Here is a 56,915-nt window from a genome sequence, read left to right as displayed (position 1 = left end):
TCCCAGTCGACTGCCCACGGTCGGGCAATGGTTCACCACCGGCCCATTGGCGGGGGCGAGCCGGACGGTAGTGGAGCGGGATGGCGGGCGACAGGTGTCGGAGTGACGTTTTCGAGAACAGATGGGTCCGGTTCCGGTTGTGAAACAGCGGGACGGGTGGGGGTGGGGCCTTTTGCGTATCCGGGGCGGGGTCCGCGTCGTACGCTCGGAACATGAGCACTGCGGGGCAGAGGGTCAAAGAAGTCCGCAAGCGTCGCGGGCTGTCACAGCGTGAATTGGCGGACGCGTCGGGAGTCTCGCTCTCGGCCATCCGGAAACTCGAACAAGGAGAGCGGGAATCCGCCCGCCTGGAAACTCTGCGCAAGCTCGCGCACGCGCTGAGGGTGCCGACGATGCGTCTGGCCGGTGAACCGGACCCGGAGGGCGCCGGCGCCGACACAGTGGACCGGTGGGCAGCCGTCCGGGACGCGCTGGAGCGTCCCCCCGTCATCATCGGGCCGGACGACGAGCCGCCGACCGTCAGCGGAGTACGTGCCGCCCTGGCAGACACGGCTCCCCTGTTCTCCGGCGACCAGTACACGGCGCTGTCGGTGCTGTTGCCGCCCTTGCTGCGCGATGCGGACGCGCTGGGCGCGGAGGGGCGTGCGGTGCGTGTGCGACTTCTGCAACTCGCCGGATGGCTCATGGTCCAGACCCGGCAGTTCGACGCCGCCGAGACGGCCCTGGAGCGGGCCCTGGACGACTCGGCGCACCGCATGGAGGGGGCTGCCACAGTCAACACACAGTGCTGGCTGCTGCTGCGGCAGGGCGAGTTGGGAAAAGCATACGACCTGGCCGTCAAGTGGGCCGACGAGACCGAGCCCCGGATGTCCCGCGCGACCCCGGCGGAGCTGAGCACGTGGGGCTGGATGCTGCTACGCGTGTCCGCCGCTGCCGTACGGAACTCACGGCCAGGCGACGCGGAGGACGCGCTGAGGCTTGCCACGGCGGCAGCGGTCGCACTGGGGCGTGAGCACGCGCCGAACAACGACTTCCTCCGCACGTTCGGCCCCACCACGGTCAAGCTCAAGGCCGCGGAGAACGCCAGTGTGACCGACCGGCCCGACATGGTGCTCCGCATCGCCGAACGCGTGCCCGTCTTCAGCCTCAAGCCGACGTCGAACAACCGGAACCGCCATTTGCTGGACGTGGCCGACGCGTACGCCAAGACCGGCGACTACGCCGAGGCGTTCGGCAAGCTGGAGCAGATCCGTGCCGACAGCCCGGAATGGCTGCCGAACCAGCGCTATGCCCGGGACATCCTCGGCCGGGTGACCCAAGGACGGCGGACGTTGACGGCGGACATGCGGGCCATGGCTGACGTGGTGGGCCTGCCGCTCTAGCACGTGTGGCACTTCCCCTCGGCGGGCCTCCGAAGTGCCACAGACAACAGAGAGTGGCCGTCCCTAGCGTTGAGTCATCGGACCACGCGAGGGACGGCGATGCACCATGGCCCACGACTGGGCGCCCGCCACGGGCACGTACGCGGTAGACACGACGAACGGCCGGCTCGGCGAGGTTCGCAGACTGCTCGAAGGCTCTGCCTGCCTCGTTCCGCCGGGCGGAGGCGCCGAGTGGACAGTCCGCCCCCACCAGCTGCGCAAGCCCACCGACGAGGAACGCGCCCGGGCCCGGACCTGGACGCGCCCGGTCGGGAGCCGACCATGAACCGCCCCCATCCCCCACCGCACCGCAGCTACCCGGAGCCACCGGTCACTCTCCCGATGCACGCCCCGTCACTGGAACCGGCGCCGGTCGAAGGCTGCAAGGTGTGCGCAAGCGCTGCGGCATGGCGACGGGCCTACCGGACGGGCAAGGGCACCGCGGACGGCTACACCAACCACTCGGCGGCCCTGGACTGTTCACTGGAGATCCGCAACCACCCTCACGAGCCGCGCGTGCTGGGACTGCCGACCGCCGAACCGGCGGTGCGCCCATGAGCCCCCGCAGCGTGATCCGCGCCGTGCAGCACGCCATCGGCACGCACCCGCAAAGTGAGATCACCGTATCGGCGTGCTGCCTGACCGGCGGATGCCCGTGGACGCTGTCGGCGACCGCCGATCTGAAGGCGGCCGACCTGGCGGCCATGGCACACACGGGCCGTACGGGGCACCCGACGTTCGCCCGGACGTTCCAGGACGTGGCACTCGTACGCCGCCTGGAACTGAACGAGGGCCAAGCGCCCCTTCCACCACTCCCGGCGCCCCGCTGAGCCCCCGCTCCGGCCGCCCTCACCCTGGACAGGCCGAGCGGCCGGAGCGGGTCGACCCGAACAGGGAGACACAGCACATGCACGACGCACGCGCACTTCTCACCCCTGCCGCATTCGGGGGTGTCGTCGCAACGGTCATCGACAACAACCCCGGCATGGAGAGGGCTACAGCCACGCGGATCGCCACGGAGGCCATCAAGTTCGTGGACGCGGCCGCCACGTTCCCCACGGTGAGGATCACCCCGTCACGCGTGGTGGACGAAGGGTGGCACGCGCTGATTCTGCACACGGACCCGTACGCCAAGTTGTGCGAACAGCTCGGACGGTTCGTGCACCACTACCCGGAGCGGCCGGGCCCCGAGCGGCACGACCCGCACGCACTGGCCCGCACCGTGTCCCTCATCGAGCAGGCCGGGCACAGCGTGGACAGCGCGCTGTGGACGGGGCCGGCCAAGGCCCTCGTACCGGTTGCGGCGAACTGTTCGCACACCCCGAAGCCAGGAGGGTGTGGCCCCATCAACCCTGGAGACTGCGCGACACATGGCGGCGGCCAGAACAGCTAGGCTGCCGCCCCCGGCAGAGAAGGTGAACGCATGGACGCGGAAGCAGCCCGGCGCGTGGACGTCACGCTGAGGCGACTGGGTATTCCCGGGGTCGTCGCGCCGGAGGAACCGGGCCGCGCGGCAGGGGGTTGGCGCGTGTACGACAGCCCCGATGCCGGGACGCGCAAGGACATCACCCCTGACGTACTGGCGGCGGTCGTCGCCCGGTTCGGGGAGCCCGAAGCCGGTGGCGGCCCTACCCGGGGCTTCATCGTCCCGCCCGGCGGCAGCTGACCGCCCGCGCCCGGCCTGCCCGTGGGCAGCCCGGGCGCGGGTACGATCACCGCGGTAGGCGGATGGACAACGCGTGCCGGAACTCGTCGCGCGGGTCCCAGCGGGCCTTGACGCGCTGCAACCGCGGGTAGTTGTCCTTGTAGTAGAGCGTGTGCCACGGGACGCCGGAAGTGTTCAGGGCCGGGTCGGCAAGGTCCACGTCCGGGTAGTTGACGAACGCGCCGTCACTGCCCTCCCCCGGCACGGGCACGCCGCCGCTGTCGGCGTACACCGCACGGTAGAAGTTCCGGATCCAGGCCAGGCGCGGTCCGGCCGCCTCCCCCGCTTCCCAGCTGGTCAGGTAGATAGCCTTGAGGATCGAGTCCCGCTGGGCGACGGCGGTCGCCTCCGGCGCGACCGTGTTGACCTGCCCGCCGTAGGAGACCAGCCACAGCGCTCCCCGGGCGCTGGTCTCCCCGCCCTCCTCGCCGGCAGCACGCGTCAGGTACGTGTGGGCCGCCCCGATCTGCTGGTCCGTGAACCGTTTCCGCAGATAGCCCGCCTTGATCTTGAACGCGGCGGGAGCGGTCTCCTGTACCGAGGCCACCGCCTGGAGCCACGGCGTCTCGTCGTGGCCGACGACGGGCCGCGCCCCCACCTCGTGCCCGACGGCGTCCACATAGTCCCGCATCAGCCGCTCGGCACCGGGCGTCGCCGCGTCCAGCTGCCCGGTCAGGACGATGTCGCCGCTGCCGCGCGCGTTGGCCATCAGCAGGCTGAACAGCCCGGCGTACGGGGAGTGCGGTCCGCTGTTGCGCTCGTACCAGGTGCCGTGGTTGCGCAGCAGCCGGGTGAAGGCACGCTCGTCCAGGTGCTTCCAGTCCCAGGCCGCGTAGAAGCTGAGGAGCGCCCCGGGCGCCCTGGGCAGGAGCCGCGCGGGGTCGTCGCCCTTCGCCGCCGGGTCGCGGAACCAGTAGCGCGTGACGATGCCGAAGTTGCCGCCCCCGCCGCCGGTGTGCGCCCACCACAGGTCGTGGTTCGGGTCCTTCGGGTCCCGGGTGGCCACCACGCTGCGGGCAGTGCCCGACCGGTCGACCACGACGACCTCGACGGCGTACAGGTGGTCGACGGACAGTCCGTACCTCCGGGAGAGCGTGCCGTATCCGCCGCCGAGGACGTGCCCCCCGACCCCGACCTCGGCGGTGGCGCCCGCCGGGATGGTCACGCCCCAGCCGAGGAACAGCGCGCGGTAGACCTCGCCGAGCAGGGCGCCGGGCTCGACGGCGAACGCCCGCCGGGCGGCGTCGTAGCGGACCGCCCGCATGGGCGAGGTGTCGATCAGGGCGCGGACGGACGGGTCGTCGACGAAGTTCTCGAAGCAGTGGCCGCCGCTGCGTACGGCGATGCGTCTGCCGTCCCGTACGGCCTGCTGCACGGCGGCGACGACCTGCTCGGTGGTGCTGACGACGTGTACGCGCTCGGGCTTGCCGGTGAAGCGCGCGTTGCTGCCGCGGCGGGTGAGCGAGAGGTAGCGCGGGTCGTCGGGGCCGACCGTGACCGGGCGCTGCCCCGGCGGGCGGTCGGCCGCCGGGGCGGCGGGGGCGGCAGGGGCCGCGGGGGCGGTCGGCGCGGCGCTCGCGATGCCCGGCGCGGCCGTGACCGTTCCCCCCAGGGCCGCCGCACCCGCGAGCAGACTCCGACGCGTCACTTCGCCCATGGCCCGCTCCCGTAACTGTGGTGTTTTCAACGGTGGTTGCTGCTGATGCACGTATCCACGATCGGCCCCGTCCGGCGCCGGAGCATCGTCCACGATGACCAACCGCACCGTAGGGAGAACGATGTACGGCGCACGGCGCTCCCCATCCCCCAGGAGGGCGGGCTGCGGGCACACATCCTCCGCGAGAAGGGTTGCCTGCTTCCCCCGTGGCAACGGGCGCCCGTAAGCGAACTCTTCACAAACTCTTGACAACCGCATTGGTCTGGACCATTTTGTGCGCAACGCCCGACGCACCTCCGGACCGGGCGGGCGGCCCTCCCGGGCCCATGACTTGGAGACAGCCATGCCGCACCCCCTCATGTCCCGCACCCCCCGCTCCCGGCACAGACGGTGGCTCACCACCGCCTTCACCGGTCTGGCCGCCGCCACCCTGGCCGTGACCGGCACCCAGGCCGGCGCCTCGGCGGCTCCCCACCCCGCCGGCCAGGCCGCCGCCGACGTCAACAACGCCAAGAACCCGGGCTTCGAGGCCGGGCTCTCCAACTGGACCTGCTCCTCGGCCGCCGGCTCCACCGTGTCCTCCCCCGTGCACGGCGGCACCTCGGCCCTGAAGGCCGGCCCCTCCGGCACGGACCAGGCCAAGTGCTCGCAGAACGTGGCGGTCAAGCCGAACTCCACGTACACGCTCAGCGCCTACGTCCAGGGCTCGTACGTCTACCTCGGCGCCAGCGGCACCGGCACCACCGACGTGTCCACCTGGGCCCCCGGCGCCACCACCTGGCAGCAGCTGAAGACCACCTTCACCACCGGCCCCTCCACCACCTCCGTCACCGTCTACACCCACGGCTGGTACGGGCAGTCCGCCTACTTCGCCGACGACATCAGCGTCTTCGGACCGGACGGCGGCAACGGCGACCCGGGCGACCCCGCCCCCGAAACGCCCGCCGGGCTGACCGCGGGCGCGGTCACCTCGTCCTCCGTCGCCCTGTCCTGGAATCCGGCCAAGTACGCCACCGGCTACCACGTCTACCGCGACGGCACCAAGGTCCAGGCGGTCACCGGCACGTCGGCCACCGTGACCGGCCTGAGCCCCGCCACCGCGTACCGCTTCCAGGTCGCCGCCACCAACGCCGCGGGCGAGTCCGCCAAGTCCGCCGAGGTCACCGCCACCACGTCCCCGGGTGGCGGTGAGCCCGGCCCCTCCGTACCGAAGCACGCGGTCACCGGCTACTGGCAGAACTTCAACAACGGCGCGACCGTACAGAAGATCAGTGACGTGCCCGGCCAGTACGACATCATCGCGGTGTCCTTCGCCGACGCCACCACCACGCCCGGCGCGATCACCTTCAACCTCGACTCGGCGGGCCTCGGCGGCTACACCGTCGCCCAGTTCAAGGCCGACATCAGGGCCAAGCAGGCGGCCGGCAAGAACGTCATCCTGTCCGTCGGCGGCGAGAAGGGCACCATCTCCGTCAACGACCCGGCCTCCGCGAACAACTTCGCCAACAGCGCCTACGCCCTGATGCAGGAGTACGGCTTCAACGGCGTCGACATCGACCTCGAAAACGGCATCAACCCGACCTACATGTCGCAGGCCCTGCGCTCGCTGTCCCAGAAGGCGGGCAGCAAGCTGGTCATCACCATGGCCCCGCAGACCATCGACATGCAGTCCACCCAGGGCGGCTACTTCAAGACCGCGCTGAACATCAAGGACATCCTCACCGTCGTCAACATGCAGTACTACAACAGCGGTTCGATGCTCGGCTGCGACGGCAAGGTCTACTCGCAGGGCACGGTCGACTTCCTCACCGCGCTGGCCTGCATCCAGCTCGAAGGCGGCCTCGACCCGTCCCAGGTCGGCATCGGTGTGCCCGCCTCCACCCGCGCCGCGGGCGGCGGCTACGTGTCGCCCGGCATCGTCAACAACGCCCTCGACTGCCTCACCAAGGGCACCGGCTGCGGCTCCTTCAAGCCCGCCAAGACCTACCCGTCCCTGCGCGGCGCCATGACCTGGTCCACCAACTGGGACGCGGCGACCGGCAACGCCTGGTCCAACGCGGTGGGGCCGCACGTGCACAACCTGCCGTAACCGTTCGACGGCTGTACGCCAAACGGCCCGACGGCTGTACGGCAAAGGGGCGGCACACCGCGGAGGTGTGCCGCCCCTTCGGGCCGCTGCGGCCGGACGTCAGCCCTCGACGCCCAGCTTCTCCAGGATCAGCTCGCGGACGCGGGCCGCGTCGGCCTGGCCGCGGGTGGCCTTCATGACCGCGCCGACCAGGGCGCCGGCCGCGGCGACCTTGCCGCCGCGGATCTTGTCGGCGATGGCGGCGTTGGACTCGATCGCCTCGTCGACGGCCTTGCCCAGCGCGCCCTCGTCGGAGACGACCTTCAGGCCGCGCTTGTCGACGACGGTGTCCGGGTCGCCCTCGCCCGCGAGGACGCCCTCGATGGTCTGGCGGGCCAGCTTGTCGTTGAGGGAGCCCTCGGCGACCAGCGCGGCGACCCGTGCGACCTGCGCCGGGGTGATGGGCAGGGCGGCGAGGTCGACGCCGTCCTCGTTGGCGCGGCGGGCCAGCTCGCCCATCCACCACTTGCGGGCGGCGGCGGAGTCCGCGCCGGCCTCGATGGTGGCGACGATCAGGTCCACGGCGCCGGCGTTGAGGATCGACTGCATGTCGTGCTCGGAGACGCCCCAGTCCTCGCGCAGCCGGTTGCGGCGCACGCGCGGCAGCTCGGGCAGGCCCCGGCGCAGCTCCTCGACCCACTCGCGCGACGGCGCCACCGGGACGAGGTCGGGCTCCGGGAAGTACCGGTAGTCCTCGGCCTCCTCCTTGATCCGGCCGGGCGTGGTGGAGCCGTCCTCCTCGTGGAAGTGACGGGTCTCCTGCACGATCGTGCCGCCCGAGGACAGCACGGCCGCGTGCCGCTGGACCTCGAAGCGGGCGGCCCGCTCGACGCTGCGCAGCGAGTTGACGTTCTTCGTCTCCGAGCGGGTGCCGAACTTCTCGGTGCCCTTGGGACGCAGCGACAGGTTCACGTCGCAGCGCATCTGGCCCATCTCCATCCGGGCCTCGGAGACGCCCAGCGCCTTGATCAGTTCGCGCAGCTCGGCGACGTACGCCTTGGCGACCTCGGGGGCCCGCTCGCCCGCGCCCTGGATGGGCTTGGTGACGATCTCGATGAGCGGGATGCCGGCGCGGTTGTAGTCCAGCAGGGAGTGGGACGCGCCGTGGATACGGCCGGTGGCGCCGCCGACGTGCGTCGACTTGCCGGTGTCCTCCTCCATGTGGGCGCGCTCGATCTCCACGCGGAAGACCTCGCCGTCCTCCAGCTGGACGTCCAGGTACCCGTCGAAGGCGATGGGCTCGTCGTACTGCGACGTCTGGAAGTTCTTCGGCATGTCCGGATAGAAGTAGTTCTTCCGGGCAAAACGGCACCACTCGGCGATCGAGCAGTTCAGGGCCAGGCCGATCTTGACGGCGGACTCGACGCCCACCGCGTTGACGACCGGCAGTGAGCCGGGCATGCCGAGGCAGGTGGGGCAGGTCTGCGAGTTGGCGTCGGCGCCCAGGGCGGTCGAGCACCCGCAGAACATCTTGGTCTCGGTGCCGAGTTCGACGTGCACCTCAAGACCCATCACGGGGTCGTAGGTGGCCAGCGCGTCCTCGTACGACACCAGTTCAGTGACGGTCACGGAAAACTTTACCTCTCAGTCCCGCTCAGCCCGCGAGCACGTCGTCGTTGCCGAGCCGACGCAGATCGCGGACCAGCAGCGCGACTCCGGTGGCGATGGCGGCGGCGGAGACGACGGCATCGAGCAGCTGGAGCCGGTCCTGCTCGCCCTTGGCCGCCTTCGCCTGCTTGACGACGCTCACCGCACCGAACAGCGTGGTGCCGATGGACAGATACGTACCGGCCTTGGACTTCTTGAAGCCCTTGGCCTTCGCGAGCTTTCCACTCACAGGGACGGTGCCTCCTCAAGCAGCGGGTGCCCCCAACGGGCGGTGAACGCGGCCTCGACCGCGGCACCGACCTTGTAGAGCCGGTCGTCGGCCATGGCAGGAGCGATGATCTGCAGACCCACCGGCAGCCCGTCCTCGGGGGCCAGGCCGCAGGGCAGCGACATGGCCGCGTTGCCTGCCAGGTTCGTCGGGATCGTGCACAGGTCGGCGAGGTACATCGCCATCGGGTCGTCGGCGCGCTCGCCGATCGGGAAGGCGGTGGTGGGCGTGGTCGGCGAGACCAGCACGTCGACCTGCTCGAAGGCCTTCTCGAAGTCCCGGGTGATCAGGGTGCGCACCTTCTGCGCCGAGCCGTAGTACGCGTCGTAGTAGCCGGAGCTGAGCGCGTACGTGCCGAGCATCACGCGGCGCTTGACCTCGGGGCCGAAGCCGGCCTCGCGGGTCAGGGCCGTGACGTCCTCGGCCGAGCGGGTGCCGTCGTCGCCGACCCGCAGGCCGTAGCGCATGGCGTCGAAGCGGGCCAGGTTCGAGGAGCACTCGGACGGCGCGATCAGGTAGTACGCCGACAGTCCGAGGTCGAAGGAGGGGCAGGAGATCTCGACGACCTCCGCGCCCAGCTCCCGCAGCAGCTCCACGGACTCGTTGAAGCGCTGCATGACGCCGGCCTGGTAGTGCTCGCCGGAGAACTCCTTGACGACGCCGACGCGCATGCCCTTGACGTCGCCGTTGCGGGCCGCCTCGACGACCGCCGGGACCGGCGCGTCGATGGAGGTCGAGTCCAGCTCGTCGTGGCCGGCGATGGCCTCGTGCAGGAGCGCCGCGTCCAGGACCGTACGGGCGCAGGGCCCGCCCTGGTCGAGGGACGAGGAGAACGCCACCATGCCGTAGCGGGAGACCGCGCCGTAGGTGGGCTTGACGCCGACCGTGCCGGTGACGGCGGCGGGCTGGCGGATGGAGCCGCCGGTGTCCGTGCCGATGGCGAGCGGGGCCTCGTAGGCGGCGAGCGCGGCGGAGGAGCCGCCGCCGGAGCCGCCGGGGATGCGGGTGAGGTCCCAGGGGTTGCCGGTCGGGCCGTAGGCGCTGTTCTCGGTGGAGGACCCCATGGCGAACTCGTCCATGTTGGTCTTGCCGAGGATGACCACGTCGGCGGCCTTGAGCCGCTTGGTCAGCGTCGCGTCGTACGGCGGGATCCAGCCTTCGAGGATCTTCGAGCCGACGGTGGTGGGAATGCCCTCCGTGGTGAAGATGTCCTTCAGGGCGAGCGGCACGCCGGCCAGCGGGCCCAGCTTCTCGCCGCGCTCGCGCTTGGCGTCCACGGCGCGGGCCTGGGCGAGCGCGCCCTCGCGGTCCACGTGCAAGAAGGCGTGCACCTTCTCGTCGACGGCCTCGATGCGGGCCAGGTGCGCCTCGGTGACCTCGACGGCCGTGACCTCGCCGGAGGCGATCTTCGCCGCGGTCTCGGCGGCGGTGAGCTTGATCAGATCTGCCATGTCGGTCACTCCTCCCCCAGGATCTGCGGCACCTTGAAACGCTGCTGCTCCTGGGCCGGGGCGCCGGACAGCGCCTGCTCGGGGGTCAGCGACGGACGGACCACGTCCGGCCGCATGACGTTGGTCAGGGGCAGCGGGTGGGAGGTCGGCGGTACGTCTTGGTCGGCGACCTCGGAGACGCGGGCGACCGCGCCGATGATGTCGTCGAGCTGTCCGGCGAAGTGATCGAGCTCTTCGTCCTTCAGCTCCAAGCGCGCCAGCCGGGCGAGGTGGGCAACCTCCTCGCGCGTGATGCCAGGCATGCAGCGATCCTCAGGGTGAGTGTCTTGGCTGTGTTGTCCGGGCCAATCCTATTGCGTAGCCGATAGGGGTTCGAAACGCATTCCCGGAGGGGCTCGCCGCAGTCGTTTCCGGAGGGGTGGGGAAAAGGGGGCGGGAGGCCGTACGGAGCCACCGGCGGGGTACGGGTGCGGGCCGGTGGCGGCCGGTCCGCAGGGCTGCGGACCGGGGCGGGGTACGGGGCCGGCGGGGTACGGAGCCGCGCGACGGCGGCGGGCGCGTCAGGTGACGCGCTGGTCGGCCTCCTCGACCGCCGTGGCGCGCTCGTGCTGGGGCTCGGCGGCGGGCCGCTCCGTCTCGCGCTGCCAGCCGCGCTCGCCGCGGGCCCGCAGCCAGGCCGTGGTCTCGTCCGGCGGCATCGCGGCGGCGACCAGCCAGCCCTGTACGGCGTCGCAGCCCAGGTCGCGCAGCCGCTCCCAGGTCTCGTCGTCCTCGACGCCCTCGGCGACCACGAGCAGGCCGAGCGAGTGGGCCAGGTCCAGCGTGCAGCGGACGATCTCGGCGTCCTCGTTGTCGACGGCGAGCCGGGCGACGAAGGAGCGGTCGATCTTCAGCTCGCTGACCGGCAGCCGGCGCAGGTGGACGAGGGAGGAGTAGCCGGTGCCGAAGTCGTCGAGGGACATCTTGACCCCGTGGCCGGTCAGCCCGGCCAGCGTGTCGGCGGCCCGCTGCGGGTCCTCCAGCAGGACGTGCTCCGTTATCTCCAACTGGAGGGAGCCGGGCGGCACCTGATGGCGGGCCAGCCGCGCGGCCACCGCGCCGGCGAAGCCGGGGGTGTGCACGTCGCGCGGGGAGACGTTGACCGCGACCGGCACCTCCAGGCCGGACGCGCGCCAGCGGGCCACCTGGGCGAGCGCGGTCTCCAGGACGTACTCCGTCAGGCGCGGCATCAGCCCGGACGACTCGGCGATGGCGATGAACTCGTCCGGAGGGACCCTGCCGCGCTCCGGATGGACCCACCGGACCAGCGCCTCCAGCCCGGCCACGTGGCCGTCGAAGCCGACCTTGGGCTGGTAGTGCAGCTCCACGTCGCCGGCGTCCAGCGCGCGGCGCAGATCGCCCAACAGGCCCAGCCGGTCGGGGGTGTTGCCGTCGCGCTTGGCCTCGTAGACCTCGACGCCGCTGCGGTCCCGCTTGGCCTGGTACATGGCGACGTCGGCCCGGCGCAGCAGGCCCTCGGCGTCCAGCGCGTGGTCGGGGAAGACCGCGACCCCCGCGCTGGCTTCCAGCACGAGGGTGAGTCCGTCCAGGTCCAGCGGGGAGCCCAGGGCGGCGACCAGGTTGCGGGCCACCCGCTGGGCGCTGGTCAGGGAGTCCGCGGTGGGCAGCAGGACCGCGAACTCGTCGCCGCCGAGCCGGGCCACTTCCGCCCCGCGCGGCAGCGCGTGCCGCAGCCGGTCGGCGATCTGGAGCAGCAGCCGGTCACCGGCCAGGTGGCCGAGGGTGTCGTTCACCGAACGGAAGCGGTCCAGGTCGATCAGGACCAGCGCGGAGCGGGCGCCGATGCGCTCGGCGTCGTCCAGCGCGGTCCAGGTGCGCTCCAGCAGCCACTGCCGGTTGGGCAGGCCGGTCAGCGGGTCGCGCAGCTGCTCCTCGGCGCGGGCCCGGGCGATCCACAGGGTGGAGTCCAGGGCGATCAGGGGGACGGCGAACATCGGGAGTAAGAAGGGCGCGTGCACGGCGGCCACCACGATCAGCGGCGAGATCCCCAGCAGCGCCACGCCGACCAGGGCCTGGCGGGCCAGGGCCGTCCGGGCGATGGTGGGCAGGCCGCCGCCGCGCGGGGCCATCGTGAACCACAGCAGGGCGCGGGTGACGACCAGGTAGGCGACGGCCGCGACCAGGATGTCGGGCAGTACGGACAGGTCCCAGGCGGCGGGCTGCCACGGGTGCTCGATGGTCGGTACGACGTGGAAGGCGGCGAGGCCCAGCGCCGCGGCGCCGATCCCGAGGATGTCCACCGCCCCGTGCAGCAGGGCCTGTCGCCAGCGGTGGCGGCGGGCGGCGCCGACGAGCAGGACCACGGCCACGCTCACCAGGACGGCGGGCACCCAGCCGTACAGCAGCAGGACGGCGAGGGCCAGGGCCGCGCCCGAGCCGGTGCCGCCCCACCAGCGGTCGCGGCCGAGCGCGACCAGGTGGCCCACGATGACACCGGTCAGGATCGCCAGGGCCCAGCCGACGGCGCCTTCCGGGAAGAGCGCCCGGCCGGCGCCGAGCGTCCGGATCACTCCCACCGCGAGCGCGCCGCCCGCCACCAGCACGACGGCCGCGGGCAGCGCGGGCACGACGAGCCGGCCAAGCCGCGACGCCGGAGCGGCGCTGTCGGTCGGTTTCATTCCGATACCTCTCACAGCCGGCTGTGCCCGCGCCACGGCAGGCGCACACCTCAACAGTAGGCCGCAGAAGGCCGCCGCGGGCAGCGATCGGCAGCGGTTGCCCGAATGCGACCCGGCCATCCGGAACCATCTGCTATGCGCCGATGAGGTGACTCCTCACTCGCCCTCAGGCGGAGTGACAGCTACCGCTCGTGCTTCATCGGGACCCTGCTCAAGCAGCACCGCGAAGCCGTCATCGTCTAGCACAGGCACCTTCAACTGCATGGCCTTGTCGTACTTCGAACCAGGATTGTCTCCCACCACCACGAAACCGGTCTTCTTCGAAACGGAACCGGTCACCTTCGCTCCGAGACGCTGCAGGGCTTCTTTCGCGCCATCTCTGGTGTGTGACTGAAGTGTGCCCGTTACAACGACGGTGACGCCTTCAAGTGGACGCGGGCCTTCTTCTCCTGAAGATTCCTCCTCCATCCGGACACCGGCGGTCCGCCACTTCTCCACGACCTCGCGGTGCCAGTCCTCGGCGAACCACTGCTTGAGCGAGGCCGCGATGGTCGCGCCGACGCCCTCCACGGCGGCCAGCTCCTCCTCGCTCGCGTCCCTGATCCGGTCCAGCGAACGGAACTCCAGGGCGAGCGCCTGGGCCGCCACCGGGCCCACGTGACGGATCGACAGGCCCGTCAGAATCCGCGCCAGCGGACGCTCCTTGGCTGCCTGGATGTTCTCCAGCATCGCCAGGGCGTTCTTCTTCGGCTCGCCCTTCTGGTTGGCGAAGAAGGTGACGACCTTCTCCTCGCCGGTCTTGGGGTCGCGCTTGGGCAGGCCGCTGTCCGGGTCGAGCACATAGGACTTGATGGGCAGCAGCTGCTCGATGGACAGGTCGAAGAGATCGCCCTCGTCCTTCAGCGGCGCCTCGGCGGGCTCCAGGGGCTGGCTGAGGGCGGTGGCCGCCACATAGCCGAAGTTCTCGATGTCCAGGCACTTGCGGCCGGCCAGGTAGAAGAGCCGCTCGCGGATCTGGGCGGGGCAGGAGCGGGCGTTGGGGCAGCGCAGGTCGATGTCGCCCTCCTTGGCGGGCTGCAGCGCCGTACCGCACTCGGGGCACTCGGCGGGCATCACGAACTCCCGCTCGCTGCCGTCCCGCAGGTCCACCACCGGGCCCAGGATCTCCGGGATCACATCGCCCGCCTTGCGCAGCACGACCGTGTCGCCGATGTAGACGCCCTTGGCCTTGACCACGTCCTGGTTGTGCAGCGTGGCGAACTCGACCTCGGAGCCGGCCACCGTGACCGGCTCGACCACCGCGTACGGCGTGACGCGGCCGGTGCGGCCGACGCCGACGCGGATGTCCACCAGCTTGGTGTTGACCTCCTCCGGCGGGTACTTCCAGGCGATCGCCCAGCGCGGCGCGCGCGAGGTCGAGCCGAGGCGGCCCTGCAGGGCGATCTCGTCCAGCTTGACCACGGTGCCGTCGATCTCGTGGGCGACCGCCGTGCGCCGGGTCTCCGGGTCGCCGTAGCGCTTGATGAACCCGCGCACCGCCTCCAGGGAGTCGACGACCTCGTTGTGGTCGGAGGTGGGCAGGCCCCACTCGCGCAGCAGGTCGTACGCATGCGACTGGCAGTCGATGTCGAAGCCCTCGCGGGCGCCGATGCCGTGCACGACCATGTGCAGCGGGCGGGTGGCCGTGACCTTCGGGTCCTTCTGGCGCAGCGAACCGGCGGCGGCGTTGCGCGGGTTGGCGAACGGGGGCTTGCCGTCGGCGACCAGCCGCTCGTTCAGCTCCAGGAACTTCTCCATGGGGAAGTAGACCTCGCCGCGCACCTCCACCAGCTCCGGGACGCGGTCGCCCTTCAGGCGGTCCGGGATCTCGGTGATCGTGCGGACGTTGGGGGTGATGTCCTCGCCCGTACGGCCGTCGCCGCGGGTGGCGGCGCGGGTGAGCCGGCCGTTCTCGTACGTCAGGTTGACCGCGAGGCCGTCGACCTTCAGCTCGCACAGGAAGTGGTAGCCGGCGCTCTTCGGGTCGCCGCCCAGCTCCGTCGCGAGGCGCTCGGCCCAGGCGCCCAGTTCCTCGTCGTCGAAGGCGTTGTCCAGCGAGAGCATCCGCTCGCGGTGGGCGACCTCGGTGAACTCGGTCTCGTACTGCCCGGCGACCTTCTGGGTGGGCGAGTCCGGGGTCCGCAGCTCCGGATGCTCCTCCTCCAGCGCCTCCAGGGAGCGCAGCAGCTTGTCGAACTCCGCGTCGCTGACGACGGGGGCGTCCCGCACGTAGTAGCGGAAGCGGTGCTCCTCGATCTGCTCGGCCAGATGAGCGTGCTCTTCCCGCGCCTTCGCGGGCACCGCGTGCCCCGCCGTGTGCTGTTCGCCGGCCACCGTTACGTCCTCCCGTGGTCCTTGAGTGCGGTCACTCAGGGTTGTCTGCGAGCGATCTCGCGGCCCGGACACAGTGGGCGAGGGCCTTACGGGCATATGCGGGCGAAGCACCCGCCAGCCCGCACGACGGAGTGACCACCACGGACTCGGCGAGAGTCCCCGGCGACAGCCCCAGCCTGCGCCACAGCGTCCTGACACCCATGACGCTACCGGCAGGGTCTGACAATGGGCCGTCCACGCCCGGCACCACGCCCGCCAGGAGCGTCGTACCGCCCTCGACCGCCTCGCCGATCGCCTCCTCCTCACGCTCGGTGAGCAGCCCGAAATCGAACGAGACGCCGGTCACGCCCGCCCGGCGCAGCAGCGCGAAGGGGACCTCGGGGGCGCAGGAGTGGACGACCACCGGCGCGCCCGCGTCACCGGCGACGGCGACCAGGTCGCGCAGGGCGCCCTCCACGACGGCCCGGTCCACGGCGCGGTGCGTGCGGTAGCCGCTCGCGGACTTGATCCGCCCCTGGAGCACCGCGGTCAGCGACGGCTCGTCGAGCTGGAGCACCGGTCGCGCGCCGGGCACCCGGTGCCGTACGTCGGCGAGGTGTGCCCGCAGTCCCTCGGCCAGCGACGCCGTCAGGTCCCGGCAGGCGCCGGGGTCGCTGAGGGCGGCCTCGCCGTTGCGCAGTTCCAGCGCGGCGGCCAGGGTCCACGGGCCGACGGCCGAGATCTTCAGGTCGCCCGCGTAGCCCTGGGTGAACTCCTCCAGCGCGTCGAGGTCCTCGCCCATCCAGGAGCGGGCGCGCCGGGTGTCCCGGCCGGGCCGGTCGCTGATCCGCCAGCCGCTCGGCTCCACGTGGGCGTACACCTCGACGAGGAGACCGGCGGTGCGGCCGATCATGTCGGCACCGGGCCCTCGGGCGGGCAGCTCCGGCAGGTACGGGAACGTCTCCAGCGAGCCGGTCACGGTCCTGGCGGCCTCGCGGGCGTCGCCGCCGGGCATCGAACCGACTCCGGTGGCGGTGCCGGCGTTGCCGACGAGGCGGGCGGGGGTGTTGTTCTCGGTCACCGTCCGAGGGTAAGCGGTGCGGCCGTTGGCCGCGGGGGGCCGGGGGACGTCCGGGGCCGGGCGTCCGCCGTTGCCGCGTCGCCCGCGGCCCGCTCGTCCTCAAGCGCCGGACGGGCTTGATGGTGCGGTGACGGGCCCCGGATCGCGGTCGGACCAAGGGGCCCGTCAGCGTGCGTTCACCGCCCCGGTCGCACCGTCAGGTCGTTGATCTCCGCGTCCCGCGGCAGGTCGAGCGCGGTCAGCATGGTCGTGGCGACCGACTCCGGGTCGATCCACTGCGCCGCGTCGTACTCCCGGCCCTCCTGGCGGAAGACGCTCTCCTGCATGGGGGTGGCGGTGCGGCCCGGGTAGACGGAGGTCACCCGTACGCCGTTGCCGTGCTCCTCGGCCCGCAGCGAGTCGGCCAGCGCCTTCAGGCCGTGCTTGCTGGCGGCGTACGCGCCCCACTGGGGGCCCGCGTTCAGGCCGGCGCCCGAGTTGACGAAGATCACGTGGCCCTTGGCGAGCCGCAGCTGCGGGAGGAACTGGCGGGTCAGCTCGGCGGGCGAGAGGAGGTTGGCGGCGAGGGTGCGCTGCCAGGCCTTGGGGCCGAGGTCGCCGATCGCGCCCAGTTCGACGACGCCCGCGATGTGCATGAGGGAGTCGAGGCGGTCCGGCAGGGACTGCTTGCCGAAGGCCCAGTCCAGCTTCTCGGGGGCGGCGAGGTCGCCGACCACCGTACGGGCGCCGGGGAACTGCCCGGCCAGTTCCTTGGCGCGGCCGGCGTCGCGCGCCAGCAGCCAGAGGTCCTCGCCGCGGTCGGCGAGCCGCCGCGCGATCGCCGCTCCGATGCCCGATCCTGCGCCTGTGATCAAGTGCGTACCCATGGGCCCGATCCTAACGAGGGGCAGGGGTTCTGGGCGGCACCGTCCGCGTGAAGCGGAATCACCGGCTCCGCCGCATCCGCACGGGCCGGTCCCGCCCGTACGGCTCGCCTCCGCCCCGTACGGCCGTCTCGCCCGTACGACCGCCCCCCGAAGCCGCCCCCGTGTACGCCTCAGCCCTGGATGCCCGCCTGCTCCTCCAGATACGCCAGGGCGCCGGCGCCGTCCTCCGCGAAGAAGACCAGCTCCGTGAGCGGCAGCGGCAGGAAGCCCTCGTCCTCCATGCGCCGGAACTGCTCCTTGAGGCCGTCGTAGAAACCGGCGGTGTTCAGGAGCACCACGGGCTTGGTGTGCAGCCCGTGCTTCTTCAGCTCCAGGATCTCCGTGGCCTCGTCGAGCGTGCCCGTGCCGCCGACCATGATGACGATCGCGTCGGCGCGCGCCAGCAGCTCGGCCTTGCGCTCGGCGAGGTCCTTGGTGACCACCATGTCGTCCACCCCCTCGCGCACCTTGTGCGCGAGGAAGTCCACGGAGACGCCGACGAGCCGGCCGCCCGCCGCCTCCACGCCGTCGGCCATGACCTTCATCAGACCGCTGTCCGAGCCGCCCCACACCAGCGCGTGGCCGCCCTTGCCCATCAGCTGGGCGAACTCCCGGGCCGGGGTGGTGTAGCGGTCGTCGAGGTCGGCGGCGGAGCAGAAGACACAGATGTTCATGCCGCTCACTCTACGAGCCGCCACCGGCATCGGTCCGGTGCCGGGCGGGCGGCGCCCGCCGCCCGCCCGGCCCGGTCCGCCCTCAGATCAGGCCCTGCGCCAGCATCGCCTCCGCCACCCGCTCGAAGCCCGCGATGTTCGCGCCCGTGACGTAGTCCCCCGGCACGCCGTAGCGCTCCGCGGTCTCGGCGCACGTGTCGTGGATGTTGCGCATGATCGCCGCCAGTTCGCCTTCGGTGCGCTCGAAGCTCCAGGACTCGCGGCCGGAGTTCTGCCGCATCTCCAGCGCGCTGGTGGCCACACCGCCCGCGTTGGCCGCCTTGCCGGGCCCGAAGGCCACCCCCGCTTCCTGGAGGAGGGCCACCGCCCCGGGCGTCGTCGGCATGTTGGCGCCTTCGGAGACCGCCTTGACGCCGTTGCGCACGAGGATGCGCGCGGCGTCGGCGTCCAGCTCGTTCTGGGTGGCGGAGGGCAGTGCGACGTCGCAGGCCACGTCCCAGACCCGCCCGCCCGGTACGTACCGGGCCGACGCGCCGCGCCGGTCCGCGTACTCCTCGATGCGGCCCCGCTCGGTTTCCTTGATCTGCTTGAGCAGGGCGAGGTCGATGCCCTTCTCGTCGATCACATAGCCGCCGGAGTCCGAACAGGTCAGCACGTTCGCGCCGAGCGCCTGGGCCTTCTCGATCGTGTAGACGGCGACGTTGCCGGAGCCGGAGACCACGACCTGCTGGCCGTCGAAGTCCTCGCCGCGCTGCCGCAGCATCTCGGCGGTGAACAGCACGTTGCCGTAGCCGGTGGCCTCCGTACGGGCCGTGGAGCCGCCCCAGTCGAGCCCCTTGCCGGTCAGCACCCCGGCCTCCCAGCGGTTGGTGATGCGCCGGTACTGCCCGAAGAGATAGCCGATCTCCCGGCCGCCGACGCCGATGTCGCCCGCCGGTACGTCGGTGTGCTCGCCGAGGTGCCGGTGCAGCTCGGTCATGAAGGACTGGCAGAACCGCATCACCTCGGCGTCGGAGCGGCCGCGCGGGTCGAAGTCGCTGCCGCCCTTGCCGCCGCCGATGTTCAGCCCGGTGAGCGCGTTCTTGAAGATCTGCTCGAAGCCGAGGAACTTGACGATGCCGAGGTTGACGGACGGGTGGAAGCGCAGCCCGCCCTTGTAGGGCCCGAGCGCGCTGTTGAACTCCACCCGGAAGCCGCGGTTGATGTGGACGGCCCCCGAGTCGTCCTGCCAGGGCACGCGGAAGAGGATCTGGCGCTCCGGCTCGCAGATCCGTTCCAGGATCTTGGCCTCGGCGTATTCGGGGCGCGCCGCCAGTGCCGGGGCGAGCGTCTGCAGCACTTCGAGTGCGGCCTGGTGGAACTCGGGCTCTCCGGGGTTGCGCCGCACCAGTTCCTGGTGCAGAAACTCCAACGACACCGAGGTTCCCCGCCCGGCCGTACCGGCACCGGCATGAACTGTCGACATGTCTTCTCTTCCCTTCGTCGCCGACGAAGGGCCACCGGTCGACCGGGACCACGCGCACAGCGCCGCACCGGCCGGGCGGCCCCTGTGCGTCCCGTCGCTACCGTCGAGCCTAGGGGCCCGCGGACCGCGGGGGGCCACCGGGGCGGAAGTCGCAACCCGCGAAGTCCGGGGTTTAGGTTGCCGTCATGGTGGACGGAACGCGTACGGATACGCACAGGCGGAACACGGCCGGAGGCAGCGGGGGCAAGGGGGCGGATGCGGTCGAAGGGGCGGATGCCGCGTTAGCGGCCGGTGGCGGGAGAGAGGCGGACGGCGGGGCCGGGCCGTCCCCCGGCAGCCTGCGCCGCTCCTCCCTCCTGATGGCCGCGGGCACGGTCGTCTCCCGGGCGACGGGCCTGTTCCGCGGCGTCCTCCAGGCCGCCGCCCTCGGTACGGGACTGCTGGCCACCACGTACAACACGGCCAACCTCGTCCCGATGAGCCTGTACACGCTGCTGATCGGCGGCGCCCTGAACGCGGTGCTCGTACCGCAGCTGGTGCGGGCCAGGGTCGAGCACCCGGACGGCGGGCGGGCCCACGAGCAGCGGCTCGTCACGCTCGTCCTGACCGTCCTCGGCGTCGGCACGCTGCTCGCGGTGTGGGCCGCGCCCGAGATCGTGGGCCTCTACACGACGGACACACCGCAGAACCACGCCGCCTACGAACTGACCGTGGTCTTCGCACGGTTCCTGCTGCCGCAGATCTTCTTCTACGGGGTGTACGGCATCCTGGGGCAGGTGCTCAACGCGCGCGGGAAGTTCGGCGCGATGATGTGGACGCCGGTGCTCAACAACGTCGTCCTGATCGCCATGTTCGGCGCCTACGTGGGCCTGCTGACCGTCCCGGAGACGGTGGCGGACATCACCGACGCGCAGGTGCGGCTGCTCGGCGTGGGCACCACGATCGGCATCGCCCTCCAGGCGCTCGCGCTGATCCCCTACGCCCGCGAGGCGGGGTTCCGCTTCCGGCCGCGCTTCGACTGGCGCGGCACCGGGCTGCGCAAGAGCGCGAACGCGGCGCGCTGGACGCTGCTGTTCGTGCTGGTCAACCTGGTCTCGATGACCGTGGTCACGCATTTCGCGACGGCCGCCGACCAGGAGTTGCCCAAGGCCGGTGCCGGCTTCTCCTCGTACACGTACGCGCAGAACATCTGGGGACTGCCGCAGTCCATCGTGACCGTCTCGCTGATCACCGCGCTGCTGCCCCGGATGACCCGGGCGGTCGCCGAGCGGCGCTTGGACGACCTGCGGGACGACCTCTCCCGCGCGCTGCGGATCAGTGGCGCGGTCATCGTCCCCGCGGCCGTCTTCTTCGTGGCCTTCGGCCCGGAGACGGCGCAGCTGCTGTACGCGCACGGCGCCGCCAGTGCCGAGTCCGCCGTGCCGCTGGGCCAGATGCTCCAGGCCCTGGGGCTGGGACTGATCCCGTTCTCCGCCCAGTCGCTGCTGCTGCGCGGCTTCTACGCCTTCGAGGACACCCGTACGCCGTTCCTGATGGCCGTCTGGATCTCCGGCGTCAACATCGCGCTCGCCACCGCCTGCCACTTCCTGCTGCCGGCCCGGTGGGCGGTCACCGGCATGGCCGCCGCGTACGCCGTGTCGTACGCCGTCGGGCTGCTGGCCAGCGCGTACCTGCTGCGGCGGCGGCTGGAGGGACGGCTGGACGGGCGCCGGCTGAGCCGTACGTACGGCAAGCTGACCGGTGCCGCGCTGGCTGCCGGGGCGGCGGGCTGGGCCGCGGCGCGCGCCTGTGCCGGTGCCGGCGGGGACGCCTTCTGGTCGACGGCCCTGGCCCTTGCCGCCGGGGCCGCGACCATGGCCCTGCTCTTCCTGCTGCTCGCGCGCGCCCTGCGGATCACCGAGCTGCGGTCTCTTCCGGGACTGCGCTGACGGACGGGGCCGGGGCGGCAACCGCCGTTCCGGCCTCCGCCGCCTCCGTGTGCGCCGCCGCCTCGGCCCTGACCAGCTTCTCCATCCGGTCGATGCCGAGCACCCCCGAGACCACGATGGCGAGGACGATGGCCGCGATCAGCATCACCGTGCCCAGCCACACCATCGTGTCCACCGGCAGCGTGAACGCGCCGATCACCCGCGCCACGCACTCCCCCAGCAGCGCGGCGCCCCACACGGCGGAGTGCCGTCGCTGCACCCGCCGGAACCACGCCGACTCCGCCGTCAGCCGGTCCCACGCGGCGCTCCTGGCCGCGTCGCCCTTGGTGATCCACGGCTTGAGCGCCGGCGCCATCAGCGGCCGGCCGATCAGCGCGGACACCAGCACGGCCAGGCCGAAGGTGCTGCTCACGGCGCTGTCCTTGGCCAGCATCAGCCGCTCGTCGCCCGCCACCAGGCTCAGCAGCAGGCCGACGAGATTGGTTGCCGTCATCAGGGTGGCCACCGCGTTGAAGCGGCGTTCCCTGGCCAGGCTCCACAGCGAGCGGGCGGCCGGCAGCGCGCCGCTCCAGGCCAGCGCGGCGAGGGTGCTCATGCCGAAGACGCCGGTGAGGACGTAGTACGAGGCGATCGGGACGCCCGCGTCCACGAGCAGCGCCCGGGGGCCCTCCAGCTGCGCGCCGGACCGGGGCGTCCCGCCGGAGCCGGTGCCGGAACCGCCTGCCGTGCCGTGCGGGATCTTGCTGCTCATGGGGTCCTCCGTGTCGCTGTCCGCGCCGTCCCTTGCGATGCGTTCAGCTTCGCCGCCAGGGCCCTCGCTCCGGCAGGAACGGGTGTAAGCACATCCGCGTGACATTTGTCAGTGCCCGGGCCCCCTGCGGCCGGGCCCTTGCGTTGGAGTGCCCTCCAGCTCCTAGCGTCTGACGCACGACCCGACCACCGAAGGGGAACTCTTCGTGCGTTACACACTGTTCGGCAGGACCGGTCTGCGGGTGAGCGAGCTGAGCCTCGGCACCATGACCATCGGCTCGGACTGGGGCTGGGGCGCCCCGGAGGACACCAGCGCGCGGATTCTGGACGCGTACGAGGACGCGGGCGGCAACTTCCTCGACACCGCCAACAACTACACCGACGGCAGCTCCGAGAAGATCCTCGGCAAGCTGCTCGAAGGCCGCCGGGACCGCTTCGTGCTCGCCAGCAAGTACACGTGCGCGACCCGCCAGGGCGACCCGAACGCGGCGGGCAGCCACCGCAAGAACCTGGTGCAGTCGGTGGAGCAGAGCCTCGCCCGGCTGCGCACCGACCACCTCGACGTCCTCTGGGTGCACGCGCGGGACAACTTCACGCCCGTCGAGGAGACCATGCGGGCGCTGGACGACGTCGTACGGTCGGGCAAGGTGCACTACGTCGGTGTGTCCGACTGGCCGGCCTGGGAGATCGCGCAGGCCAACACCCTCGCCGAGCTGCGCGGCTGGACCGCCTTCGCGGGCTCGCAGCTGCGCTACAGCCTGCTGGAGCGCACACCGGAGCGGGAGCTGCTCCCCCAGGCGCGCGCCTTCGACCTGGCCGTCCTCGCGTGGGCCCCGCTCGCGGCGGGCAAGCTGACCGGCAAGTACCGCCGCGGCGAGCGGGGCCGGCTGGACATCGTCGGCGACGACGGCCGGAAGGCGGACAACGAGGAGGCGACGATCACGGCGGTGCTGGAGGTCGCCGAGCAGGGCGGCTGGAGCCCGGCGCAGGTGGCGCTGGCCTGGCTGCGGCAGCGGCCGGGCAACATCGTCCCGGTCATCGCCGCCACCAAGGAGAGCCAGCTCGCCGACAACCTCGCGAGCGTCGACGTGGAGCTGGACGCCGACGCCCTGCGGCGGCTCGACGAGGTGAGCGCCGTGCCGCTGGGCTTCCCGCACGACTTCCTGGCGGAGCCCGCGATCACGCAGAACGTCTACGGCGACCGCTGGACCGCGATCGAGGACCGGCGGTCCGGCTACCGGCGGTCGGTGCACGGGGTGCGCTGACCCGGTGGACCGCGGCGCTCACCGCGCGGGGCGCGCGGTGAGCGGCCCGGCCGCTAGGCCACGGCGTGCACGCGGTCCGTCGTCGCGATCGTCGCCGAGCCGACGACGCGGGTGCCGTCGTACAGCACGATGGCCTGGCCGGGGGCCACACCGCGGACCGGCTCCGTGAAGGTGACACGGAGCTCGGTGCCGTCGACCAGTTCGGCGCGGACGGCGGTCTCGCCGCCGTGGGCGCGGAGCTGGGCGGTGTACGCGGCGGGGCCGGGGGGCGGGGCGGTGCCGCACCAGCGGGGCTTGACGGCGGTCAGGCCCGTCACGTCCAGGGACTCCACGGGGCCCACGGTGACCGTGTTGTCGACCGGGGAGATGTCCAGGACGTAGCGCGGCTTGCCGTCGGGGGCCGGGGTGCCGATGCGCAGGCCCTTGCGCTGGCCGATGGTGAAGCCGTACGCGCCTTCGTGCGTGCCGAGCTTCGCGCCGGACTCGTCGACGATGTCGCCCTCGGCCGTGCCCAGCCGCTTGGCGAGGAACGCCTGGGTGTCGCCGTCGGCGATGAAGCAGATGTCGTGGCTGTCCGGCTTCTTGGCGACGAACAGGCCGCGCCGGGCGGCCTCCTCGCGGATCTCCGCCTTGGTGGTGAGGGTGTCGCCGAGGGGGAACATGGCGTGCGCGAGCTGCTTGTCGTCGAGGACGCCGAGGACGTACGACTGGTCCTTGGCCATGTCGGAGGCGCGGTGCAGCTCGCGGGTGCCGTCCGGGCGCCGCACGACCGTCGCGTAGTGGCCGGTGCAGACCGCGTCGAAGCCGAGGGCGAGCGCCTTGTCCAGCAGCGCGGCGAACTTGATCTTCTCGTTGCAGCGCAGGCAGGGGTTGGGGGTGCGGCCCGCCTCGTACTCCGCGAAGAAGTCCTCGACGACGTCCTCACGGAAGCGCTCGGCGAGGTCCCATACGTAGAACGGGATGCCGATGACGTCGGCGGCGCGGCGCGCGTCGTGCGAATCCTCGATCGTGCAACAGCCGCGGGCGCCGGTGCGGAAGGATTTCGGGTTCTCGGAGAGCGCGAGGTGCACACCGGTCACGTCGTGGCCCGCCTCGGCGGCGCGGGCGGCGGCGACGGCGGAGTCGACACCGCCGGACATGGCGGCGAGCACGCGGAGGCGGCGGGGAGCGTCAGTCGTCATAACGCTTCCAGGGTAGACGGAACCACCGACAGGCCCCCAAGCGTTGTGCAGCGCATGGGAGACGCGGGGGATACCGGGCAGACGGCCGGCGGGGGCTTCAGCAGACGGGCCCTGCTGCTGGGCGGCGCCGGTGCGGCGCTGGCGGGCGGTGCCGCGTACGCGCTGCACGACGACCTGCTGCGCTGGTGGTGGCGGCTGCCGGGCCGGAAGAAGCCGCGGACGGACGGCGCGGTGGACTACGGCGGCGCGCGCTGGGTCCCGGCCGCCCCGGCGAACTGGCGCGAGGCCGACCGCCCGGACGACTACACCGTCGACCGGGTCGTCATCCACGTCGTGCAGGGCGGCTACACGGACGCCCTGCGGGTCTTCCAGAGCCCGCTGCACGGCGCCGCGGCGCATTACGTGGTGCGCAAGGACGGGCAGGTGGCGCAGACGGTCCGCGAGCTGGACGTGGCGTTCCACGCGGGCAATCGCGCGTACAACGAGCGCAGCATCGGCATCGAGCACGAGGGCTTCGTGGACCGCCCGGCGTCGTTCACGCCTGCCATGTACGCATCATCCGCGCGGCTGACCGCCGGAATCTGCCGCCGCTACGGCTTCCCCGCCGACCGGCAGCACATCGTGGGCCATGTGGAGGTACCGGGCACCGACCACACCGATCCCGGGCCACACTGGAACTGGAGGCTGTACCTGGACCTGGTGCGCGCCGAGCTGCGCCGGCCGTCCCCGGCATCGGGGGCGTGACGCGGGGCCGCCGGGACGCGCGGGCGCCGCACGGCGCCCCTCGTGGAACGGACCACTCATGGCGTACGACAGAGCCCCGGCCGCCGGGCGGACGGGCGGCACCGGCCGCGGACCCGGCCTCGCCGAGGACCGCGTCTTCGGCCGGGTCCGGCTGGACCTGGACGCCACGGCGGGAGTGCTGACGGTGGGCGGCGAGCGCCTGCCCACGGCCGAGCTGCGCCGCGCACCGGGCGCGCCGGCGGCCGGGTACGTACCGATCGGCACCCGCGACGCCGCCTGCCTCCGGCTGACCGTCGACGGCCGGCCCGCGCACATCACCCCCGGCAGGGGGCGGCCGACCCGGCGCTCCCACCGGGTCGACGTGATCTACGGCGGCATCCTCCACCGGCTGCTGCCCGACTCCCCCAACGGCAGCCGCCTGGTCAGGGACGGCCGCCGGATCGCGGACTTCTCCTCGGACGGCGCCGGGCACGTCTGGGCCGACTGGCATCCGGACGTCGCGCCGCCGCTGCGGGAGGACGCCGCGATCGGGTACGCCCTCGCCGCGGCCTTCGGCACCGGCGCCGGGCCGGCCTGGCGGCTGCTCCTCCGGGCCGTGCTCGACACGGTCCGGTGAACGCGGCGGGGCCCGGGGCCGGGGCTCAGCCGCCCCGGCACCCCCGGCCTCAGCTCAGCCCGGCGCTCCGCGCCCGTTCCACCACCGGGCCGATCGCCTCCGCCAGCGCCGCCACGTCCGCCTCGGTGGTGGTGTGGCCGAGGGAGAAGCGCAGCGTGCCGCGGGCGAGGTCCGCGTCCAGGCCCGCGGCGAGCAGGACGTGGCTGGGCTGGGCGACACCGGCCGTACAGGCGGACCCGGTGGAGCAGGCGATGCCCTGGGCGTCCAGGAGGAGCAGCAGGGAGTCGCCCTCGCAGCCGGGGAAGGAGAAGTGCGCGTTGGCGGGCAGGCGGCCCGCCGGGTCGGGGTCGCCGCCGAGCACGGCGTCCGGGGCGGCGGCCCGTACCGCCTTGACGAGGTCGTCGCGCAGGGCGCCGATGTCGCGGGCGAAGTCCTCGCGGTGCGCGACGGCGTGCCGCGCGGCGGCGGCGAACGCGGCGATGCCGGGGGTGTCCAGCGTGCCGGAGCGCACCTGCCGCTCCTGGCCGCCGCCGTGCAGGACGGGGACGGGCGCGTACTCGCGCCGCAGCAGCAGCGCGCCCACGCCGTACGGTCCGCCGATCTTGTGCGCGGACACGGCCATCGCGGCCAGGCCGGAGGCGGCGAAGTCCACCTCCAGCTGCCCGAAGGCCTGGACCGCGTCGGAGTGCAGCGGAATGTCGAATTCCGCGGCGGCCCCGGCCAGTTCACGGACCGGCATGACCGTGCCGATCTCGTTGTTGGCCCACATCACGGTGGCCAGGGCGACGTCGTCGGGGTCGCGCGCGATCGCCTCGCGGAGCGCGTCGGCGTGCACCCGGCCGTACGCGTCGACGGGCAGCCATTCGACGCGCGCGCCCTCGTGCTCGGCGAGCCACTCCACGGCGTCCAGGACGGCGTGGTGCTCGACGGGGCTGGCGAGGACGCGGGTACGGGCCGGGTCGGCGTCCCGGCGGGCCCAGTACAGGCCCTTGACCGCGAGGTTGTCGGCTTCGGTGCCGCCCGCGGTGAAGACCACCTCACTGGGGCGCGCGCCGAGCGCCGAGGCGAGGGATTCCCGCGCCTCCTCTACGGTGCGCCGGGCTCGCCGGCCGGCGGCGTGCAACGAGGACGCGTTGCCGGTGACGGTCAGCTGGGCGGTCATCGCCTGCACCGCCTCCGGGAGCATCGGGGTGGTGGCGGCGTGGTCGAGGTAAACCATGGTGCGAACGATTCTACGAGCAGGCGCGGGGGCGCATACCGGGCGCGTGGGAGCGCCGCCCCGCGCCGGGCGCCCGGGACCGCCCCGGCGCGGATCGTACGGGCCCCCTCGACACCGCTGTAAGGAGTCACTACGTTTACGGTCATGACATCATGGCGTCTGGACCGTACGTACCGCAGCACCTCCGGAGAGGTGCGCTGGACCGCGCTCGGCGAGGAGGGGGCACCGCCCCTCGTCCTGCTGCACGGCACACCGTTCTCCTCGTACGTCTGGCGGAGCGTCGCACGGGCCCTGTCCGCAGGCTTCCGGGTCCACGTCTGGGACCTGCCCGGCTACGGCGCCTCCGAGAAGGCCGAAGGCCAGGACGTGTCCCTGCCGCGGCAGGCGGAGGTCTTCACCGAACTGCTCGCCCACTGGGGCCTCACCGACCGGGAACCCACGGTCGTCGCCCACGACTTCGGCGGCTACGTGGCGCTGCGCGCCCATCTCGTGCACGGCGCCCGCTACCGGCGGCTCGCCCTCGTCGACGCGGTCGCCCTCACCGGCTGGGGCACCGCGACGTACCGCCTGCTCGGCGAGCACGCCGACGTCTTCGCCCAGCTGCCGCCCCATCTGCACCGGGCCCTGGTCACCGAGTACGTGTCCTCGGCGAGCCACCCCGGCCTGCACCCGGCCGTGCTGGCAGAGCTGGTCGAACCGTGGTGCACGAAGGAGGGACAGCCCGCCTTCTACCGGCAGATCGCGCAGAACGGACTGCACACCACCGCGGACCTCGACGGCCGCTACGGCGAGATCACAGTCCCCACCCTGGTGTGCTGGGGTACGCAGGACACCTGGCTCCCCGTCACCTGGGCGCACGACCTCGTATCGGCCATCCCGTCCGCCCGGCTGCACCTCATCGAGGGTGCCGGGCACCTCGTACAGGAGGACGCCCCGGCGGAACTGACGACCGCGCTGGCCGCGTTCGCGGAGTAGGCCCCACCACGCCCCGCCCCTACGCCGCCCCGCCCGGCGTCATGGCGGGGGCGGGCGTGTGCCTCGTGAGGCGGCCGTGTCGGTCACGTTCAGCTCTTCGTTCACCGCTTCGTATACGGCGAGGGCCGCGCCCCAGCGCTCATGGGCCCGCGGCTCCCGTCCCAGGGCCTCCAGCACCTGGGCCAGCAGTCTCAGGCCGTCGGCCAATCTGGTGTCGACGGGCTCCGCCAGGAGTCGCACCGCTTCCTCCGCCGACTGCAACGCGGCCTCCAGCCGGCCCGTGGCGAGCTGGGCCTCGGCGGTCCGCAGACGGGTCAGGCCCGTCCAGCGGAACTGGCCGGACGCCTCGAAGATGGGCAGCGCCTCCTGGAGGGTGCTAAGCGCGTCGTCGTGGTGGCCCGCCTCGGCCTGCGCCACGGCGAGGAAGTACAGGCCCGTACCGAAGCGGTGCCCCTGTCCGGTGGACCGGAAGATCTCCACGCCCTGCCGGGCGAGTTCGACGCCCCGCTCCGCGTGCCGGTCGCGGACGCACAGCCGGGACCGCTCCACCAGGACCGCGGCCTCGCCCAGCCGGTCGCCCTGCACCTGGCAGTGGCTCATGGCCAGGGCGAAGTGCCGCTCGGCGTCGGGCCTGCGGAGCGCGGCCGCGGCGACGCCGCGCGCCAGCGGGGCCCGGCCGCTGGTCACCGGGTCCTCCGCGTCCAGCCCCAGCCGGTACGCGCGGCGGGCCTCGTCCTCCGCCTCGCGGAACCGGTCGAACGCCAGGCAGGCGCGGGCGCGGGCCAGCCTGGCCCTCGCCTCCGCGCGCTTGTCGCGTCCGGTGGCGGACCGGGCGGTCACGGCCAGCGCGGTCTCCTCGTACCGGGACGTCAAGCGGCCGGTGCCCAGCAGGGGTTCGAGGAGGAGCAGCGTGTCGGCGCACCGGGTGGCGTGGGACCCGGACAGCAGTTGCGCCGTCTGCAGGACGACGGACAGCGCTCCCGCCCCCTCCGCCGCCCACCAGTCCGCCGCCGCCGCACGGTCCGCGAGCGGGGCGGGCGTGACGGATGCGGCGGCCGGTGCGGTCCGGTCGAGCAGCAGGGCGCCGGGCGCGTCGAGGCCGTATGCCAGGTGGGCCGTGACGAGGTACCAGTCGAGCAGCCGGGACAGCGCGGCGTTGCGGTCCTCGGGCGAGGTGTGGCCGGTCAGGCTCTCGTGCGCGAAGGAGGCGAGCGCTTCGCGGTGCCGGTAGCGGCCGGGGGCCGAGGCCTTCAGCAGGCCGGTCCGCACCAGGGTGTCCAGATGCGCCCGCGCGGCGGCCGGTTCGGTGCCGGTCAGGGCGGCCACGGCGCCGGCCGGCAGTTCGGGACAGTCCGGCAGGGCCAGCAGCCGGAAGGCGGCGAGCACCGGCGGGGCGAGGTCGTGGGTGAGGCGCAGCGCGGTGCTGTTGATCATGGCTTCGGCCGCCGTACGGTCCGTACCGCCGTCCAGCGTCAGTTCCGCCGCCACCGCGTCGATCGCGGCCTCCGAGCAACCGCACGCTTCGAGCGCCGCGCGCGCCACGGCACGGCGGCCCGCCACCCGCTCCTCCCCCACCCGCAGCACGAGGAGTTCCAGCGCGTCGGCGGAGCTCATGGTCTCCAGGTGCAGGGACAGGACGCCGGCCAGGCCGGCCGGCGGCCGGTCGCGGCCGATGACCAGGGCGGCGCCGGCGGCGTCCGGGAGCAGGGGGAGTACGGCCCCGACGTCGCGCACCTCGTCCAGGACGACGACCAGCCGCAGTGCGCCGACCGCGGCCCGGCAGAAGGCCACCCGCTCCTCGCCGGCGGCGGGGATCTCCTCGTGGCGGTAGCCGAGCTGGCGCAGCAGCACGGCGGCCAGGTGCGGTACCGAGTCCTCCGGGGCACCGTCCGCCGGCATGATCGCGTACAGCCGTCCGTCCGGGAACTGCTCCTGCACGGCGTCGGCCACCTGTGCCGCCAGGCTGGTCTTGCCGACGCCCGCGCCCCCGGAGATGACACAGGCGTTGCGCCCCGAGGGCCGCTGCCGGGTCAGGTGGTCCGCCAGCCGCTTGGCTTCGGCCCTCCGGCCGCGGCCGCCCCGGTCCTGCCGGGGCCCGTACCGCCCGGCCCGCAGCAGGCTGCGCAGTCCCGGCGAGGCGGGCTCGTCGTGCGCCAGGGCGCGCGCGAGGAGTTCGCGGGTGCGCTCGCGGGCCGGGTCCAGGTACAGCAGCCAGGTCAGTGCCTCCTCGGCCACCGTGTGATGGCCCAGGCGCAGTTCCGCCTCGGTGCGGTCCTCGACCAGGGTGCGGCGCCGGTCGGCCAGCCGCCGGGACTCCGCGCGCAGGTACGGGCCGGGCAGACCCGCCAGGGGCTCGCCGCCCCGCCACAGGGCGACGGCCGAGTCCAGCGCCTCCCAGGCGCCTTCCCAGTCCCGGGCCGCGCGGGCCTCGCGGGCCGCCGCGACCAGGTCGTCGGCCCGGCGCAGGTCCACGTCGAGGCCGGTTCTGGGGGTCTGGCGCAGCGCGTACCCGCCGCCTTCGCCGACCAGCACGTCCGAGTCCGCGCCGAGGGCCTTGCGCAGCCGGGAGGCGTAGGTGTGCAGGGCGGCGAGCGCGGCGTTCGGCGGTTCGTCACCCCACAGGGCCTCGATCAGGTCGGACTCGGAGACGGCGCGCCCGCCGCGCAGCACGAGCACGGCGAGCAGCGCGCGCTGCTGCGGTGTGCCGGTGGCCAGGTTCTCGCCGCCGCGCAGCATCCGCACCGGGCCGAGCACCGTGATGCGCAGCGGCTCGCGCGAAGGCCGTACGGTCGCGTCGCTCTGCCCGGCCCGCTGGTCCCGCGCGAGTTCCACCAGTTCGCGCAGGCGGGCACGGGACGGGGCGCGGGCGAGCAGATCGGCCAGCTCGGCCTCGGCCTCGTCATACCGGCCGAGCCGCAGGTCGTTCTCGACGCGGTCCTCGATCAGGGTGTGCCGCCACTCGGTCAGCCGGAGCCGTTCGGACTGTGCGTACGGGCCGGGGAGTCCGGCCAGGGGCTCGCCGCGCCACAGACCGAGGGCCGCGTTCAGCAGCCACTGGGCGCGGGGCCAGTCCCCCTCGTCCCGGGCGGCGCGGGCGGCGCGCTCGTATCCCTCGGCACGTTCCAGGTCCACTTCGATGTCGGTTCCGGCGTCGCCGCGCAGGGCGTAGCCGACGCGCTCGCGGATCAGGACGTGTTCGTCCTCGCCGAGTGCCTTGCGCAGCCGCGCGATGCTGTGGTCCAGCATCGCGCGGGCACTGCGGGGCGGGTCGCCGCCCCAGAGCGCGTTGAGCAGTTCGGCTTCGGAGGCGACGCTCTCGTGGCGCAGCAGGAGGGCCGCGAGCAGCGCACGGTCCAGGCGGGCCGGGATGTCGATCTGCTCGCCCCCGCGCCACAGGCCGACCGGTCCGAGCACGGTGAAGTGCAGCGGCTCGCGCGGTTCCTCGCCGGGCAGTACGGGGACGGGGCGGGCCGCGGGCGGGGACGGAGCGGGCTCGGCGGCGGTCTCGGCCGCGTCGTCCGGGTCCGGGGCCCGGGCCTGCCCGGCGGTGTCCGGGTCCGTACCGGCGGGGCCTTCGGCGGGCGGGGCGGCCTCGTCCGGAGCCTCTGCGGGCGCCGTCAGGGACCCGGTGGCTCCACCGGCCGTGTCGGTCCCGGCCGCGTCCGTCCCGGACCCGACGGCGTCCACCGCGGGTCCGGCGGCTCCGCCTTCCGTATCCACCGCGGGTCCGGCGACTTCACCTTCCGTGTCCACCACGGCCTCTGCGGCCTCAACTGCCGCGTCCACCACGCTCGTTCCGGCCGGAGCGCCCGGCCCCCCGCCCTCGGCAGGCGCAGCCTCTTCCCGTACGCCCGTCACCCCCGGCACACTGCCGCCCAGCCGCTCCAGCACGGGACTGGCCAGCACCGCGAACGCCTGCGCCGACTCCTGGAGCCGCATCTCCCCCGTCTCGTCCGCGACCAGCGCGGGGAAGTCGGGCAGCCGCCCCATGTACGGCTCCAGGGCGCGCCCGACCGCTTCGACGACGGCCAGGGACTGCTGGGTGCCGAGGCCGCTGAAGAGGAGTTCGCGCACGCCGGGCCGGAAGTCGTAGACGGGCTGCCCGGCGCCGGCCCCCAGCGGCCCGCCGAACGCGCCGAGGGACCGGGCGCCGCCGGGGGCGGCGACGCGTTCCAGCAGGCCGCCGAGGAGGATCTCGGCGACCTGGATCGGTCCGGCGTCGCTCATCGTGGCGGCCCGCACCAGCTGCATCAGGGGCACGGTGAGCGGGTTGATGGCGGAGAGCCGTACGGCCAGGCGGTAGGACTCCGGCGAGAACGCGCCGCGGAAGTGCGCGACCAGTTCCTGCGCGGAGCCGGCGGGCCGCGGCGGGTCCTGCTCCGGGTCCTCGCCCAGCAGCGCCGTGTCGATCAGGTGCGGGACGCCGGGGCGGGTGAGCAGCGCGGCCCACTGGCCGAGCCCGCCGGGGGTCAGCGGGACGACGGGCAGCGCCACCGTGCCCGGCTCCTCGGCCTCCGGGTCCGGCTCGCCCGTCAGCGGGTCGAGCACGGTGGTCCGGTCCGGTCCGCCGAACTCGACGGGGGAGGTCAGCAGCCGGGGCTGGGCGTCCAGCGCGGTGCCCCGCCACAGGCGCCGCGGCAGCGGGTGCAGCACCGCGACGGGCCCGTACCGCCCCCAGTGGCGCACGGCGCGCGCCGCGTGCGGGGTCCGCCACCCCGGGCTCGTGCCGTCGGTGAGGACGAAGGTGAGCGTGGGGCCCGTGGCCCACGGGAGCCGGCCGAGGTCGGCCATGTCGCGGGTGTCGACGGTGCGTACGCGCACGCCGCGGAAGACGCCGCCGCGGTCCAGCACCGCCCGCAGTTCACCGGCGAGCTGGCTCCACACCTGCATCGACGGCGCGTCGTCCACGAGCAGGACGGCGGACCAGCGGTGCTCCTGGTCGGGGCGGGACACGACGTCGAACAGCGCGGTCTCCGCGGCGAGCCGTACGGTCGCCTCCACGTCGGTGACGGACCGGTGCGGGTGCGGCTCGAACCGGCGCAGCGGGCGCAGGGCCCGGGACAGGTGCTGGGGCCGGGCGAGCGCGCGGCGGCCGGGGGCCCGCGCGGGGCGGGCCGGGCGGCTGAGCGCGCTGCCGCCCTCGCTGCCCATCGCGTACAGGGAACGCTGCGCCGGAAGGGCGGTGGCGGGCAGGCCGTCGGGCAGGGGCCCGGCGTTCTCGTCCTCCCCCGGGCCGTCCTCGCCGTCCGGCCCGTCCGTCTCCCCGGAAGCGCCGTCGGCCGTGTCGTCCGTGCCCGCGTCCGACGGCTCCGTCTCCCCCGCCGGGCCGCCGTCCGGCCCGGACCCGGTGTCCTCCCCGGAGGCCTCGCCGGGCGCGGCGTCCCGTCGCTCGCCCTCGCGCACCGCGCGGGCCAGCCACAGGACGTCCAGCAGTTCGCTCGCGCCGAGGTCGTAGCCCTGGCCCGCGAGGACCTGCCGCAGCCGGTCGATCATGGCGCCATGGGTTCGTCCAGGCGGTGCATGACGGCGGACAGCAGTTCGTCCTTGGTCAGGTCGGCACCGGTGACACGGAGGTGGACGGCGGCCAGCAGCTGGTCGGTGGCGAGCGTCTCGGTCTTGGAGCGCTGGAGGAAGCCGTCGATGAGGTCCTCGGCCTCGGCCAGCGCCGCGGGGCCGAGGTTGTGGGCGATGATCTCGCGCAGCCGCTCGGGCGTCGGGTCGGGCAGGTCCAGGCGGACGCAGCGGCGCAGGAAGGCGGGCGGGAACTCCCGTTCGCCGTTGCTCGTCATCACCACGACGGGGAAGTGGGCGCAGGAGACGACGCCGCGGTGCACCCGGACCCGCTCCCGGCTGCCGTCGGTGAGGACGTGCACGTCCTGGTGCTGCTCGGACAGCCGCGCGAGCTCCGGGATCTCGAACTCGCCCTCTTCCAGGACCACCAGCAGGTCGTTGGGCAGGTCGATGTCGGACTTGTCCAGCTCGTCGACGAGCAGCACCCGGGGGCGCTCGGTCGCGGCCAGCGCCGTGCCCAGCGGGCCCAGGCGCAGATAGTGGCCGATGTCGGTGGTGAAGGAGCCGCGGTGGTCCTTGAGCCGGCGCGGCGCCGTGCGTGCCGCCTCGCGCTCGCGGCGCAGCGACGCCTCGCGCAGCCGGCCCACCGCGTCGTAGCGGTAGAGCGCGTCGGCCAGGGTGGAGCGGGAGTTGACGGACCAGCGCAGTACGTCGCCGAGGCCCAGCTCGGAGGCGACGGCGCGGGCCAGCGAGCTCTTGCCGGTGCCCGGCCGGCCGGTGACCAGCAGGGGGCGGTGCAGGTGCAGGGCGGCGTTGACGACGGACACCTCGTTGCGGTCCATCAGGTACGGCGCGGGCGTCTCGGCCCTCCTGCGGGCGGCGGCGAAGTACCGCCAGGGTGGTGCCGCGGGCAGGGGCGCGGGACCGCGGAACACCCACCAGCCCTCGGGCTCCGGCCCGGCTCCCGGGCCGTGTTCGGGTGTGCTCTGTCGGGCCACGGGTCGTTCTCCTTCGTCCTTGCTCAGCTGCTGCGTCACGGCTGGGTCAGCACCCAGGCGTCCGGGGCCAGTTGCGGTGGCCGGTGGTCGGGCGCGTCGTACATCAAGGAGAGCTGGCGTCCCCGGTGGTTGGCGGACGCGACCTCGGCGACCGCCTTGGCGCGCTCCAGCCGCACCGTCTCGGGGAGCTGGGTGTGGTGCCCGCCCTCGACCAGTTCGAGCAGGCCCGCCGCGATGCTCTCGCCGTGTTCCTCGCGGTGCCACAGGACCGTGTGGACGCCCGCCTGGACGCACTGGCGCAGCAGCGCGCCGTGATGGCGGGGTTCGCAGCACACGATCACCGTGCCCACCTCGGGCTGCATCTCCAGCCGGGCGCGGGCGACCTTGCGGTCGGTGCAGTCGTGGTCCAGCACGAGGCTGCGGGCGGCGTCCAGGGCGGCGGTGCGGCGCTTCCACCCGGCGTAGCTCTCGCGCGAGCGCCGGGCGGTGCGGATCACCACCCGGCGGGTGAAGCCCAGCCCGAAGGGGCCGTCCTCGTCGCTGTCGAAGGACTCCCAGCGGTCCACCGGCAGGCCGAGCCAGGCGGCGGGCAGGAAGAACTCGACGAGCGCGGGCTCGGGGTCCTCCCGGATCTCGTCGACCAGGACGCGGTGGATGTCGTCGACGACCTGTTCGCTGGTCACCTCGGTGTCCCGGGCGAGGACGAGGTGGTGCGGGGCGTCGCCGCCGCTCCACGCCCAGACCTGGTACGTGTAGTGCCGTCCGGTGGCGGTGGGCAGCAGCTCCACCTGGACGCGCGGCACCCGGGACAGCCGCGTGCCGCCGGGCCCGCGCCGCGGCGGCCGGGCGCCGTTCGGCGAGGCGCCCGCGGCGGCCGCGGCCGTGCCCACCGGAGCCGTGCCCACCGCGGCGCCGCCGACCGCCGCCCACCCGCCGGGCCGCGCGTCCCGATGGCCGCCGTAGGCGCGGTGCCGCTCCGCCGCCGCTTCCCGCTCCCGCTCGGCGCGGTAGCCCCGGATGTCGGCCGCGTACTGCCGTACGGCGGCGACGTCCACGCCGAGCCGTACGGCGGTCCGCTCCGTCCAGGCCGCGAGGTCCTCGGCCGGATACGGGCCCGCCTCGCTCTCGTCGACCCCGATGCGCACCACGCCCTGCAACAGCGGCGGCATGGGCTGGGCGCCCTGGGCGTCGAAGCCCTCCAGGACGCCGACGGCGTCGGCCAGGCCGGTCACCGCGGGCAGTTCGATGGCGTGCGGCAGCACGGCGGTCAGCAGTTCCCGCGCGTCCGTACGGCCGCAGTGCGCCAGCAGGCCGGTCAGGCCGCGCCGCTGCCCGTGGGTCAGGCACTCGCCGGGGCTGACGGCGCGGGCCACCCTGCGCAGCCGCTCCCACTGCGGTCCGCGGTCCGCGGGCATCTGTTCCCATACGGCCTGGAGGAGTTCGGGCACGCCGCGCCGGACGCCGACGGCCAGCCCGACCAGCCGGTCGAGGTCGGCGCCGGGGCCCGGGGACGGCCGCCGCAGCCGGTGGGCGAGCAGCTCCGCGCAGCCGCGGATCTCGTCCGGTCCGGTCAGGATGGTCTCCAGGACGGCCAGCAGCTGCTGGACGCCGCGCCGGGCCGTGGGCACCACGGGCGGCGGCAGGTCGGGCAGTTCGGCCTCGATGGCCGGGACGCTGATCGCGTACAGCGTGGCCGCGGCGGGCTGCGCTCCCGGGGGCCGGGCGCCGGGCGGGGCCTGGAGGTCGGCCACCACGAGCCCGACGACGGCCTGCCGCTCGCGGTCCCACAGCGGCCCGCCGCTGAACCCCTCCTTGACCTCCGTGCCGCCGACCACGTCCAGCGCGACCCAGGGCGGCGCGGAGACCCGGGGCACGGCGCGCACGGTGGGCAGCGGGTGGCCGCTGGCCCACAGGGCGATGACCTCGTTGCCGTAGCTGTGCGGGAGGAAGGGGGCCGGTTCGGCGCCGGGCGGGGCGGCGCCCGGCAGGCGCAGGACGGCCAGGTCGCCGTGGTGGATCAGCGCGCCGGGCGGCACGGGCGCCCGGCCGCCCGCCGTCGCGCGGGGCGGGCTCCACAGGGCGGGCTCCACCTGGGCGGTCAGTTCCCGGTCGGGCGCGACGTGCGGCAGCCGGACGCGGACCGTGCGGCCCGGGGCCGGCAGCGTCTGGTCGTAACGGTCCCGGCCCAGCGCGCTGTTGACGACGTGTGCGCAGGTGAGCACGGTGTCGTCGCCGAGCAGGACGCCGGCGCCCACGGCCCGTTCGGCGTCGCGTACCGAGACGAAGGAGCGGTACAGCGGCAGATCCACGCCGGACACCACCATGCCGTCCTCAGGTCGTGCTGCCGCTGCCGAGGTTCCAGGTGGCACAGACCTTGAAGCTGGCCTCGCCGTTGCCGGAGAAGACGCCCAGGCTCAGGTCCGAGCCGAGGGTGACCCCGAACTCCACCGTGACCTCGTCCGGCCGGTGGTCGCCGGCGGCGAGCGAGCGGTGGATGCTGCCCAGTACGGCGCCGAGCGGCCGCAGCGCGCCCTCCAGCGTCTCGCCGCCGCGGGTCAGCGCCCGCGCGACCCGGCCGTCCACGCTGACCGGGCGGGAGTGGCCGAAGCCGTCGGGCAGCTCCAGCGCGCCGTCGTCGTCCTTCTCGGGCGGCGCGCCCGCGGGCCGCGCCGCGCCGGCCTGGCCGGCCGGGGCCAAGTGCAGCCAGACGACCGCGCCTTCGCCCGTGCCTTCGTCGATGCTCAGTGGCATGTCCCCCATGTGATCAGTCTGGCACGTCGTCGGGGCCGCCGCGCCCCCTTTGGAGGCAGCGATTCACGCGGTGGCGGTGGCGGACCTCGGCGCGCGTGCCAGTTGGCGGGACTGGGCGACCAGTTGGTCGGCGCTGTCCCAGACCTCCGCGTCCTCCTCCAGGAAGCCGCCCGCCAGGTTGCGGGTGGTGATGGCGACGCGCAGCGGGCCGGGGGCCGGGCGGCGGCGGATGTGGGTGGTCAGCTCGACGGTGGGCACCCACCCGGTCAGGCCGAGTTCGAAGGCGGTGGGCGGCATCGCGTCGACCGTCAGCAGCAGCGAGAGCGGGTCGGGGTCGCGGCCGTCGGCGAGGCCGAACCAGCCGCGCATCTCGCCGTTGCCGGAGGGCGCGCCGACGGCCCAGCCGCAGGTGGCGGGGTCCAGCCGGATGGTGAGCCGGTCGGTGATGGCGGTGCTGCCGGGGATGGTGGGCTGCCCTTCGGGCGCGCTGTCCGCGCCCAGGCAGTGTTCGTACGGGGGGATGGCGGGCGGCTTGGCGGTGGTCCGGATGTCGTCGGTGAGCGTGTCGAGGTCGCCGTACGCGGCGAGCACCCGCAGCCGCTCCACCTCGGTGCCGTCCTCCTCGAACTGGACGAGGGTGGCGGTGCCGGTGGACATGGTGCGGCCGGTGCGGACGGTCTCGGTGCGGATGACGGCGGGGCCGGGGACGGAGGCGGTGAGGTAGTGCGCGGTGACCGAGAAGGGGTGCGGGTGCGGCAGGGCGTCGCCCAGGGCCCGGCCCATCAGGGCGAGCAGATAGCCGCCGTTGACCGCGTGGATGATCGTCCAGCCGGCGGAGAGGTCCGCCTCGTAGTGGCCGGGGGCGCGGCGGACGACCGCCGTGTCGCGGTCGAATTCGCTGTTACCTATGGTCACCTGTGCCATGCGCGGCACGCTACACGGATTTGTTACTGACCGGTAGACCCTTTTTTCTTCAACCGTCCGCGGGCTCCACCGCCTCGACCTCGGGCCCTGCCGCCAGGCCGCGGGCGTCGCGCGACCGCGGCGCGCGCGACGCGGTCCGGCGGCCTGAGATCATGGGCCCATGCTTCACGTGCTCTACCTGGTCGGCATCTCGGCCTTCGCCGCGAGCGGGGTGCTGGCCGCGTACCGCGCCAACATGGACCCGTTCGGCGGGCTGGTGCTCGCGTTCGCCGCCGCCACGTCCGGCGGCACCCTGCGCAGCCTGATCCTCGACGACCATCCCCTGTACTGGACACACGACTGGGTCCTGCTCACGCTGATCATCTGCGTGAGCGTGGGCACCATCATCTACCTGCGGTACTGGCAGCTGCCCCGCAAGTCGCTGCTGGTCGTCGACGCGGTCGGGCTCTCCGTCGTCACCGTCATCGCCGCCCGCGCGGCCATCTCCGCGGGCGCGACCCCGCTGGCGGTGATCATCCTCGCGGTGCTGAGCGGCGTGGCGGGCGAGGTGATCCGCGACGTGCTGTGCGGCGAGTTCCCGCCGCTGCTGCTGCGCGAGGACGTGTACGCCATCGCGGCGCTCGCCGGCGCCGCCTCCTACCTGGGCCTGCACCACCTCCAGGTGCGCGCGGACCTCGCCGCCGTGGTCTGCGCCGGGCTGGTCTTCGCACTGCGCATGGCGGCGGTCTACTTCGGCTTCCACCTGCCGCGGCCGCAGCAGCTCAAGCCGCGCTCCTGACCCCCGCGCCCTACGACGACGGCTCCGGCGCCGTCAGCTCCTGGCTCAGCCACCCGAAGGCCGCCGGATACATCCGCGTCCATGTGCCGTAGTTGTGGCCCCCGGTCGGCAGCACCAGCGTTCTGACCCGGGTCCGGGTGCCTTCGGCGGCCTTCTTGAGGCGCTCGATGTTGCCGGGCGGGCTGATCGGGTCCTGCGCCGAGGTCGCCAGGAACAGCCCCACGTCGGCCTTGGCGTGCCGGACCAGCCACTGCGGGCTGTTGCGCTGGCGCAGCACCGGGTCGGCGAGCACGTCCGGGTCGCCGGTCAGCGGGTCGGGGTCGAAGGCCACGCCCGCGCCGAACGTCTTCGGATACTGCAGCGGCAGCTTGGCCGCGCAGAAGCCGCCGGTGGAGAAGCCCAGCAGGCCCCAGTTCTTCGGGCCCGGCGCGGTACGGAAGTGGTGGGCGATCAGATCCGGGACGTCGGTCGCCATCCAGGTCGCGGTCTTGCGGTGCGGGGTGTCGGTGCAGTCCGTGTCCACGCTGCCCGGGTTGACCACGGGCATGGCCAGGATGAAGGGGTGCGCCGCGTTGCCCTCGACGAGCTGCTGGAGGTCGCCGGGCATCCCGCCCTGTTCGAGCCAGGACTGCGGCGAGCCGGGCACGCCGTGCAGCAGCATCACGACCGGGAACCTGGTCTTGCGGTACGCCGGGTCGTCGTACTGCGGCGGCGTCCAGACCATCACCTGGCCGGACAGCTGGGACTTCGCGCCGCGGAAGTACGTGTCCTTGATGCCGTTCGGGCCGTCGTTGAACTTGGCGCGCCCGACCGGCGGGCCCGGCATCGCGACCTCGTCCTGCTCGGTGCCCAGCAGGTCGTCCCAGGACGCGTAGAGCCCGTAGCTGTTGTTGATGGCGACCGCGACGGCACAGATGGCGGTGAGCTGGCACAGGCCGATCAGCAGGACCCGGACCAGCCAGCGCAGGGGCCGTGGCCCCCGGGCTCTGCCCCACAACAGCAGCGTGGCGAGGACGGCGAGAACCGTCACGATCACCAGCACCACGAAGAACGGGGTTCCGGTCAGGCTCATCCGTGTCCCCTTCCACCGCTCGTACCACCATCGACGGTACGTGACGCGGCGTGCCGCACCCCGAAGCGGGCCCGCGCGCCGGGTGGTGTTCCGCCGCACGGGCCCGCCGGCGCGTCAGGGCAGCGCCGGCTTGCCGGTGGTGTACAGCCAGGTGTGGAAGAGGTCGCCGAGGCGCTGACCGGAGATCTTCTCCGCCAGCGCGATGAACTGCCGGGTGTCCGCGTTGCCGTGGCGGTGCTGCTTCGTCCACGCGGGCAGCAGCCTGAAGAACGCCCGGTCGCCGATCCGCTCGCGCAGCACCTGGAGCGTCATCGCGCCGCGCGTGTAGACCGCCGAGGCGAACATGGTGTCCCGCTGCGGGTCGCCGACCTTGATCTTCCAGAAGTCGGAGTCGGCGGGCCGGGCCGCGTACGCCGCGCGGAAGGCGTCGTAGGCGGTCCGGGTGCCCTTGTGCTCGTCCCACAGCCACTGCGCGTACGAGGCGAAGCCCTCGTTCAGCCAGATGTGCTGCCAGGTGCGGGGCGTGACCGAGTCGCCGAACCACTGGTGGGCGACCTCGTGGGCGATGGTCGTCTCGCTGCGCACGGCCGAGTAGACCGGCTTGGTCTGGGTCTCCAGCGAGAAGCCCGCCTGCGGCATGTCGTCGACGATGGCGCCCGTCTCCTCGAACGGGTACGGGCCGAAGACCTTCGCCCCGTAGTCGGTCACCGCGGCGGTGATGCCGTAGACGTCGACGGTCCCGGTCGGCAGCTTGGGATCGGTGGCGACGTAGATCGGGACGCCGCCGGGGGTGGTGCCGGTGCGGACGTCGAACTTCCCGATCGTGGCGGTGGCCAGGTACGTCGCCATCGGCTCGCGCTCGCGCCAGTGGAAGTACGAGCGCCCGTCCTCGTCGTGGCGGTCGACCAGCCGCCCGTTGGAGACGCCGGTCAGGCCCTCGGGCGCGTCGATGCGGATGTCGTACGTGGCCTTGTCGCCCGGGTGGTCGCTGGAGGGGAACCAGGTGGACGCGGCGTTGGGCTCGCAGGCGACGAAGACGCCGTCGTCGGTCTTCATCCAGCCGTAGTCCGAGCCGAAGACGATGGGCCCGCTGAGCGGCAGCGGCACCCCTGCGTAGACGACCTCGACGGTGAATCGTTCATCCTCTTCCAGCGGCCGCCGGGGCGTGACGGTGATCTCGTCGCCGGAGCGGGTGAAGGCGGCGCGTCTGCCGTCCACCTCGATCGAGGTGACCTTCAGCTTCTGGAGGTCGAGGTGGAAGGAGCTGAGGTCCTGGGTGGCGCGCGCGGTCAGTTCCGTACGGCCGTCGAGGCGGCCGGTGGCGGGCTCGTAGCTGACGCCGAGGTCGTAGTGCAGGGCGTCGAAGCCGCCGTTGCCGAGGTTCGGGAAGTACGGGTCGCCGACGCCCGGGGCGCCGGGGGACGCGGCGGGGGCCGCGGCGAGGGTGCAGGCGGCGGCCACCGCGGTGGCGAGGGGGAGCAGACGGGCGGGGCGACGTGCTGAGCGGGAGAGTGCCATGAGCCGTCCCTTCGAACACACGGATGTCGTCTGGTGCACAACCGCGCCGACTCTGCACTCTGCTGTCGCCATTCACGCCGAACTTTGCCAACTTGTCATGCCACACAGGCCAGTTGACGCTTCACCCGGACTGCTTTCCGGCCACGTAGAGAATCTTCCGGCAGGCGTCCTCGTCCGGGACGTCGGTCAGCTTGCGCCCCTCGACGCCGTGTGCGGCCAGCAGCCGCAGCCCCGCGGCGGCCAGCCGGCGGCGCACCGTGGCGTCGGAGTGGTGGTGGTAGAGGTGCCGGGAGGACACCCGGCGCCAGGAGTCGTCGCCGGTGCGCGCGAAGTAGTCGTGGGTGACGTCGACGACCGTGTCGGGCTCCACCGGCACGGGCCCGCCCCGCCACACGTCGAACCGTCCGTCCCGGTCCATGACCTTGGTGACCGCGTAGTCCCGCCGGAAGCTGCCCAGCGTCGTCATGTCGAAGACCACGACGCCCCCGTCCGCGAGCTGCCGCCCCAGGCCCGCGAACGCGGCCGCCAGCTCCTCGCCGCCCGACAGGTAACTCAGCGGCTCGCCCATGCACGTGACGACGTCGAAGGAGCCGAGGTCCGGCATGTCCCGCAGGTCGGCGACGGCGAACGGGGTGCCGGCCGCCTCCGGCTTGGCGCGGGCCACCTCGATCATCTGCGGCGAGAGGTCGCAGCCGGTCACCGTGTAGCCGAGGTGGTCCCGCAGGGCGAGGGTGCCGCGGCCGGTGCCGCACCCGGCGTCCAGCAGCCGCTTGCCGTCCGGGCCGTACCGGTCGATGAGCTTGCGGTAGAAGGTGATCCAGCGCAGCAGGTACGGGTCCTCGACGATGGTGTCGTAGTCCGCCGCGACCGCCTCGTAGGCGGCCAGCGCGGGGTCGGGCGCCGTGGCGCCGGCGTCGTGGGCTTCCTGCTGCGCGGACAAGGCACTACCTCCTGGGACCGGCCGGCGGGCGCCGCCGGCGCCCGCTGAATCTATGGTCGGCAAAACCGGCCGGTCAAGGCAGTGACGAAAGCCGCGGGGCCGGTGCGCGGGCGGCGCTCCCGCGCGCCCCGCACCGGCCCCGTGCCATCCCGGGCGCCCCGGTTCAGCTTCCGTTCCCGCCCGCCTCCGGAGTGCTCGCCGCGCCCTCCGGCGCGTTCTCCGGGTGGTGGCAGGCCACCTTGTGGCCGGTGCGCAGCGATACCAGCGGCGGCTCGGTGGTCGTGCAGACCTCGGTCGCCTTCCAGCAGCGGGTACGGAACCGGCAGCCCGAGGGCGGGTCGATCGGCGAGGGCACGTCGCCCTTGAGCAGGATGCGGTCGCGCTGGGTGCGCCGCTTGGGGTCGGGCACCGGCACGGCGGACAGCAGCGCCTTCGTGTACGGGTGCATCGGCGCCTGGTACAGCGCGTTCCGGTCGGCCAGCTCCACGATCTTGCCGAGGTACATCACCGCGATCCGGTCCGACACGTGCCGGATGACGGACAGGTCGTGCGCGATGATGACGTAGGTCAGGCCCAGTTCGTCCTGGAGGTCGTCCATGAGGTTGACGACCTGCGCCTGGATGGAGACGTCCAGCGCGGAGACCGGCTCGTCGGCGACGACCAGCTTGGGCTTGAGCGCCAGCGCCCGCGCGATGCCGATGCGCTGCCGCTGGCCGCCGGAGAACTCGTGCGGATAGCGGTTGTAGTGCTCCGGGCTCAGCCCCACCAGCTCCAGCAGCCGCTGCACCTCCTTCTTCACACCGCCCTCGGGCTCGACCTCCTGGAGGCGGAAGGGGGTGCCGACGATGCCGCCGATGGTGTGCCGCGGGTTCAGCGATCCGTACGGGTCCTGGAAGATCATCTGTATGTCGCGGCGCATCGGGCGCAGCCGGCCCGGCGACAGATGGGTGATGTCGCGGCCCTCGAACTCGATGGTGCCGCCGGTGGGCTCGTCCAGCCGGGTGATCAGCCGGCCCATCGTCGACTTGCCGCAGCCGGACTCGCCGACCACGCCCAGGGTCTCCCCCGGCCGTACGTCGAAGTCGATGCCGTCGACCGCCTGCACCGCGCCGACCTGCCGCTTGAGCAGGCCCTTGGTGATCGGGAAGTGCCGTACCAGGCCGCGCACCTTCAGCAGCGGCGCGGCGGCGGCGCTCTCCTCGGTCCCGTCCGTCGTACCGGCCGCGGCGCCGGTCTGCTCAGTCTCGGTCACAGCTTCGGCGCAATCTCTTCGGTCCAGATCCGCGTCCGCTCCTCCTGCGCCAGGTGGCACGCGGCGAAGTGGCCTCCCCCGGCGTCGCGCAGCTCGGGGCGGACGGTGCGGGTGACGTCGTCCCCGGGGACGTCCGCGTACGGGCAGCGGGGGTTGAAGGCACAGCCGGAGGGGACGTTGATCAGGCTGGGCGGCGACCCCTTGACGGGGATCAGGCGTTCGGTCTGCTCCCGGTCGATGCGCGGCATCGAGCCCAGCAGGCCCCAGGTGTACGGGTGCTGCGGTTCGTAGAAGACCTTGTCCGCCGGGCCGCGCTCCACGCAGCGGCCGCCGTACATCACCAGCAGCTGGTCGGCCAGTTCGGCGACCACCCCCAGGTCGTGGGTGATGATGATGACCGCCGAGCCGAACTCCTTCTGGAGGTCGCGGATCAGGTCCAGGATCTGCGCCTGGACGGTCACGTCCAGGGCGGTGGTCGGCTCGTCGGCGATCAGCAGCTCGGGGTTGTTGACCAGCGCCATGGCGATCATCGCGCGCTGGCGCATACCGCCGGAGAACTGGTGCGGGTGGTCGTCCACCCGCTTGTCGGGCTGCGGGATGCCCACCCGGTCCAGCATCTCGACCGCCCGCTTGCGCGCGGTCTTCTTGTCGACCTTGTTGTGGACCCGGTACGCCTCCACGATCTGCGCGCCGACCGTGTAGTAGGGGTGCAGCGCGGACAGCGGGTCCTGGAAGATCATCGCCATCTCGCGGCCGCGCAGCCGGCGCACCTCGTCCGGGTCGGCGCCGACCAGCTCCTTGCCGTCCAGCCAGATCTCCCCGGACATGTCCACCTTGCTGCGCTGCTGCCGGGAGGCCCGGTGCAGGCCCATGACGGCGAGCGAGGTGACGGACTTGCCGGAGCCGGACTCGCCGACGATTCCGAGGGTGCGGCCCTTCTCCAGGGAGAAGGACAGGCCGTCCACCGACTTCACGATGCCGTCGTCGGTGGGGAAGTGCACCTTCAGGTCGCGCACTTCGAGGAAGGCGGTGGGCGCACCGGAGCCGGCCGGTGCCGGTTCGCCGACCGCGGCCCCGGTCTTCGTCAGGTCCGAAGCGGCGGCGGGCGGCCCGGCCGGGGCGGGGCCGGGGGCGGTGGGTCCGGCGCGGTGGCCGGCGGTGGAGTCTGGGGAGTCGGTCACGAGAGCCTCACCCGCGGGTCGACGGCGGCGTACAGAACGTCCACCACCAGGTTGCAAATGACGATGAAGAACGCGGCGAGCAAGGTGACGCCGAGGATGTTCGGCAGGTCGTTGGCGTTGATCGCCTCGACGGCGAACGCGCCGACGCCCTTGAGCGAGAAGACCTGTTCGGTGATGAGCGCACCGCCGAGCAGCAGGCCCAGGTCCATGCCGAAGACCGTGATGACCGGGGTGAGCGCGGCGCGCAGGCCGTGGCGCACCACGACCCTGCGCTCGTCGAGCCCCTTGGCGCGCGCGGTACGGATGTAGTCCTCGCTCAGCGTCTCCAGCATGCCCGCTCTGGTCAGGCGCGCATAGAGGGCTGAGTAGAGGAAGGCCAGGGTGACCCAGGGCAGTACCAGCGTCTGGGCCCACATGAACGGGTCCTCGAAGAGCGGCACGTAGTCGCTGCGCTCGAAGATCGGCCACTGGTAGGTGAACAGGGCCAGCGCCAGCGCGCCGGTGAAGAACATGGGCAGGGACACACCGGCCAGCGCGACGCCCATCGCGAGCCGGTCGAAGACCGAACCGGGCCGCAGCGCGGAGAGCACGCCGGTGGCGACGCCGGAGACCAGCCACACGACAGCCGCGCCGGCGGCCAGCGAGAGGGTGACCGGCAGCCGGGCCTGGATCTCGGGCCAGACCTCGATGTGGGTCTTGAAGGAGTAGCCGAAGCACGGCACGTGGCACGTGGCCGCCTCGGGACCGAACTTGTAGTCGACACCGGCGAAGATGCCCTTGAGGAAGTCCCAGTACTGCACGAAGACCGGCTTGTCGAAGCCGAGGTTCTTCTTCACCGCGGCGATGTCCGCGGCCGACGGGGCCTTTCCGATGTACTGGCCGGCCAACTGGTCGGTGGTCTGTCCGGCCAGTTTCGGCAGCACGAAGAAGATGCCGAAGGTGACCGCGCTGACGATCAGCAGCAGAATCACCGCGCTGATCAACCTGCGGATGATGTACGCGAACACGGGACTGCGGCGTCGGCGCCGCGGACCGGACCGGCCGGCCCGCGGACACCAATGCCTTCACCTGCCTTCCGGGGCTGCTACTTCTTGACGCCGATGTTGATGTAGTCGTACTCACCGCTGTAGGCCGAGGTGGACACCAGGTTGGTGGCCTTCGGCGAGCGGTACAGCAGGATCTTGAAGTAGGTCAGCGGAACGATGACGGCCTGCTCCATCGTCTTCTTGTCGATCTCCGCGTAGTCCTTCTCCCGCTTCGCCTTGTCGCTGGTGGCGATGGCGTCGTCGAGCAGCTTGTTGATGCCCTCGTCGTCCAGCTCGGAGATGTTGGAGTTGCCGGACTTCTGGATCGCCTTGCCGTTGACGATCTGGTTCAGGTAGCCGAAGCCGGTCGGGTAGTCCGAGCCCCACTGCATCATCATCAGACCGACGTTGTTCTTCTTGGTGAACTCCGGCACGCCCGCGTAGTCCGAGAAGTACTTGCCGCTCGGGTACGTCTGGATCTTGGCGTCGATGCCGATCTTCTTCAGCGAGCCGACCACCGACGTCGCCGCGTCCACCTCGTCCTGCCGGTCGTTGCGGGCGGTGATCGTGGTGCTCACGTTGCCGGCGCCGCACGCCTGCCACTGCTTCTTGGCCTCGGTCAGGTCGAGGTTGTCACCGTTGTACTTCTGCGGGTACAGGTCGAACTTCTGGTACCCGGCGAGGTCCGTCGGCAGCACGGTGGAGGCGATGTCGCCGCGGATCGGCCCGCCGAGCGCGGTCTGCACGGCCTTCTTGTCGATGGCGTACTGCACGGCCTTGCGGCACTCGGGCTTGTCGAACGGCGCGACCTTGGTGTTGATCGCCACGTAGGACAGGCGCTGGCCGAGCGCGTTGTCGGTGTTGCCCTTGTCCTTGGAGTTCGTCAGCAGCTGGGCCTGGGTCTGGGCGTCCACGCCGCGCCCGGCCATGTCGATGTGGGTGTTGCCCGCCTTCAGGTCCTTGTCGATCGTCGACTGGGCGACCTTCATCTTCAGCACGATCTTGTCCGGCAGCTGCTTGCGCAGCGGGTCGGTGGCGGCCGACCAGTTCGGGTTGCGGACGAGGATGACCTGCTTGCCCTCCTCGTAGCTCTCGAACTTGTAGCTGCCGGACGAGGCGATGTTCTTGGTGTAGTCCGCGCCCTTGTCCCTGGCCTTCGGCACCGGCGCGGTCTGCGGGGCGCTGACCAGGTAGTCGAACTCGGCGAAGGGCTGCTTGAGGCGGAAGACGATGGTCTGGTCGTCCGGCGTCTCGATGGACTTCAGGCCCTCCTGGCCGGTGTCCTTGTACGGGCCCTTGTAGCCGCCCTCGTTGTCCTTGAGATACGTCTGGAAGTAGTTCGGGCCGAGCGAGAGGACGTCGCGCGCGAAGTTGCTGCGCTCGACGGCGTACTTGACGTCCTTCGAGGTGATCGGCTTGCCGTCGTCGTACTTGAGGCCCTTGCGGATCTTGTACGTCCAGGTCTTGTTGTCGTCGCTGGACTTGCCCAGCGACTCGGCCAGGTCCGGCGCCAGCTCGTTGCCCTTGGGGCCGGGTCCCGGCTTGAAGGTGGTGAGCGGGCGCGCGTACAGGCGGCTGAAGTTCCAGACGTAGGCGTAGTACGTGTTGCCCGGGTCGAAGGACTCGGGGGCGTCGCTCATCGCGTAGGTGAGCGTGCCGCCCTTGTCGTCCGAGGCGTTGACGATGCCCTTGGTGGCGGCGTTCGCCTCCGACGAGCCGCTGCCCGAGCTCTTGCCGCTGCAGCCGGACAGCAGGAGGCCCGCACTGGTGAGGGCCGCGATCGCCGCGACCGGGACTGACCTTCGCATAATGGTCGGTTTCCCCTTCGTAGATCGGAAACTTGGGTGGGTGCCTACGGGCGTACGGGCCCGGGCGGTGTCAGCGGCTGCGCGGGTCCAGCGCGTCCCTGAGGCCGTCGCCGAGGAGGTTGAACGCCAGCACGGTGACGAAGATCGCGAGGCCGGGGACGAGCATGTACTGCGGATCGACCTCGTAGTACTTGACCGCCTGGTTGAGCATCCCGCCCCAGGAGGCCTGGGGCGGCTGGATGCCGACGCCCAGGAAGCTCAGCGCCGCCTCGAAGAGGATGTTGGAGGGGATCAGCAGCGTCGAGTAGACGATGATCGGGCCCACCAGGTTGGGCAGCAGCTCCCGGAAGAGGATGAACGGGCCGCGGGCTCCCATGCCGCGTGCGGCGTCCACGAACTCCCGCTCGCGCAGCGAGAGGGTCTGGGCCCGCACGATCCGGCCCATGTACGGCCAGTTGAAGAATCCGATCACGAAGATCAGGACGGAGATGTGCAGCGGCAGCCCTTCGAGCCCGAAGGCGCCGCCCTGGAGCGAGGCCGAGATGGCGATGGCGAACAGCAGCAGCGGGAACGCCAGGAAGACGTCCATCAGGCGGCTGATCAGCGCGTCCACCCGGCCCCGGTAGAAGCCGGCGACCACCCCGAGCACGGCGCCGAGGGCCACCGACAGCAGCGTCGCGCCGAACGCCACGATCAGCGAGACCCAGGAGCCCTCCAGGACCCGCGCGAGCAGGTCGCGGCCGAACTTCGGGTCCACGCCGAGCGGGTGGTCCAGGCTCATGCCGCCGAAGTCGCCCTTGGGCAGCGTGGTGTTGGTGTCGATGAGGTCCTGGTGGGGGCTGTTGGGGTCCAGGCCCAGCCAGGACTGGATCGGCCGGGAGAGCGCCGCGATCAGGATGAGCAGGATGACAACGATGGCACCCGCGACCGCGACCTTGTCGCGCCGGAAGCGCAGCAGGGCGATCTGGCCGAGCGAGCGTCCCTCGATCTTCTTGCTCTCGACGCCTTCCAGCACCGCTTCCGGCTGCGCTTCGGCAGCCGCCCCGGTGGTCTCGATCGGTGCGGTCACGGTGCCTTTGACCCCTCTCGGCCGGCGCCGCCGGCCCACGCGCGCCGCGGTGTGCGCGGCCTGGTTCACATCACTGGTGTGATGCATGCATCTGGAGCAACTGGGAAAACTGGAACAGCTGGAGCAACTGGAACGTGTGAAGCGGGCGTTGCGAAAACAGGTGTTGCAGATGTTGCGGGCACAGCAGATGCCGCGGAACGTCACGCGACGACGAGCGGAAGATCTCTCGCACACAAGGCCGAAGCCCTCTGCTGCGGGAGTCTTCATCCGAGTCGCGATCACTCACCAGCCCTGGCCGGGAATGGATGCGTAACTGTGATGTGGCCCACGGTCTTCCGTTATGCGGACACACGCCCCGACTGAGCGGTTCGCACACCCCCGCGAAGAGGTCAACTTACGGGCAGGGGCGGCCATTTCGGGCTGCGGAAGGCGGCGGAGGACCGTCGCAGGGCGTGCCGGACCGACGGGCGGCGGGGAAAACCGGCCCGGGACGGCTCAGGCAGCGGACGTACCGGAAATGGACAGCGGGACGACAGGACGGTCAGTAAGGACGCGGGTAGCCGTACCCGTACGACGGCGCGGGGGCGGGCGCGGGCACCGGGCCCGCCGCGTAGGCGTCCCGGTCGAAGAAGGGCCGCGCATTGGCCCGCATCCACATCCCGACCGGGTCGTACTCGTCGTTCATCGCCACCGTCGAGACCGGCAGCCCCTCGGGCACCGCGCCGATGGACTGCTGGATCATCAGCCGCACCGAGTCCACGGCCGGCTGCCCCGTGTCGTACAGATCCAGGCCGATCGCCAGGTACGGGGCGCCGAGCGCGGGCTGCACCCAGGCCCGGCGCAGGGAGCGCACGGCGGGCGTGCGGTGCGCGTTCTGCCCCAGCAGGGCGTAGAACTGGGGGATCTCGATGACCGGTTCGGTGATCCGCAGCGGGCCGGCCGGCAGCCGGTCCAGACCGCCCGCGATCCGCCGCAGGTCCAGCCAGGGGATGCCGACACCGCCGCCGGGAGCGTGCGGATTCAGCCACAGGCCCCAGCGGTCGGGAAAGAGGGTGGCCGCGATGTCCCGGCCGTAGACGACCTCGTGGGCACGGTTCCAGCCGCTGGCGGCCAGCTCGGGGGCGGAGGTCACGCACGGCGCGTAGCCGAGCCCGTCGACCTCCATGTTGCCGTACTGCGCATCGGGCGAACCGGCCTGGCCGTGCCACAGCAGCATCCAGACCTGACCGGCGGCGAGCGCCTGCAGCAGCGCCTCGTAGGCGTCGTACCGACCGGGCGTGACCTGTTGCAGCATCTGCTCGACCTGCCCGGCAGCCGCTCCCTGATGCGCACCCGCGCTCACGTGGTCCGTCCCTTCCTGTCGGCAGGCACGTGGGGTACGCCTGCCGGTTGCAACAACAGCTTAGAGCCTGCGTACGGGCCCCGGTCGGATCAGCACACGCCGCTTGCGGACACGGTAAGGAGCACTCCGGGCCGGCCGGGGCGCGGACCCGGGGTGCTGCGGAAGGCCCGCCCTACGCGACGTCGCGGGAGTAGAAGGGGCGGACCCGCTCCAGCATCCAGTCGGCGACCGGGTCGCCCTGCGCGAGGTCCAGCATGACCAGTTGAACGGGCCAGGTCAGCGGCGTCCCGCCGAGGGCCCGCCCGAGGGCCGCGGTCACGGCGTCCCGTACGGCCGGGTCGTGCGGCGCGACGGCCGCCGCGTCGACCTGGACACCGACGAACAGCGCGGGCGCGTCCCCCTCGACGCTGGCCAGCGCGCGGCGCGCGGCGACCACGAAGCCCGCCGCCGAGAACTCCAGTCCGGCCGCGGCCAGGAAGTCCACCGGCTCCTCCTGCCAGTCCGGCTCGAACAGCCGGACCCGGGCGCCGCTCGGCACGCCGGGCTGGTCCGGGCGGTCGCTCCGGCACAGGGCGGCCACCGCGTCCGGCGGCAGCGGCACGCCGACCGTGCCCTCCGGGTTGACCGCGATGCCCATCAGCGGCGGCAGGCCGCGCGCGAACTCGGCGGCCGGGGCGACGGTGAAGGACATCTGCGGCCCGGCCACCCGCTGGAACTCCTGCTCGGAGCTGAAGACCGGGACGTACGCGGCCGAGCCGATCTCGACGGTGGGCAGGTCCAGGCCCGCCCGGCCCAGCCCGGCGCTCTCCGGGCCGCCGCCCTTGGGCAGCGGCACCCATATACGGCTGCGGCCCAGCACCTCGACGATGCGGGCGCCCGCCCCCGGGTGCCCCACCGAGGCGGCGAGCACCTCCTCCAGTTCGTTGGCGGGCCACCCCAGCTGCGGAATGCCCTGCTCCGGAAAGTCCATCTCCACCCACCCGCTTCGTACCGCGCCGCGTCCGCGCCTGACGCCCAGCCAGGTGACTGGCGGCCGGCCCAAGGGGCGGACACAGGCTCTTACCTGGTCGACGACCCTAACGCCAGCAGACGGGAGGGGGCCTGGTGCGTCCGGATGACCACCGAACGCGCGCGAGCGGTTGCGGACCGTGCGCGACGCTCCGAAGGTTGCTCCAGGGTGATCTTGCCCTGCCGTTCCTACAGAAAGGCATCTCTCCTGATGGCAACGCACCGGACCGCCACCGCCCTCGTCAGCGCCGCCACCGTCGGCACCCTCGCCCTCGGTGCCGTGGGTTCCGCGTCCGCGGCGGAGGAACCCAAGCCCCCGGTCCGCAACCAGAGCGTCATCGTCGACGACATCGGCAGACTGGCGGACGCCTCGGCCGAGCTGGCCGACAAGGCCGCCGACAGCCGCGGCCACTCCGTGCAGGTCAGGGCCGCGCGCACCCACCTGGACACCGTCCTGGCCGACGCGCAGCGGCTCGCCGACGTCCTGAACAAGGACTCCGACCGCTCGGTGTCGGCCGACACCGTCCAGCTGCGCAGGGTCTCGCAGCAGCTGCGCACACAGGTGGACGAGCTGTCCGAGCGCCGGGCCCCGGCGCCGGGCGAGTCCTCCGACGCCGTGAGCGTGGTCGGCTCGGTCTCCCGGTCCGTCACGGACATCTTCAAGATCCTGGGCCTCGACAAGCTGCTCGGCGACCTGCGGCAGCAGCCGGGCGCACAGCCGGCCGAGCAGCCCGCCGCACCGGCCACCAACCGGCCGGCCCAGCCCGCCGCGCAGCCGGCCGCCGCGCCCGCGGACGACCAGCCGGCCGAGCAGCCCGCCGAGCAGCCGGCCGCCCAGCCCAAGGCCCCGATCAGCGACCCGCAGCCGACCGCCGACACGGCGCCGCAGCCCGCGGACACCCGCCAGGAGCAGCCCGCCGACGCGCCGCAGCGGCAGGGCGCGGAGCAGCCGCAGCGGCAGGGCGCCGGCGCGCTGCTCAACTCGGTGCTGTCGCTGCCGACGGTGCTCGTCAAGGCCCTGGGCCTCTAGATCGGCCCGGCTCCGAGCGTCCGGAGGAGGCGCAGATGCGGGAGATATGCCAGAGCTAGGACCGGTCCTGACGGGCCGTACGGGACCTTCCGTACGGCCCGTCAGACGTACGGCGTACCGGACATATAGCGACATCCGGCACGGCAGGCGTGACGCCTACCGGGCGCGCGGACCGGTCCCGGCCGCGCGCCCGGCCTCACTCGAAGCCGACCCGCCGCAGCGCGCCCGCCGCCGGCCGGTCCAGCAGGACGGCCGAGGTGAAGCCCGCGGGGAGCCGGGCCGTCCGGGCGCGGGCGGCCAGCCGCCGCACCGCCCGCCGGTGCCGGGCGAAGGCGTAGCCGGACACGCCCCGCCCGCGCGAACGCTGACCGGAGAGCGCGACCTCGGGCGGCACGTCCAGCAGCAGCAGGTGCAGGCCGCGCCCGCCGCGCCGGGCCTCGCGCGCCAGCCAGCGGCGCACCCAGGCGAGCGTGCCACAGTCGTGCACCACCACGCTGCGCCCTGAACGCAGCGCCCGCCGCAGTCCCAGGTAGTGGGCGGCCCTGACCAGCGGCCGGTAGAGCGCGTACGGCAGCCGGCGCAGCCTGCCGCGCTCCCAGCGCTCCCGTACGTCCTGCGAATCGACGCGGTGCACGGCCGCGCCCTGGAGGTCGAGGGCGGGCACCACCCGGAGCATGAGCGTGCTCTTGCCGCTGCCCGGCAGGCCGGAGACCACCACCACGTCACCCGCCACGAAGAGCAGCCCGGTCACCGCGCGCGGTGACCGGCCGTCCCGGAGGTCGACGATGTCCACCGGCGGCGCGTCCGGCGCCGCGGCCCGTACCCGGCCGGGGCGGACCACCCCGCGCGGCAGCCGCCTGGGCCCCGGCACCGCGGCCGGGGTCGGCTCCGGGACGCAGCCCGGGGGCACGCCTCCCGGACTCGTCGCGAATGCGGCTTGCCTGTGCACCGTGATCGCCCCTCCCGGTCCGGTGATTCCGTCCCCTTACCCGCAGAGTGTCAAGAAAAGGTAATGCGCTTCAAGGAAACCGCTCGATCCGTACACTCCCCGGACAGCCTCGTGACACCACTGCGAACACCGGTACGACCTTGGCTCCTGCATCCGGCGATCCCGTGCAATGATGTGCGCGCCAAGTGCGGGACCACACCCAACAAGTGCGTCGCCGTACGGGTGCCACGCTCAGCCAACTGCATACCGGCCGCTTGAATCCGCGCGGGAGAGTCCCCGGCCGTCACGGCGGGGCGCCGAAGGAGCAAGTCCTCCCTTGAATCTCTCAGGCCCCGATACCGCGCGGGCGAGGCAGATCTGAAAAGCGGGCCGCCGTGGTGTGGCTCCACCCAAGGTGCAAACCGGGACCGGTGACGGCCTTCCGGTGAACCTCTCAGGTTCCGATGACAGATGGGGAGACCGTCCTGTCACCCATGCCCGGGAGCCCCACCATGACCCAAGCCCCCCGCCGGACCGCACTGGACGCGACGCACCGCGCGCTCGGCGCGACCATGACCGACTTCGCCGGATGGGACATGCCGCTGCGCTACGGCAGCGAGCGTGACGAGCACGTCGCCGTCCGTACCCGCGCCGGCCTCTTCGACCTCTCCCACATGGGCGAGCTCACCGTCACCGGGCCGCGCGCCGCCGACCTGCTGGACCACGCGCTGGTCGGCAACATCGGCGGCGTCGCCGTCGGCCGCGCCCGCTACACCATGATCTGCGACGCCGAGGGCGGCATCCTGGACGACCTGATCGTCTACCGCCTCGGCGAGACGGAGTACATGGTCGTCGCCAACGCCTCCAACGCCCAGGTCGTGCTGGACGCGCTCACCGAGCGCGCGAGCGGCTTCGACGCCGAGGTGCGCGACGACCGGGACGCGTACGCGCTGCTCGCCGTGCAGGGTCCGGAGTCGGCCGGCATCCTGAAGGCCCTCACCGACGCCGACCTGGACGGCCTGAAGTACTACGCCGGGCTGCCCGGCACCGTCGCCGGCGTCCCGGCGCTGATCGCCCGTACCGGCTACACCGGCGAGGACGGCTTCGAGCTGTTCGTCCGCCCGGCGGACGCGGTCGCCCTCTGGGAGGCGCTGACCGCGGCGGGCAAGGGCGCGGGCCTGGTGCCCTGCGGCCTGTCCTGCCGGGACACGCTGCGCCTGGAGGCGGGGATGCCGCTGTACGGGCACGAGCTGACCACCGGCACCACCCCGTTCGACGCGGGCCTGGGCCGGGTCGTGAAGTTCGAGAAGACGACGAACGACGGCGACTTCGTGGGCCGTGCCGCCCTGGAGGCCGCCCGGGACCGCGCCGAGACCGAGCCGCCCCGCAAGCTGGTCGGCCTGATCGCCGAGGGCCGCCGCGTGCCGCGCGCCGGTTACCCGGTCGTGGGACCGGACGGCGCCGTCATCGGCGAGGTCACCTCCGGCGCCCCCTCCCCCACCCTCGGCAAGCCCGTCGCCATGGCGTATGTGGACGCCGCGCACGCCGCGCCGGGCACCGCCGGTGTGGCGGTGGACATCCGCGGCACCCATGAGCCGTACGAGGTCGTGGCCCTGCCGTTCTACAAGCGCCAGAAGTGACGTGTCTGCGCCTCATCCGTCTCACCTGTCAAGACCCCCGCACCGAGCACGCCCCCGCATCCAGGAGAATCAAGACATGAGCAACCCCCAGCAGCTGCGCTACAGCAAGGAGCACGAGTGGCTGTCGGCCGCCGAGGAGGGCGTCTCGAAGATCGGCATCACCGAGCACGCCGCGAACGCGCTCGGCGACGTCGTCTTCGTGCAGCTTCCTGAGGTCGGTGCCACGGTCACGGCGGGCGAGACCTGCGGTGAGCTGGAGTCGACCAAGTCCGTCAGCGATCTCTACTCCCCCGTCGACGGCGAGGTCACGGAGATCAACGAGGACGTGGTGAGCGACCCCTCGCTGGTGAACACCGCCCCGTTCGAGGGTGGCTGGCTGTTCAAGGTGAAGGTGAGCGGCGAGCCTGACGACCTGCTCACGGCCGACGAGTACACCGCCTTCACCGGCTGATACGCCCACCCGCCGCCCGGCGGGGCCGTGCGCCCCGCGAACCCCAGGAAGAGTCATGTCGCTTCTGAACAGCTCCCTCCACGAGCTCGACCCCGACGTCGCCGCCGCCGTCGACGCCGAGCTCCACCGTCAGCAGTCCACCCTCGAAATGATCGCGTCGGAGAACTTCGCCCCGGCCGCCGTCATGGAGGCCCAGGGCTCGGTCCTCACCAACAAGTACGCCGAGGGCTACCCGGGCCGCCGCTACTACGGCGGCTGCGAGCACGTCGACGTGGTCGAGCGGATCGCCATCGACCGCATCAAGGCGCTCTTCGGCGCCGAGGCGGCGAACGTGCAGCCGCACTCCGGCGCGCAGGCCAACGCCGCCGCGATGTTCGCGCTGCTCAAGCCGGGCGACACGATCATGGGTCTGAACCTCGCGCACGGCGGGCACCTGACCCACGGCATGAAGATCAACTTCTCCGGCAAGCTCTACAACGTGGTGCCCTACCACGTCGACGAGGAGTCCGGCGAGGTCGACATGGGCGAGGTCGAGCGCCTGGCCAAGGAGACCCGTCCGCAGCTGATCGTGGCCGGCTGGTCCGCGTACCCGCGCCAGCTGGACTTCGCGGCGTTCCGCCGGATCGCCGACGAGGTCGGCGCGTACCTGATGGTCGACATGGCGCACTTCGCCGGCCTGGTCGCGGCCGGGCTGCACCCCAGCCCGGTGCCGCACGCCCACGTCGTGACCACCACCACGCACAAGACCCTCGGCGGTCCGCGCGGCGGCGTGATCCTGTCCACCCAGGAACTGGCCAAGAAGATCAACTCGGCGGTCTTCCCGGGCCAGCAGGGCGGCCCGCTGGAGCACGTCATCGCGGCGAAGGCGGTGTCCTTCAAGGTCGCGGCGAGCGAGGAGTTCAAGGAGCGCCAGCAGCGCACCCTGGACGGCGCGCGCATCCTCGCCGAGCGCCTGACGCAGTCCGACGTCACCGAGCACGGTGTCTCGGTGCTGTCCGGCGGTACGGACGTGCACCTGGTCCTGGTGGACCTGCGCAACAGCGAGCTGGACGGCCAGCAGGCCGAGGACCGCCTCCACGAGGTCGGCATCACGGTCAACCGCAACGCCGTCCCGAACGACCCGCGCCCCCCGATGGTCACCTCGGGCCTGCGGATCGGCACCCCGGCGCTGGCCACCCGCGGTTTCCAGGCGGAGGACTTCCGCGAGGTCGCCGACATCATCGCCGAGGCGCTCAAGCCGTCGTACGACGCCGACGCGCTCAAGGCCCGGGTGACCACCCTGGCCGGCAAGCACCCGCTGTACCCGTCGCTGTGACCGGCTCCGCGGCCGTCGCTGCGCCGGCTCCACGCCGTCGCCGCGACCGGCTCGCGGACGCCGCTGTGACCCGCGCCACCCGGCCTGCGGCAGCGCGCCTGCGCGGCGCGTCCGCCGCGGCCGTGTGACGCGTTTCATGAAGTACGCCCCGCGAGGCGCCGCCGAGGCGGTGTCCGCGGGGTGAACAGGCCGTGGGCCCCCGGGGGGTTTCCGCACCCCCACGGCGGTTTGGACCGCCAAAACTCTAAGTTAGGCGACAAAACCAGGGATGGGGTCCCGAAGCACTCTCGGGCCGACGCCCCC

The 56,915-nt window shown here is 72.7% G+C and carries 47 protein-coding genes and 1 riboswitch; of the genes, 17 read left to right on the top strand and 30 right to left on the bottom strand.

Annotated features, from left to right (window positions below; genetic code table 11):
- Positions 1-212: 212 nt before the first annotated feature.
- From ACFV57_RS24665 to ACFV57_RS24645, 5 genes are all read left to right on the top strand, one after another.
- The gene (locus ACFV57_RS24665; RefSeq protein WP_385236185.1) at positions 213-1,382 is read left to right on the top strand and encodes a helix-turn-helix domain-containing protein; all 1,170 of its coding nucleotides are present in this window, start codon (positions 213-215) and stop codon (positions 1,380-1,382) included.
- Between the two features lie 321 nt (positions 1,383-1,703).
- Positions 1,704-1,979, top strand: a complete 276-nt coding sequence (locus ACFV57_RS24660; protein ID WP_385236182.1) for a hypothetical protein — start codon at positions 1,704-1,706, stop codon at positions 1,977-1,979.
- On the top strand, positions 1,976-2,251 hold the full coding sequence (locus ACFV57_RS24655; RefSeq protein ID WP_385236179.1) for a hypothetical protein: 276 nt from the start codon (positions 1,976-1,978) through the stop codon (positions 2,249-2,251). The genes ACFV57_RS24660 and ACFV57_RS24655 overlap by 4 nt, the downstream gene beginning before the upstream one ends.
- Before the next feature lie 77 nt (positions 2,252-2,328).
- Positions 2,329-2,814: a glycine-rich domain-containing protein gene (locus tag ACFV57_RS24650; protein ID WP_385236176.1), complete on the top strand. Its 486-nt coding sequence runs from the start codon at positions 2,329-2,331 to the stop codon at positions 2,812-2,814.
- Between the two features lie 30 nt (positions 2,815-2,844).
- Positions 2,845-3,087, top strand: a complete 243-nt coding sequence (locus ACFV57_RS24645; protein ID WP_385236173.1) for a hypothetical protein — start codon at positions 2,845-2,847, stop codon at positions 3,085-3,087.
- Positions 3,088-3,133: 46 nt separating this feature from the next.
- On the opposite strand, the gene ACFV57_RS24640 is transcribed toward ACFV57_RS24645, so the two are convergent.
- Positions 3,134-4,783, bottom strand: coding sequence for an FAD-binding protein (locus tag ACFV57_RS24640; RefSeq protein WP_385236170.1), 1,650 nt, complete (start codon positions 4,781-4,783; stop codon positions 3,134-3,136).
- Between the two features lie 343 nt (positions 4,784-5,126).
- Between ACFV57_RS24640 and ACFV57_RS24635 the strand changes: the two genes are divergently transcribed.
- Positions 5,127-6,872, top strand: coding sequence for a chitinase (locus tag ACFV57_RS24635; RefSeq protein ID WP_385236167.1), 1,746 nt, complete (start codon positions 5,127-5,129; stop codon positions 6,870-6,872).
- A gap of 99 nt (positions 6,873-6,971) precedes the next feature.
- On the opposite strand, the gene gatB is transcribed toward ACFV57_RS24635, so the two are convergent.
- The 10 genes from gatB to gdhA all read right to left on the bottom strand — a co-directional run bounded on the left by gatB (position 6,972) and on the right by gdhA (position 19,393).
- The gene (gatB, locus tag ACFV57_RS24630; protein ID WP_385236164.1) at positions 6,972-8,480 is read right to left on the bottom strand and encodes an Asp-tRNA(Asn)/Glu-tRNA(Gln) amidotransferase subunit GatB; all 1,509 of its coding nucleotides are present in this window, start codon (positions 8,478-8,480) and stop codon (positions 6,972-6,974) included.
- A gap of 25 nt (positions 8,481-8,505) precedes the next feature.
- The gene (locus ACFV57_RS24625; RefSeq protein ID WP_385236161.1) at positions 8,506-8,748 is read right to left on the bottom strand and encodes a hypothetical protein; all 243 of its coding nucleotides are present in this window, start codon (positions 8,746-8,748) and stop codon (positions 8,506-8,508) included.
- Positions 8,745-10,238, bottom strand: a complete 1,494-nt coding sequence (gatA, locus tag ACFV57_RS24620; protein ID WP_385236158.1) for an Asp-tRNA(Asn)/Glu-tRNA(Gln) amidotransferase subunit GatA — start codon at positions 10,236-10,238, stop codon at positions 8,745-8,747. The genes ACFV57_RS24625 and gatA overlap by 4 nt, the downstream gene beginning before the upstream one ends.
- Positions 10,239-10,243: 5 nt before the next feature.
- A complete protein-coding gene (gatC, locus tag ACFV57_RS24615) occupies positions 10,244-10,540 on the bottom strand; it encodes an Asp-tRNA(Asn)/Glu-tRNA(Gln) amidotransferase subunit GatC (RefSeq protein WP_003984986.1) in 297 nt (98 codons plus the stop codon).
- 258 nt (positions 10,541-10,798) lie between these two features.
- The gene (locus tag ACFV57_RS24610; protein WP_385236154.1) at positions 10,799-12,916 is read right to left on the bottom strand and encodes a putative bifunctional diguanylate cyclase/phosphodiesterase; all 2,118 of its coding nucleotides are present in this window, start codon (positions 12,914-12,916) and stop codon (positions 10,799-10,801) included.
- A gap of 156 nt (positions 12,917-13,072) precedes the next feature.
- Positions 13,073-15,289, bottom strand: a complete 2,217-nt coding sequence (gene ligA / locus ACFV57_RS24605; protein WP_385236151.1) for an NAD-dependent DNA ligase LigA — start codon at positions 15,287-15,289, stop codon at positions 13,073-13,075.
- A gap of 31 nt (positions 15,290-15,320) precedes the next feature.
- A complete protein-coding gene (locus ACFV57_RS24600; protein ID WP_385236243.1) occupies positions 15,321-16,283 on the bottom strand; it encodes a methionine synthase in 963 nt (320 codons plus the stop codon).
- Between the two features lie 242 nt (positions 16,284-16,525).
- Positions 16,526-17,215 carry an SDR family oxidoreductase gene (locus ACFV57_RS24595; RefSeq protein ID WP_385236148.1) on the bottom strand — a complete coding sequence of 230 codons (690 nt, stop codon included), beginning with the start codon at positions 17,213-17,215 and terminating at the stop codon, positions 16,526-16,528.
- A 170-nt stretch (positions 17,216-17,385) separates the two neighbouring features.
- Positions 17,386-17,928: a TIGR00730 family Rossman fold protein gene (locus ACFV57_RS24590; protein WP_385236145.1), complete on the bottom strand. Its 543-nt coding sequence runs from the start codon at positions 17,926-17,928 to the stop codon at positions 17,386-17,388.
- An 82-nt stretch (positions 17,929-18,010) separates the two neighbouring features.
- Positions 18,011-19,393 (bottom strand): NADP-specific glutamate dehydrogenase, encoded by a 1,383-nt coding sequence (gene gdhA, locus ACFV57_RS24585; protein ID WP_385236142.1) that lies wholly within the window; start codon positions 19,391-19,393, stop codon positions 18,011-18,013.
- Between the two features lie 359 nt (positions 19,394-19,752).
- Between gdhA and murJ the strand changes: the two genes are divergently transcribed.
- Positions 19,753-21,321 carry a murein biosynthesis integral membrane protein MurJ gene (gene murJ, locus ACFV57_RS24580; protein WP_385236240.1) on the top strand — a complete coding sequence of 523 codons (1,569 nt, stop codon included), beginning with the start codon at positions 19,753-19,755 and terminating at the stop codon, positions 21,319-21,321.
- Here the strand turns inward: murJ and ACFV57_RS24575 are convergent.
- Complete coding sequence (locus ACFV57_RS24575) at positions 21,287-22,072, bottom strand: VC0807 family protein (RefSeq protein WP_385236140.1); 786 nt, start codon at positions 22,070-22,072, stop codon at positions 21,287-21,289. The genes murJ and ACFV57_RS24575 overlap by 35 nt on opposite strands.
- A 205-nt stretch (positions 22,073-22,277) precedes the next feature.
- Here ACFV57_RS24575 and ACFV57_RS24570 point away from each other — a divergent pair, with 205 nt between their 5' ends.
- A complete protein-coding gene (locus ACFV57_RS24570) occupies positions 22,278-23,336 on the top strand; it encodes an aldo/keto reductase (RefSeq protein WP_385236137.1) in 1,059 nt (352 codons plus the stop codon).
- Positions 23,337-23,389: 53 nt separating this feature from the next.
- On the opposite strand, the gene mnmA is transcribed toward ACFV57_RS24570, so the two are convergent.
- A complete protein-coding gene (gene mnmA, locus ACFV57_RS24565) occupies positions 23,390-24,517 on the bottom strand; it encodes a tRNA 2-thiouridine(34) synthase MnmA (RefSeq protein ID WP_385236134.1) in 1,128 nt (375 codons plus the stop codon).
- Positions 24,518-24,571: 54 nt separating this feature from the next.
- On the opposite strand from mnmA, the gene ACFV57_RS24560 reads away from it, so the two are divergent.
- Both ACFV57_RS24560 and ACFV57_RS24555 read left to right on the top strand, forming a co-directional pair.
- Positions 24,572-25,261 carry an N-acetylmuramoyl-L-alanine amidase gene (locus ACFV57_RS24560; protein ID WP_385236131.1) on the top strand — a complete coding sequence of 230 codons (690 nt, stop codon included), beginning with the start codon at positions 24,572-24,574 and terminating at the stop codon, positions 25,259-25,261.
- A 58-nt stretch (positions 25,262-25,319) separates the two neighbouring features.
- Positions 25,320-25,877: a hypothetical protein gene (locus tag ACFV57_RS24555; protein WP_385236128.1), complete on the top strand. Its 558-nt coding sequence runs from the start codon at positions 25,320-25,322 to the stop codon at positions 25,875-25,877.
- A gap of 49 nt (positions 25,878-25,926) precedes the next feature.
- Here the strand turns inward: ACFV57_RS24555 and ACFV57_RS24550 are convergent, their stop codons facing one another.
- The gene (locus ACFV57_RS24550; RefSeq protein ID WP_385236125.1) at positions 25,927-27,096 is read right to left on the bottom strand and encodes a cysteine desulfurase family protein; all 1,170 of its coding nucleotides are present in this window, start codon (positions 27,094-27,096) and stop codon (positions 25,927-25,929) included.
- 144 nt (positions 27,097-27,240) lie between these two features.
- Between ACFV57_RS24550 and ACFV57_RS24545 the strand changes: the two genes are divergently transcribed.
- Positions 27,241-28,071 carry an alpha/beta fold hydrolase gene (locus ACFV57_RS24545; protein WP_385236122.1) on the top strand — a complete coding sequence of 277 codons (831 nt, stop codon included), beginning with the start codon at positions 27,241-27,243 and terminating at the stop codon, positions 28,069-28,071.
- A gap of 39 nt (positions 28,072-28,110) precedes the next feature.
- Here the strand turns inward: ACFV57_RS24545 and ACFV57_RS24540 are convergent, their stop codons facing one another.
- The 5 genes from ACFV57_RS24540 to ACFV57_RS24520 are packed head-to-tail and all read right to left on the bottom strand — an operon-like array spanning position 28,111 to position 38,255.
- Entirely contained in the window at positions 28,111-33,564 is a 5,454-nt protein-coding gene (locus ACFV57_RS24540; protein WP_385236119.1) for an SAV_2336 N-terminal domain-related protein, read from the bottom strand.
- The gene (locus tag ACFV57_RS24535; protein ID WP_385236117.1) at positions 33,561-34,580 is read right to left on the bottom strand and encodes an AAA family ATPase; all 1,020 of its coding nucleotides are present in this window, start codon (positions 34,578-34,580) and stop codon (positions 33,561-33,563) included. The genes ACFV57_RS24540 and ACFV57_RS24535 overlap by 4 nt, the downstream gene beginning before the upstream one ends.
- A 35-nt stretch (positions 34,581-34,615) precedes the next feature.
- Entirely contained in the window at positions 34,616-36,889 is a 2,274-nt protein-coding gene (locus ACFV57_RS24530) for a trypsin-like peptidase domain-containing protein (protein WP_385236116.1), read from the bottom strand.
- A gap of 22 nt (positions 36,890-36,911) precedes the next feature.
- A complete protein-coding gene (locus ACFV57_RS24525; protein ID WP_385236113.1) occupies positions 36,912-37,340 on the bottom strand; it encodes a CU044_2847 family protein in 429 nt (142 codons plus the stop codon).
- Positions 37,341-37,394: 54 nt separating this feature from the next.
- The gene (locus ACFV57_RS24520; RefSeq protein ID WP_385236110.1) at positions 37,395-38,255 is read right to left on the bottom strand and encodes a thioesterase family protein; all 861 of its coding nucleotides are present in this window, start codon (positions 38,253-38,255) and stop codon (positions 37,395-37,397) included.
- A gap of 160 nt (positions 38,256-38,415) precedes the next feature.
- On the opposite strand from ACFV57_RS24520, the gene ACFV57_RS24515 reads away from it, so the two are divergent.
- A complete protein-coding gene (locus ACFV57_RS24515) occupies positions 38,416-39,033 on the top strand; it encodes a trimeric intracellular cation channel family protein (RefSeq protein WP_385236107.1) in 618 nt (205 codons plus the stop codon).
- 10 nt (positions 39,034-39,043) lie between these two features.
- Here the strand turns inward: ACFV57_RS24515 and ACFV57_RS24510 are convergent, their stop codons facing one another.
- The 8 genes from ACFV57_RS24510 to ACFV57_RS24475 form a co-directional block, all read right to left on the bottom strand.
- On the bottom strand, positions 39,044-40,105 hold the full coding sequence (locus ACFV57_RS24510; protein WP_385236103.1) for an alpha/beta hydrolase: 1,062 nt from the start codon (positions 40,103-40,105) through the stop codon (positions 39,044-39,046).
- 114 nt (positions 40,106-40,219) lie between these two features.
- On the bottom strand, positions 40,220-41,623 hold the full coding sequence (locus tag ACFV57_RS24505; RefSeq protein ID WP_385236100.1) for a M1 family metallopeptidase: 1,404 nt from the start codon (positions 41,621-41,623) through the stop codon (positions 40,220-40,222).
- Positions 41,624-41,744: 121 nt separating this feature from the next.
- Entirely contained in the window at positions 41,745-42,563 is an 819-nt protein-coding gene (locus ACFV57_RS24500; protein ID WP_385236097.1) for a class I SAM-dependent methyltransferase, read from the bottom strand.
- A 163-nt stretch (positions 42,564-42,726) separates the two neighbouring features.
- Complete coding sequence (locus ACFV57_RS24495; protein WP_385236094.1) at positions 42,727-43,815, bottom strand: ABC transporter ATP-binding protein; 1,089 nt, start codon at positions 43,813-43,815, stop codon at positions 42,727-42,729.
- Positions 43,812-44,903, bottom strand: coding sequence for an ABC transporter ATP-binding protein (locus tag ACFV57_RS24490; protein WP_385236238.1), 1,092 nt, complete (start codon positions 44,901-44,903; stop codon positions 43,812-43,814). Before ACFV57_RS24490 ends, ACFV57_RS24495 begins: the two co-directional genes overlap by 4 nt.
- A gap of 89 nt (positions 44,904-44,992) precedes the next feature.
- A complete protein-coding gene (locus ACFV57_RS24485) occupies positions 44,993-46,003 on the bottom strand; it encodes an ABC transporter permease (RefSeq protein WP_385236091.1) in 1,011 nt (336 codons plus the stop codon).
- A 77-nt stretch (positions 46,004-46,080) separates the two neighbouring features.
- Positions 46,081-47,829, bottom strand: a complete 1,749-nt coding sequence (locus ACFV57_RS24480) for an ABC transporter substrate-binding protein (protein WP_385236088.1) — start codon at positions 47,827-47,829, stop codon at positions 46,081-46,083.
- Positions 47,830-47,899: 70 nt separating this feature from the next.
- Entirely contained in the window at positions 47,900-48,898 is a 999-nt protein-coding gene (locus tag ACFV57_RS24475; RefSeq protein ID WP_385236085.1) for an ABC transporter permease, read from the bottom strand.
- Positions 48,899-48,983: 85 nt separating this feature from the next.
- On the opposite strand from ACFV57_RS24475, the gene ACFV57_RS24470 reads away from it, so the two are divergent.
- A complete protein-coding gene (locus tag ACFV57_RS24470; RefSeq protein ID WP_385236082.1) occupies positions 48,984-49,211 on the top strand; it encodes a hypothetical protein in 228 nt (75 codons plus the stop codon).
- Positions 49,212-49,439: 228 nt separating this feature from the next.
- Here the strand turns inward: ACFV57_RS24470 and ACFV57_RS24465 are convergent, their stop codons facing one another.
- Positions 49,440-50,240, bottom strand: coding sequence for an enhanced serine sensitivity protein SseB C-terminal domain-containing protein (locus ACFV57_RS24465; RefSeq protein ID WP_385236079.1), 801 nt, complete (start codon positions 50,238-50,240; stop codon positions 49,440-49,442).
- A 172-nt stretch (positions 50,241-50,412) separates the two neighbouring features.
- A complete protein-coding gene (locus tag ACFV57_RS24460) occupies positions 50,413-51,210 on the bottom strand; it encodes an enhanced serine sensitivity protein SseB (protein WP_385236076.1) in 798 nt (265 codons plus the stop codon).
- Positions 51,211-51,459: 249 nt separating this feature from the next.
- Here ACFV57_RS24460 and ACFV57_RS24455 point away from each other — a divergent pair, with 249 nt between their 5' ends.
- Positions 51,460-52,278, top strand: a complete 819-nt coding sequence (locus ACFV57_RS24455) for a hypothetical protein (RefSeq protein WP_385236073.1) — start codon at positions 51,460-51,462, stop codon at positions 52,276-52,278.
- A gap of 196 nt (positions 52,279-52,474) precedes the next feature.
- Here ACFV57_RS24455 and ACFV57_RS24450 read toward each other — a convergent pair whose 3' ends face one another.
- A complete protein-coding gene (locus ACFV57_RS24450; RefSeq protein WP_385236235.1) occupies positions 52,475-53,233 on the bottom strand; it encodes an AAA family ATPase in 759 nt (252 codons plus the stop codon).
- A 249-nt stretch (positions 53,234-53,482) separates the two neighbouring features.
- A riboswitch (glycine riboswitch) is annotated at positions 53,483-53,578 on the top strand.
- A 140-nt stretch (positions 53,579-53,718) separates the two neighbouring features.
- On the opposite strand from ACFV57_RS24450, the gene gcvT reads away from it, so the two are divergent.
- From gcvT to glyA, 3 genes are all read left to right on the top strand, one after another.
- Positions 53,719-54,846 carry a glycine cleavage system aminomethyltransferase GcvT gene (gene gcvT / locus ACFV57_RS24445; protein WP_385236070.1) on the top strand — a complete coding sequence of 376 codons (1,128 nt, stop codon included), beginning with the start codon at positions 53,719-53,721 and terminating at the stop codon, positions 54,844-54,846.
- Between the two features lie 76 nt (positions 54,847-54,922).
- Positions 54,923-55,297, top strand: a complete 375-nt coding sequence (gcvH, locus tag ACFV57_RS24440) for a glycine cleavage system protein GcvH (protein ID WP_385236067.1) — start codon at positions 54,923-54,925, stop codon at positions 55,295-55,297.
- A 55-nt stretch (positions 55,298-55,352) separates the two neighbouring features.
- Positions 55,353-56,612 carry a serine hydroxymethyltransferase gene (gene glyA / locus ACFV57_RS24435; RefSeq protein WP_385236064.1) on the top strand — a complete coding sequence of 420 codons (1,260 nt, stop codon included), beginning with the start codon at positions 55,353-55,355 and terminating at the stop codon, positions 56,610-56,612.
- Positions 56,613-56,915 lie beyond the last annotated feature (303 nt).

The sequence above is a fragment of the Streptomyces sp. NPDC059788 genome (assembly GCF_042732265.1).
Lineage (GTDB): Bacteria > Actinomycetota > Actinomycetes > Streptomycetales > Streptomycetaceae > Streptomyces.
The sequence above is the reverse complement of the archived record's forward strand: the minus strand, read 5'-3'. Positions and strand labels throughout refer to the sequence as shown.

Excerpts from the sequence above, each read along its gene's own strand:
- ACFV57_RS24645 (WP_385236173.1), top strand. The coding sequence starts at position 2,845 with ATGGACGCGGAAGCAGCCCGGCGCGTGGACGTCACGCTGAGGCGACTG.
- ACFV57_RS24560 (WP_385236131.1), top strand. The coding sequence starts at position 24,572 with ATGGGAGACGCGGGGGATACCGGGCAGACGGCCGGCGGGGGCTTCAGC.
- gatA (WP_385236158.1), bottom strand. The coding sequence starts at position 10,238 with ATGGCAGATCTGATCAAGCTCACCGCCGCCGAGACCGCGGCGAAGATC.
- ACFV57_RS24455 (WP_385236073.1), top strand. The coding sequence starts at position 51,460 with ATGGCAACGCACCGGACCGCCACCGCCCTCGTCAGCGCCGCCACCGTC.
- ACFV57_RS24665 (WP_385236185.1), top strand. The coding sequence starts at position 213 with ATGAGCACTGCGGGGCAGAGGGTCAAAGAAGTCCGCAAGCGTCGCGGG.
- ACFV57_RS24480 (WP_385236088.1), bottom strand. The coding sequence starts at position 47,829 with ATGCGAAGGTCAGTCCCGGTCGCGGCGATCGCGGCCCTCACCAGTGCG.
- ACFV57_RS24525 (WP_385236113.1), bottom strand. The coding sequence starts at position 37,340 with ATGGGGGACATGCCACTGAGCATCGACGAAGGCACGGGCGAAGGCGCG.
- mnmA (WP_385236134.1), bottom strand. The coding sequence starts at position 24,517 with ATGACGACTGACGCTCCCCGCCGCCTCCGCGTGCTCGCCGCCATGTCC.
- ACFV57_RS24650 (WP_385236176.1), top strand. The coding sequence starts at position 2,329 with ATGCACGACGCACGCGCACTTCTCACCCCTGCCGCATTCGGGGGTGTC.
- ACFV57_RS24460 (WP_385236076.1), bottom strand. The coding sequence starts at position 51,210 with ATGGACTTTCCGGAGCAGGGCATTCCGCAGCTGGGGTGGCCCGCCAAC.
- ACFV57_RS24600 (WP_385236243.1), bottom strand. The coding sequence starts at position 16,283 with ATGCCCGGCGGCGACGCCCGCGAGGCCGCCAGGACCGTGACCGGCTCG.
- ACFV57_RS24635 (WP_385236167.1), top strand. The coding sequence starts at position 5,127 with ATGCCGCACCCCCTCATGTCCCGCACCCCCCGCTCCCGGCACAGACGG.
- ACFV57_RS24610 (WP_385236154.1), bottom strand. The coding sequence starts at position 12,916 with ATGAAACCGACCGACAGCGCCGCTCCGGCGTCGCGGCTTGGCCGGCTC.
- ACFV57_RS24595 (WP_385236148.1), bottom strand. The coding sequence starts at position 17,215 with ATGGGTACGCACTTGATCACAGGCGCAGGATCGGGCATCGGAGCGGCG.
- murJ (WP_385236240.1), top strand. The coding sequence starts at position 19,753 with ATGGCCGCGGGCACGGTCGTCTCCCGGGCGACGGGCCTGTTCCGCGGC.
- gcvH (WP_385236067.1), top strand. The coding sequence starts at position 54,923 with ATGAGCAACCCCCAGCAGCTGCGCTACAGCAAGGAGCACGAGTGGCTG.
- ACFV57_RS24550 (WP_385236125.1), bottom strand. The coding sequence starts at position 27,096 with ATGGTTTACCTCGACCACGCCGCCACCACCCCGATGCTCCCGGAGGCG.
- gdhA (WP_385236142.1), bottom strand. The coding sequence starts at position 19,393 with ATGTCGACAGTTCATGCCGGTGCCGGTACGGCCGGGCGGGGAACCTCG.
- ACFV57_RS24515 (WP_385236107.1), top strand. The coding sequence starts at position 38,416 with ATGCTTCACGTGCTCTACCTGGTCGGCATCTCGGCCTTCGCCGCGAGC.
- ACFV57_RS24640 (WP_385236170.1), bottom strand. The coding sequence starts at position 4,783 with ATGGGCGAAGTGACGCGTCGGAGTCTGCTCGCGGGTGCGGCGGCCCTG.
- ACFV57_RS24505 (WP_385236100.1), bottom strand. The coding sequence starts at position 41,623 with ATGGCACTCTCCCGCTCAGCACGTCGCCCCGCCCGTCTGCTCCCCCTC.
- ACFV57_RS24590 (WP_385236145.1), bottom strand. The coding sequence starts at position 17,928 with ATGAACATCTGTGTCTTCTGCTCCGCCGCCGACCTCGACGACCGCTAC.
- glyA (WP_385236064.1), top strand. The coding sequence starts at position 55,353 with ATGTCGCTTCTGAACAGCTCCCTCCACGAGCTCGACCCCGACGTCGCC.
- gcvT (WP_385236070.1), top strand. The coding sequence starts at position 53,719 with ATGACCCAAGCCCCCCGCCGGACCGCACTGGACGCGACGCACCGCGCG.
- ACFV57_RS24545 (WP_385236122.1), top strand. The coding sequence starts at position 27,241 with ATGACATCATGGCGTCTGGACCGTACGTACCGCAGCACCTCCGGAGAG.
- gatC (WP_003984986.1), bottom strand. The coding sequence starts at position 10,540 with ATGCCTGGCATCACGCGCGAGGAGGTTGCCCACCTCGCCCGGCTGGCG.
- ACFV57_RS24655 (WP_385236179.1), top strand. The coding sequence starts at position 1,976 with ATGAGCCCCCGCAGCGTGATCCGCGCCGTGCAGCACGCCATCGGCACG.
- ACFV57_RS24510 (WP_385236103.1), bottom strand. The coding sequence starts at position 40,105 with ATGAGCCTGACCGGAACCCCGTTCTTCGTGGTGCTGGTGATCGTGACG.
- ACFV57_RS24575 (WP_385236140.1), bottom strand. The coding sequence starts at position 22,072 with ATGAGCAGCAAGATCCCGCACGGCACGGCAGGCGGTTCCGGCACCGGC.
- ACFV57_RS24470 (WP_385236082.1), top strand. The coding sequence starts at position 48,984 with ATGCATCTGGAGCAACTGGGAAAACTGGAACAGCTGGAGCAACTGGAA.
- ACFV57_RS24540 (WP_385236119.1), bottom strand. The coding sequence starts at position 33,564 with ATGATCGACCGGCTGCGGCAGGTCCTCGCGGGCCAGGGCTACGACCTC.
- ACFV57_RS24660 (WP_385236182.1), top strand. The coding sequence starts at position 1,704 with ATGAACCGCCCCCATCCCCCACCGCACCGCAGCTACCCGGAGCCACCG.
- ACFV57_RS24555 (WP_385236128.1), top strand. The coding sequence starts at position 25,320 with ATGGCGTACGACAGAGCCCCGGCCGCCGGGCGGACGGGCGGCACCGGC.
- ACFV57_RS24520 (WP_385236110.1), bottom strand. The coding sequence starts at position 38,255 with ATGGCACAGGTGACCATAGGTAACAGCGAATTCGACCGCGACACGGCG.